Genomic DNA, 57023 nt, shown 5'->3' on the forward strand with positions numbered 1-57023 from the left:
CATGATGAGTGCCAGATTGGACATTTGAAATACCTGATACAAAGAAAAATACAAAGAAAAGCGCTGACATTAGAAAGCAAAATTCGCTGAATGAAAAGCAGGAATGCGCTGATCGGATCCATTTAAATAACGCGATTCCAGATGGCTTGAATGAAGTCTTTAGGTTGAAAGCACTCATCAAGCACTGAATGTTTTTTTTGAGCTTAAAACACAGTTTTTTTACCAGCATGCGCATCTGTTTGAAAATTGTCTGCAATTTTACAACAGACTGAGTATCGGAATAGAAAAGGTGTTGCTTTTATAAATCTCTCATTTGTTGAATATGATCGTGATGATGATATTCATAAGTTTGAAAGAGATGATAAATCGGTTTGTTTTTCTAAAGGTGATAGATCAAATCAGGATATTTCCAGATGAACATCTAATGAGCGAGCTAGAAATCTAGCGCACTCCATAACTTTTAGAAAAATAAAAAATTCAAAATCATCTTGGGCAAAAAATTATGGATTTTACTTTTAACGCATTTTATACCTTGATTGCCGCAGTCATTGTTTTGTTACTCGGCCGATTCCTGGTTAATAAAATCGATTTTTTAAAGCGCTACAATATTCCTGAGCCGGTTGCAGGCGGTTTGGTTGCTGCGATTATCTCATTACTGGTGCATTCACTGTGGGGATACAGCATCACCACCAGTTCAGAGCTACAAACCAGTTTTATGCTGATCTTCTTTGCCTCGATCGGTCTGAGTGCCAACTTTTCCAAGTTGCGTGAAGGCGGTGTCGGTCTGGTAATTTTCCTGTTTGCTGTTTCGGCTTTCATTATTTTGCAAAATGCGGTCGGCATAAGTCTGGCCACATTACTGGGTATTGACCCCTTGATTGGCCTGATTGCAGGCTCAGTTACCTTAACCGGTGGTCATGGTACCGCGGGGGCATGGGGGGAAATTTTTGAAGTTGAACATGGTATTCAAGGTGCGCTGGCACTAGGTATGGCCAGTGCGACTTTTGGATTGATTATCGGCGGTATTATTGGCGGACCTTTGGCCAAGTTGCTGATCAACCGTTATAACCTGGCGACTGCACGTACCGATCAGCAGATCGAAAAGCGTGACAATACGCCAATGGACAGCACCACCAGCGAATATGTACCGTTTGAATATCCGCATCAGGTGCGTTTAATTACCGCTGATAATGCAATCACGACCTTGGGCCTGTTTGCAGGCTGTTTGGCTTTTGCAGAGTTTATGACGGGTTTCAGTAAAGGTACAGCATTTGAACTGCCAACATTCGTGTGGGCATTGGCGGGTGGTGTCATCCTGCGTAATGTACTGGAAGGTATTTTCAAAGTTCAGATTTTCGATCGTGCGATTGATGTGTTCGGTAATGCTTCATTGTCGCTGTACTTGGCGATGGCATTGTTGTCATTGAAATTATGGCAATTGGCTGACCTTGCAGGACCACTGATGGTAATTCTGGGTGCACAGACTATCACCATGGCTTTGTATGCCGGTTTTGTAACTTTCCGCCTGATGGGCAAGAACTATGATGCTGCGGTACTTGCAGCGGGTCACTGTGGTTTTGGTATGGGTGCAACACCGACAGCGGTTGCCAATATGCAGGCGATTACCAATATGTATGGTGCATCACATAAGGCCTTCCTGATCGTTCCATTATGTGGCGCGTTCTTTGTTGACCTAATCAATGCCACTGTTATTCAAATGATCTTGAAGTTCTTTGTATAATTTAGACCTGATACGATGAGTCATAAGCTCATAAGGATGTGACATGAATGATCAGTTAAATGAAACATTGCTTGGCTGGATTAATGCCGTGAATGGTCCTTTGTGGGACTTTCTGGTGGTGTTTCTGGTCGCAGTTGGTATTTTCTATACAATCATGACGGGTGCAGTACAAATTCGTTTGTTCTGGCACAGCATGAAAGTCATGAAAGGCAGCCGTGGCAAGGTTCAGGATGCGCACGGCATTACCCCGTTTCAGGCCTTTGTGACTGGTCTTGCAAGCCGGGTCGGGGTGGGTAATGTCGCCGGTGTGGCCATTGCCATTGCGATTGGCGGACCGGGCGCGGTGTTCTGGATGTGGGTTACTGCATTTCTGGGTATGAGCTCTGCTTTGGTGGAATCCTCATTGGCGCAATTGTTTAAGGTGCGCGATCATAAAAACCAGCAATTCCGTGGTGGCCCCGCGTATTACATTACTCAGGGTCTAAAACAGAAATGGCTCGGGATTGTCTTTGCAATTGCATTGATCACGACCTATGGTTTTGTGTTTAATGCGGTTCAGGCCAATGCCATTACCGGTGCAACATCACACGCATGGGGCTGGGATCAGGCCAATATCATTTTGCCTTTAGGCGGATTGGATTTTGAAGTTTCCTGGATTGGGCTAGTCTTAGTATTGATTACAGCTACAATCATTTTTGGCGGTATTAAACGTATCGCCAAAGTGGCAGAAAAGGTAGTGCCCTTTATGGCGCTACTGTATCTGGCGGTGGCTTTATATATTGCGGTTATCAATTACGATCTGCTCCCATCCATCTTCCAGCTTATTTTCAGTAAAGCCTTTGAATTTGAAGCCGCTGCTGGTGGTTTCTTTGGTGCCATGGTGTCTATGGCCATGATGATGGGGATCAAGCGTGGTCTGTTCTCTAACGAGGCAGGGATGGGTTCGGCACCGAATGCTGCTGCAGCCTCGGATGTCAAACATCCAGTCAACCAGGGTCTGGTACAGATGCTCGGAGTATTTGTAGATACCTTTGTGGTGTGTTCATGTACCGCGATTATTATTCTGGTTTCGGGTCTGTATGAAAATGCAGGCTTTGAAGGCGTGACCTTGACCCAGATGGCACTCGAAAGCCAGATTGGTGCCTGGGGTGATGACTTCCTGGCTTTGATTCTGTTCCTGTTTGCCTATTCTTCGATTATTGGTAACTATGCCTATGCCGAAGGAAACGTCCAGTTCATCAATAACAATAGCCGGGTTATGTTGATTTTCCGTTTATTTGTATTGGTGATGGTGTATTTCGGTTCCATCGCCAGCGTGCCATTGATCTGGAATATGGCGGATCTGTTTATGGGCATCATGGCAAGTATTAACTTGATTGCGATCCTGTTGCTGATGCCATTCCTGCTGATGCTACTCAAAGACTATACCGGTCAGTTGAAGCGCGGTGTGAAAGAGCCTGAATTTAAACTGGATAACCATCCTAAATTTAAAGACAAGGTTAAATCAGATATCTGGTAAGACTTGAAATAAAAAGCCCCGATCATTCGGGGCTTTTTTGTGCCAATGTTTTATTTAGAAGAAATTTAAATAACTTTGATAAAGCACGAAGCCGAAAATCAGGCTGAACCAGACCGGTAATTTTGAACGTAGCAGGGCAATCATCACCGCGACAAAGACCAGGTCGGAGCCATAACTAAAATAGCGTTGTGAAAGATCCAGCAATAAATACAGTAACAGACCCACCACCGCAGCATTGATGCCCATCACCGCTTGATGAATATGGCGCTGCTGCATCAACCATGACCAGTAGGGCAAGGTGGCAAAGATCAGGAAAAATGAAGGTAAAAAGATTGCACAGGTCGCTAAAACTGCATTCAGCCAGACATAAGGCGTCCAAGGCAGCAAGGCCCCGATATAACTGGCAAAACTGAACAAAGGTCCTGGCATGAGCTGGACAAATGCATAGCCAAGATCAAAAGATTGTGCACTCACCAAACCGGTTGTGACAAAGTCCTGATGCAACAAAGGTAAAATCACATGACCGCCACCAAACACCAGCGAGCCAGTCTGATAGAAATTGGCAAAAAATTGCAGGTCTGATTCACCCCATAATTTCCCCGCTAAGGGGAGTAGAATAAACGGCAAGATAAATGCCAGTAACCAATAGGGTGCAGCGGCAGATCGAATATAAGGCGAGCTGATTGCCGTTTTGTTAATTTCTTTGGGTTTCGAATCTGATTGAGAAAAATGTCCAGCCAAGAGTCCACAGATTGCGCCCAGCATAATCACCAGAATTTGGTTAAAACTCGCTGAAACCACCATCAGTAATACTGCTGAGAGTATTAAGACCGCATATTGCCAGGCCGTTTTACAGAAGCTTCTCAGCATTTGCCAGAATGCCCAAGCGATTACAGAAAATACAATTAGCTGGATGGTATGAAAGCTGTTTGAGTTTAAAATATGAAAATAGCTTTGACCCAATAACGCTACCAAGCCCATCAGAATCATTGAGGGCAGGGTAAAACCCAGCCATGCGATCACGGCACCAGTATAGCCCCGTTGTAGATAACCGATCGAAAGCCCCACCTGACTGCTGCTCGGCCCGGGTAAAAGTTGCGCCAAAGCGACCAGTTGACTGTACTGGGTGTCATTCAGCCATTGCAGTTGGGTCACAAATTTTCGGTGAAAAAACACCAAATGTGCTGCCGGACCGCCAAATGAAATGCAGCCCAGTTGCAGGAAAATCAGAAAAATCCGGTACAGTGAAATGACTGACATAGCATGAAGGGGAAAATGAAGACAAACTACCCGAACTGTATGACAATTTTACGAAATTCTACAGATTATTTAAGCAGGTGTTTATACACTATGCTGCTTTAGTTAATGAGGACATTCTCTACATGCAGAAATATGTGTTGAGTATTGTGGCACTGGGTGCATTCGGCCTGAGTGGTTGTCAAACCACACCGATGACAGTCCAGTCAGCTACCAATCATCTACAACCTGCTGCGCAACGTGGAGAAGCTCAGGCACGTCCGAATCAAATTGATTTTGAAAAGATCAAGCAAACTGAACAGCGTCCGGTCATTGCTCTCGTTTTAGGCAGTGGTGGTGCGCGTGGCTATGCACATATCGGTGCGCTCGAAGTACTGGAACAGGCCGGTATTCGTCCGGATTTTATTGTTGGAACCAGTGCGGGCAGCATCGTCGGATCTATTTATGCAAGTGGTAAACCGGCGATTGAGCTGCGCAATATTGCCTTGAGCATGCGAGCAACCGATGTACGCGATATCAAACTGGATCGAAAAGGTTTTTTTGATGGCAAAAAAGTAGAAGACTATGTCAATTTACAAGTCGATCAAACTCCACTAGAAGCCATGAAAATCCCGATGTTTGTGGTGGCCACAGCACTAAAAGAAGGCAAGAAAGTCGTTTTTAATTACGGCAATACTGGACAGGCAGTACGTGCTTCAGTGTCGATTCCGAGTATGTTTATTCCAACAATAATTGAAGAAAAAGAATATGTCGATGGCGGGCTGGTCAGCCCGGTACCGGTGAATGTGGCACGTGAGCTGGGAGCAGATATTGTGATTGCGGTTGATATTCTGGCACAGCCTATTCATACGGAAACCACCAATGTCTGGGGACTGTTTAACCAGAATATTAATATTATGCAGCAACATCTGGCACAAGAAGAATTAAAGCATGCCGATGTGGTGATCCAGCCCGATTTACGGGAAAAAGGGCATATCTTTGATGTACGTGGCAGGGAATTAACCATGCAGGCCGGCATTGATGCTGCACAGTTAAAACTGATGGATATTTCTCTCGCTTATCAAAAACATAATTATGCTCGCGGCCATCATATTCCGCTCTTTGTGGCTCAGGAACAGCAGCAGCCCTAAAGCATATTTCGGTTAAATTTTCTTGTTCATCTTTTATGAGATCGAATCAGGTAGGCAAAGCTATTGCATCCCTATGCTTTCCAGATTCTGATCTTAACGCTGGCTGATCGTTATAAAAGATTAAATCATTGTTTCTGCATATGAATTGGCCAGAATTTTCAGGAGAGATAAGCTTTATTTTGACTGTAAATTATTGAATTATAATTTATATTCTTTTTAGAAATGAGTGTTGCTTTTCTAAGTCACAATTTTAATATTATTATTCCTATACTTAAGTTGATCAAATATTTAAATATTGTTCATGACAGAATGTGCTTTGAAATATTACTGAATAGATGTAACTACAATGAATCAGATTAAAATTGGACATCAGGTCAAGTTGGCACAATTTGAACACTATATTTTTACAGTGACAGCTGCACATCCGGATGGTTCTTTCACGGTCACTACCACACTGGATGGTCAGCAAATTCTCAGCTATGAAAATGTCGCCCAGGAAATGTTAAGACCACTCATGCGCTAAATCAGTAATGATTTATCCAGCGTCTTGAATTATTTTTTGCAAAATGAGAGCGGCCCGAAAAAAACTTGAGCTGGGTAAGCAGATGCTTTGGATCAATAAGTGTTTATTTGTTTGGAACTTAGCTTCTTGCTGAGCCTTGAGATCTGTTAAATATATTTTTTTCTGTATGAGTGCAGTTTCTATATCAATAATTATGATGCTTCATTTGCCGAATTGAACATTTTATTCATGTTAAAAACGCTATAATAATAAGCGATAACCTTGTCATTCAAAGAGTTCAAAGAAAACGATGGCCCCTTTAGATCAAATTGCAGCAGTGTCAGATGACCAGTCAGAGTTAACGATGTCAGTTCTCATGACGCCAGATATGGCAAATTTTTCAGGAAATGTTCATGGTGGAACCATTCTGAAATTACTGGATCAGGTGGCGTATGCATGTGCGAGTCGCTATTCGGGCAGTTATGTCGTGACCTTATCGGTAGACAAGGTGAACTTTAAGGAACCAATTCATGTGGGTGAGCTGGTAACTTTCTTGGCCAGTGTCAACCATGTTGGTCGCACCTCGATGGAAATCGGGATTCGTGTAGAAGCGCAGAATATTCAAAAAAGAACGGTACGCCATACCAATAGCTGTTATTTCACTATGGTGGCCGTAGATGAAAATGGCAAACCGAAACAGATTCCGGCTTTGAACTTGGACAATGACTGGAAACGTTGCCGTTTTGAAGCAGCCGAACAGCGTAAAGTCGCGCGTTTGCAAGAGAATCATCATCCTTCATGCAGTATTTATAAAAAGACTGCACAGAGTTAAGCGGTGATTTAAAAACATCTTCATAAGAGTAATGCCAGTCAGTTAACCAATTGACTGGCATTTTCTTTTTTAAATTGAGGATTATATGTGATAGGTGGAAAAGTCATCCGCAACTGTTTGAGGCATGAGGTGTATTGCACCGCAAGATTAAAAAAATGATGGTCTCCATGACAAATTGACGAGTCGAGGGTGGCTGACGAGTTTTGCGGTGAGGAATATGACTGCAAGATGCCTTCCTTGCGAAGTTCCGCTGCTCATTTGAATGAAACCAAAGTAACAAATGATATTGAAAATATTTGATTTAAAACCTTCAGACTCCATCATGAACGACTAAGCAGTTAAAGCGTCTATTTTTAAATTCTTTAACTGATCAGCATTACTTTATAAGAGAGTCTTTTTTGCCTTAATTTCAGTTTATGTCTGGAGCTTTATCGTTTTTTGCTCTAATATAAAACGATACGTATCGTATCGATTGTGTTTGAAGATAAGTAGACTTTATGAATCATGACGAAAAAAGCTCACGACGACAGCAATGTATCTTGCAGGCGGTTGCCGATGCATTGGCAGAGGGAGAGTATCATCGACTGACTATTGAGGCTGTTGCAGCACGAGCTGGGGTGGGAAAATCTACGATTTATCGCTGGTGGAAGCATAAATCAGAGCTGGTGCTAGATACCTTCAAACAGCATACGGTCTCAGTCTTTGAGCCTGATCCTGCAAATGACCTGAAAAGTAATCTGATTCGACAGCTAAGCTTGTTGTCTCAGGCGCTCAACCATCCGATTGGTCGGGCTTTACTGGTGGTAATCGCCAATCATCGTGAGCTGGCCGGTGAATTCTTTCAGCAATATTTATTGCCGCGTCGACAGCAGACTCATCAACTGATTCAGCAAGCGATTGAGCGTGGCGAGATTCGCGCGGATTATCCTTTTGATTTAATGCTGGACAGTTTGTACGGCCCGATCCATTACCAGATTATTTTTTTCAATCGTATGCCGGATGAAAATTACATCCGGGCGCTGGTTGGGTTAGTGCTGCATCCTGTTGTAATTCAAGCCTGAGCCTGGTCTATTTTTCTTAAAGTTGGTTTTTATGTCTCTCAGCCCCGAGCGTTTATGGAATCGCTCATTTATCTTGTGCTTATGCAATAACTTTTTTCTGTTTGTTTATTATTTTGCCTTACTGACCATCTTGCCGATTTACATCATGAAAGATTTGGGGGGCTCAGTCAAAGAAGCGGGTCTGGCACTGACCTTGTTTCTGGCATCATCAATTGCAGTTCGGCCTTTTTCCGGCATGATCATCGAAAAACTGGGCAAGAAAATCTCGATGCGCGGTGCAGGCGTGATTTTTGCGCTGTTTGCCTTTGGCTATTTGCTCATTGATAGCTTGTGGTCACTGTTGCTGGTGCGATTTCTACATGGCATTTGGTTCAGTATTTTGACCACGGTGGCGGTTCCGGTGGCCAATGAATTTATTCCAGAACAGCGTAAAGGCGAGGGCATGGGCTATTTTGTCATGTCGACCAATCTGGGGGTGGTATTTGGCCCATTGCTGGCCTTGACCGTCATTCAATTCACTAGCTTTAAAAGCTTATTTGGGATTCTGGCTATTATTATTTCTCTAGGACTGATTTTCTGCTGGATGCTGAAAATTACCGAACTGCCAAAATCAAGGCGGATTGGCACAGAAAAAACCAAATTAAGTCTACAAGATATATTGGAAGTGAAAGTCCTGGCGGTAAGCTGTGTGGCATTGCTGACGGCATTTGCTTATTCGGGCATCATGAGTTTTATCACGGCATTTAGTGAAAGCAAGCAGCTTTTGGCTTATACCAGCGTATTTTTTATTGTATTTGCGGCTTCGATGCTGTTGGTACGGCCGTGGGTCGGGAAAATCTATGATCGTAAGGGGCCAAGTGCTGTCATTTATCCTTCCTTTATTTTCTTTGCGATTGGCCTAGTCATGGTGAGTCTGATATCCAATCAATGGACGCTCTGGTTATCAGCGGTCTTTGTGGGGATCGGTTATGGTTCATTATTTCCATGTCTGCAGACACTCGCAATTCAATCTGTCGATAAGCAGCGTATGGGACATGCGATTTCAACCTTCTTTACCCTGTTTGATCTGGGTTTGGCGGTAGGTTCCGTGGTGATGGGCCTATTGATTGCCTATTGGGGCTTTGAAGCGATGTATGTGTCGAGTGCTGCACTCGTCATTGTGACGATCTTGGTTTATCGTCAGTATGTGGCCAAAAGACCAATACACGTACCGGAAAATCAGGAAGCATAAAATGGAATTAAGACATTTACGTTATTTTGTCACTGTGGCCGAGGAACTGAATTTTACCCGGGCTGCGGAAAAATTGAATACTGTACAGCCTTCCTTAAGTCAGCAAATCAAGGATCTGGAGCGTGAGGTAGGCGTACAGTTACTGGAGCGAAATAACCGTAAGGTCAACCTGACCGAGGCCGGACAGGTTTTTTTAAAAGAAGCTTTGCTCAGTCTGGAACATGCAGAACGTGCGATCCACGCTGCCAGACAGATTGCCAATGCACATCAGGATCAGCTGAATATCGGATTTGTACCGGTTGCGGAAATGAAAGTCTTTCCCTATATCATGCCCAATATCCGCGCACATTTTCCTGAACTGAAAGCACTATTTCATAGTTTGACCGACGCTGAGCAGTTTAGTGCTTTAAGAAAAGGCCAGATCGATATTGCTTTTACCCGCTATCCGGGACAGTCGAGCGAGTTTGATTCGATCCGGATTTTTGATGAACCTTTAACCCTGATTGTGCCGAAAGATTCTCCGGTTGCGACCCTGACACATGTCAGTATTAAGAGCTTTGAAAATCAGGATTTTGTCATTAGTGATGAGCAGGCTTCACCACAACTGCATCGAATTATTCAAGACTTTTTTAAACAGTCTAAATTGAAGGTCAATGTGGTGCAGCATTCCACCAATATCCTGCTCAATGTCAATCTGGTCGGAATGGGCGTGGGCTGGAGTCTGGTACCAGCCTATGTGATTCCATTACTCGGCGATAATATCGTGGTCAAAAAGACCCTTGAACCTTTGCCCATGATTGGGCTATATGCCAATTATCGTAAAGACCAAAAACATGTGGTGATTGATCTGATTTTAAAAGTCTTAAAAGAAAAGTTTTGTGTCGATCTTTTTTAAGATTTGCATCTTTGGTCTGCCTATATTTTAAAAGCTGTGCGACAGAAATGATCTGTAGCACATCTGTGTAAATTGACACAGAAAACCGTTTTATACTGAAACTCTAAAAATAAAAAATGGTTAAACCAATATGATGAAGCTCTATAACAATCCGCAATCACGGGGCCTGACCCTGTTGCCCTTATTGAAAGAATTGCAGATTGAAGACCAGATTGAGCAGGTGGAAGTGTCCTATGAATATATGCATCAAGCTGAATATTTACAGATTAATCCGATAGGAAAAGTTCCCTGTCTGGTCGATCAGGAGATTGTCATTTCAGAAATGGCCGCCATTTTTATCTATCTGGCAGATAAGTATTCCGACCAAGGCTTGGCACCTGCTTTGGATGAACCCAAGCGTGGGGCATATTTAAAATGGATATTGTTCTGTCATGGGCCCTTCACCGAATATATCGATATAAAAAATTTGCAGGTCTCGCCAGAAAATATTGAACAGAACCGCAGAAGTCTAAGTTTCGGGAATGAAGCTGCAGTATTTGATTTTCTGAAACAGGGCATAAGCCAGGCCAATCCCTATTTGCTGGGTGAAGAATTTTCCGCAGCAGACTTATATGCGGCTTATTGTTTAGTCTTTGCGATCTCTGCGAAAATTTTACCGCCATTTGACGAGTTCAGACCCTATTTGCAGCAGATGGCCTCTCGTGATTCCCTGAAAGATATTCCCTGGTTTCAAGACTACCGAGCCTAATTCCTCGGTCTATATATTGTCCGAGATATCTAAAAACAATAAAAAACCACGCCGAAGCGTGGTAAAAAATGACCTTAAAATTATTTTAGGTACAGCTTTTTAAACAGTTGCTGACTGGTGTTTTCCAGTGATTGTGGAATGGCCAGTGCGGCCACAAAACGGTCAGGACGCAAGATCACCACTGAATCGGAAGTATTGCCAAACCAGGAGCGAATTTCTGTGCCGCTATCACCAATGGTGATGACATCTTCAAACGGTTGGCGCTGGGTATTTTGTAACTGCACTGCCGGAATGACCTGAATAAATTTCACACCGAGTGTTTTCCACTGTTGCAGTGTCTCTGGACTCAGGCCCCATTTTGGATCGACACCCCAGGCAATAATGGCAAAATCATTGCCAATCACTTCATCCAGTAACACTGTTTCACCTGATGCAAGCTGAACTTGAGGCTGAATGAACATCTTGCCAATTGGAGAATTTTTGGCGCCGGTGCTCAAAAGCACACCATCATGATATTTCGGCATCGGTTTAAAGCGCATTTCCAGCAGGTACTGTTTGATCGGCTTGATATAGTTCAGGGCATAGGCGATACCGTCACGGACAAAACCTTGCCACTTTTTTGGTGGTGCCAATACATGACCGGCCATCACGGACAGATCAATCATGGCTTTGGCATGGTCTTTACGTTCAATCTGATAAGAGTCTAAAAGTGCGGGGCCGGTTTTGCCTTGAACCACCAGTGCGACTTTCCAGGCCAGGTTAAAGGCATCCCGCATCCCGCTGTTATAACCCTGACCTTGCCAGACGGGCATAATGTGCGCAGCATCACCTGCCAGTAAAATGCGGTCTACCCGGAATTTGTCCGCAATACGGGCATTATGCGTATAAACACGCTGACGGATCACTTCGATGCCATCGGTACTTGGAAGCACTTTGGCCAGTAATTTGGCAATATTTTCCGGTTTGCTCAGTTCTTCCTGAGTTTCACCCGGCATGACCATAAATTCAAAACGGCGAATTCCATGGGGCAATGCGGCGGATACATAAGGACGTACCGGATCACAACACAGGTAAATATGCGGTGTCGCAAGCGGATCATTTTCAAGATCGATCACGATCCATTGATTCGGCGCAGTTTCACCCTCAAAAGCAATGCCCAGATTGCGGCGTACATAAGAGTTACCGCCATCACAGGCAATCAGGTACTGGGCACGGACTGTTTCTGTATTCCCTTGTTCATTTTGCAGGTTAAGCGTTACACCCTCGGCATCCTGACTAAACTGGGTCAATTGACGTGAGAACAGCACCTGCGTATTTTCATATTGTTTTAAGCCCTGAAGCAGAACCTGATCGACTTGTGGCTGAATAAAGGCATTACGGCGTGAAAATCCAAATTCACGGGTTAAAGGTTGAATATCTGCAAAACAGCGACCCTTAGGTGTTAAAAAGCGCATAGCATGATTGGGCGTGGTATGGGGCAAGACTTGATCGACCAAACCTAAGGATTGAATGGTACGCAAAGATTCATCATCGATCCCAATGGCACGTGGATAATCAATCAAACTATCCAGTTGCTCGACCATCGTGACGCTCACGCCTTGCTTGCTCAGATAGTTGGCAATGGTTAAGCCTACAGGCCCAGCGCCGAGGATTGCTACATCAGTGCTGTAATTGGTATTGCTCATAGTGAATGTCCATTCAATCGACTTGCATTTCAATCTATTAAGGGACAGTTCTGAGCTGTAAACAAGTTAGGCGATAGTAGTTGAGCTATATCAATAATATTAATTTTAAATAGATTTTTATTAATTAAATTATTGAATTTAAATGATAAATTTAAAATAATTCAATAGTCATTCTCAATCCTGTGATCAGTTTTAACTATGATGAGCATTTAAATCTAGTCAATAAAAATGCTGAACCCGCAGCAAGCATGATTCAGCATCGATCAATATGAGGCAGTACAGGCTAAGCCTACTGGAGAAATACTGCCCTGATATTTTCTTTGATCATTTAACCCGTCGTTAAATCACTTAACGTGCTGCAGGTTGTGCAGGTGTTGCGCTTTCTGCAGCAGCTTCAGATGCAGCTGGTTGTTCTGCATTTGCGCCAGCAACCGGAGCATTTGACTCAGGCAATTCCTGGGTACTGACAATCACTTTTTCTTCAGTGTTTGTATTTGCGTTTGTTGTTTCAGTCGCAGCAAAGCTGGTGGCTGCAGCAGCAGTAAGCGTTGTTGCAAGTAAGATTTGTGCATATTTCATTTTTGGCATCCTATATTTATGTCATGTAATTTGCCGAGCTGACCATCACATCAGTTCGACAGGAGTTCATCCTAAGCACTGAAATTTTGATGAGCAAATCAATTAACAAAAGCGACACGGAGTGAATAACTCAGCATATACACAATGCAGAAAGTTGTTTAATTACTGTTAATTATGCAGTGTTCTATTTAATGAAAATGTATATGAATGTTTCAAAAAGCTGAATTTTAAATATGAATAAACATCAGGATTCTCTATTTGGGATAATTCGCTTAACTTATAAACTGATGGTTTCAAGTCGCCATTGAGCAAGAAAATGTCTCTACAACCATGCTGTGTCCTATAATACAGGGCATGATCTTGTCTATTTAATTTCTTGAGAACCAATTTTGAAAATTCTGTCCGCAGCACAGCCGATTCCTGTCCATATCATTTCTGGATTTTTGGGGGCGGGTAAAACCACACTGCTTAAACATTTATTACAGCAGAAACCTGAACAGAAAATCTGGGCCGTACTGATGAATGAGTTCGGTCAGATCGGGGTGGATCAGCAGTTATTACCACAAGATTCAGGCTATGCGGTAAAGGAATTACTGGGTGGCTGCCTATGTTGTAGTAGTCAGTTGCCGATGCAGATTGCCTTGTCACGTTTACTGTCCGAAGTGAAACCGGATCGGCTGTTTATCGAGCCGACCGGATTGGGGCATCCCGGGCAACTCCTGGAACAGTTGACCGAACCGCATTGGCATAGCCATTTAAACATGCAGGCCTTGGTCACGGTGGTCGATGGTTCACGTTTGCATGACCGGGACTGGACTCAGCAAAACCTGTATGCAGACCAGCTTAAGGCTGCGCATATTGTGGTGATTTCCCATACAGATTTAATGACAGCCGAAGATCATGCTGCGCTTATGCAGCTTCAGGCGGAATATCAAGTCTATGCCCAGCAGTGGTTGTGCACAGAGCAGGGACAGCTGAGCATTGAGCAGATTAAACAGGATTATCAAGGTTCTGTACGTCAGCTCCAGCCTTTATTAAAACAGCAACAGATCAATCCTTCCCCAGAGGTACCCGTGCTGATTCAGCAGCTGCCTTATCATTATGTGGAAAGCGCGCAGGGCTATCAGGTTGCGGGCTGGAAGTTGCCGAAACGCTGGCAATTTCATTTTTATGATTTGCTCGACTTGCTGTGTGAACAAAAAGACTGGCTCAGAATCAAAGGAATTTTTAATACCGATCAGGGCTGGAAAAGCTTTAATTTCAATCCGGAGCAGTTTAATTATCAGTCGGTCGAGGCAGGTATTGATAACCGGATCGAAGTGATTTATCAACAGTCACGGGATTGGCTGGAGTTTGAAAGCGCGTTGATGCAATGCCGTATTGATCCGGAAAAATAATAGTACTGTTGCTAAGGCGCTGAATGAGCTATTGACCTAAATCTGTTCAGCAAAATACTGCTAAATCTTATATGCTAGGCGCCAAATTTGAGGATTGTGTTATGGCGTTAAAAGCGACGATTTATAAGGTTGATTTGAATATTGCAGATATGGATACGCACCGTTATGCAGATTATCAGTTGACGATGGCGCTGCATCCTTCAGAAACCATTGAACGCCTGATGGTGCGTATTCTGGCGTATGCGCGTTATGCCGATGAAACGCTGGAATTTACCAAGGATCTGTTTGAAACCGATGAGCCGGCCTTGTGGGAAAAAGACCTCACTGGTCAATTGGTGAAATGGATTGAAGTCGGTAGCCCGGATGAAGATAAAGTCAAAAAAGCCAGTGCGCGTTGCAAGCAGGTCGCAGTTGTCACCTATGGTTCTGCGGTGGATGAATGGTATAAGCGCAGCAGCAAATTAAAAACCTTAAAAAATGTGGAAGTGTGGAAGTTATCTACCGCAACCACCGATGCATTGCCACAATTATGTGCACGCACCATGCAGTTACAGCTCAATGTGATGGATGGTGAATGGACTCTGATTGGCGATCAGGGGCAGGTGCTGGTCGAGTGGGAACAGTTACAATAAGGACGCATAAGGATGCACGTCTGGACTTGTATCCTGTCGCTTAAATTGCGTATACCTGAGGAATAAAAATACTCAGGGTTGTGTCATGTACCATGAACTTTATGATTTACTGCTGGCCGTTGCGATCGGGGCCATTATTGGTGCAGAACGTGAATATCACAGTAAATCTGCCGGACTGCGTACCATGATCATGGTTAGTCTCAGCTCCTGTCTGTTTACTATCATTTCCCTGAAAATAGGCGTGGAAAATCCTGACCGGCTGGCGGCCAATGTCCTGACGGGGCTAGGCTTTTTAGGGGCAGGGGTCATTCTCAAAGATGAGAACCGTATTTCAGGAATTACCACGGCCACCACCATCTGGATGACCGCAGCACTGGGCATGGCAGCCGGTGCGGGTTATGAAATCCTGAGTATCTGGGCCACTTTAATGGTCATGGTGGTACTGGTTCTACTGATGTATGTACAGCGCGGGATCGAGTCGCTGAATCAGGAACGTAATTACGAAATTGTCTGTCCTTTTGAGAAACATGAGCTCAACCATTATGAATCGCTTTTCAAACAATATAAGCTAAAAGTCATGCATTCTTCACAGCGCAAGGTTGAGCAGCAGATTAGCGGAAGATGGGTGCTGATGGGATCGGCCAAAAACCATCAAAAACTCACCCTGCATTTACTCAATGATCAGAATATTCAGGAACTCAGCTTTTAATCCATCAAGGACTAAAGCCTAAAAAAATCAATCAATCCGGTTTATACTGGTTTTTGAATTTATGCCAATCTCAGGTAAATAAGTATGATTAACGAACTTGAAATTATTGATTTAAAAGTAGGCGAAGGGAAAGAGGCGGTAAAAGGCGCGCTGATTACCACACACTATACCGGCTGGCTAGAAGATGGAACCAAGTTTGATTCATCGATTGATCGCGGTAATTATTTTGAAACCGTGATCGGAACAGGCCGTGTGATCAAAGGTTGGGATCAGGGCATTTTGGGCATGAAAGTGGGCGGTAAACGTAAACTGCTGGTGCCGGCACATTTGGCCTATGGCGAACGTAAAATGGGCAAAGTGATTCCAGCCAATTCAGACCTGATTTTTGAAATTGAACTGTTTGATGTAAAAACACGTGATTAATTCATTGAAATAAGATTCATTCAGTATCATGAGTGAATGCTGATCGGGAGAAGTCTCAGTATTGGGGGCTTCTTCCGATAAACTACAAAAAAATATTTGAACTCCCTGATATTCCAAGTAGATTATAAGAAGAATAAAGCTCTTTTTCAGGAAACTACTGTCTTTGCAAAACGTGATAAGGAATGTCTATTTTGTAATGTGGGTTTGGGCCATAAGCTGGGGCATCTTGATGAGCACTTCAGTATCTGCCCAGATCGCTGCCACATCCCCCGGGGTGCAGCAGCAGTTCCGTGATCATATCTCTGAAATTCATTTTAGCGAACACAGCAGCAGCCCTTTGCAGGGGAAATGGTTATTTTATCCGAGCCAGTTTATTGTCCAGCCAAGTTCCGTACTGTTATCAAAAACAGTGGAATTGCCGGCTTCTTTTAAAATACTGACCAACTCAAATATTGGTTATGGCACATTTATTAGCCATTATAAAATTCCTAAAGAATTTATCGGACGCCGGATTGCCATTCGGATTCCTGCTCAATATGGCGCTTATCGGGTCTATGTAAATGGCGAGTTTATTGTCCGGCTTGGGCAAATCAGTAAAACACCTGAACAGCAGATCACTGAAAAAGCCCCCCGGATTGGCTATTTCGTTGCAGACAGTGAATACATTACCTTAAGCATTCAGGCCTCGAATTACACTCATTTGCATGGAGGGCTGGAACGCCCAATGCAGATTGGGGTCGCAGGTACAGTCAATCGTCAATTCCAGCAGTTGATGATGAGTATTGCCATGGCCTGTGGCGCAGTACTCGGGGTGGGTGTTTTCAATATCCTGTTTTCAATATTTCGAGGATCGAAAGAGCGTAATAGCAAAAGCATTTTTGTGTTTGGCTGTTTTATTATCTTTCTGGCCCTGCATAATATGTTTTCAGCGCCCTATGCCTATTCGGTATTTACCAATATCGACTGGTTATGGGGAACACGTTTAGAGTATCTGTTTACGTTTCTGGCGGTATTATTTTTCCTCAGTTATATGCATCTGTTTAATCAGCGCTATTTAAAACCGCTGATTTATTATATTGCGATCGTCTTATTGATTTTGAATATCAGTGTGACGCTATTTTCTACCCCCGAGTTATTTGAACGTCTTGCGCTCTATAGTGCGATTTATGGTCTGGTGATTATTGGGAATTTTATGTACGGGTTTTATCAGACCCTACGTGATAAGCAACCATATTCACGCCTGAATCTGTTTGCCATTATTTTCTTGTGTCTGACATTTTTAAATGACTATCTCTTGCTGATTAATGTTATTCAAACCACACATTTGTCTTTCATTTCCACCAGTTTATATGCCTTGTTGATTATGTTTCAGCAGTCTAGACACTATGCGCATCAAACTTATCAGACAGAACAGCTAAATTTTAACCTCATCGAGCTCAACAGTTCGCTTGATCAAAAAGTCAAAGAACGTACCCAGCAACTGCATCAACTGAATGCCAAACTGGAACATCAGATGAAGATTGATGCGCTGACCGGTGCTTTTAACCGGCGTGCTTTAAATAGTGAAATCCAGCAGAAGTTTTTGCAAAGCCAGCAACATTCACATGCCACACTGCTTTTTGCCATGCTGGATGTTGATTATTTTAAAAATTATAATGATCATTATGGCCATTTAAAGGGTGATGAGATTCTACAAAACCTGGTTAAGGTGATTCAGGCCAGCTTGCCTCAATCGGGTTATTTGGCGCGTTATGGCGGGGAGGAATTTGCCATTCTGCTTGGTGATATACCGATTCCGGTTGCCCTGCAATATCTGGAACGTGTCATTCAGCAGGTTCGGGAACAACAATTTGAACATCTAAACCGGCCGGATGGCAAAGCCTGGATCACGGTCAGTGTGGGCGCGGCTTGGATAAGCCCACAACATCAATATGCCGATATTCATGCCTTGATGAAAGCTGCAGATGTGCAGCTGTATCTGGCCAAACACACCGGGCGTGATCAATTAAACTTTGAGCAGGGCGCGGATTAAAAAACGTATTTATACAGATATGATCCATCATCTTGTGAATGTGCAGGGCTGGAATCAAATCCACATCGCTGATAATAGCTGAGGGCTGTTTGAGTCGACTTGACTGCAATCTGATAGATTTTTTTCTCTACTAATGCTGCATGCATTTGATTAAATAATTTGGTGCCAAATCCAAGCCTCTGGCAATGTGGGGCGACATAATGCATCCGGATTTCTCCAGTATCACTGACCAATAAAAACCCGACTACTTTGTCGTGCACAAGGCAAACCCAACAATCGTTATAAAGCATATCGACAATCAGGCTGGCGTGATCAAATTTTTCCAGCCAGCTTTGGATGCGACTGTCCTCACGTTGATGATCTAAAACACAAGATTGAATACTGTCATGAATCACCTGAATAATTTGAGGTATATCCTGAATCTTCCCTTCACGAATCACCATGTTATTCATTTTCTCGAACATTTACAGGAAGGCTTCATTGGAAGAGAAATGCAGGTTGAAACAAAATAACAATCTTGTAGTTTTTTGAGAGGATTTTCTTAAAAACCAGTAGGTGAAGATAACTTATGTTGCTGATCTGTCGGTTTTGTTTATCTGATTTTCTAGAATCAACGCTTCTCAGGAGCGGGTGCTCAAATTTACAGCAAGCTTTACTAGAATCGCCTGCTTACTTTAAATCCCTATAAAATCGAGCCAAGGATGCCATCATAGAAATAGTGCAGGAGTTTGCACTGTCTAAAAAATAGACGTATGCTAGGTGTTAGGCCATTATTTAAATGAATATGAAGTGCTCGGTAATAAAAATAAAATCAGCCACACGAGATGATCTACTATGTTTAAATTGTTGCTCTTGCTGTGTATTTTTTTGCTGTTCAATGCCGCCTGGATCGTGGGGCGGAAAATTTATAAAACCCAGTCTTATCTCTCTGCGCAGCGTGCAGAAAAACCTGAACAAATTGCCAGTATTTCAGAACATGTCATGACCACGCATGAGGAACAGGTGCATCTGGTTGATGCTTATGAACTGGAACTGTTTGATGATGTGGCTCAGCTGTTTTTTCAGCGTCATGTAGCTATTCAGGACAGGGCACAGGCAGAGCAGTTACAGCAGGAAATCTTGCAAAAAATGCCCATGCAAAGCAGTACACAAATTCGTCAGATGGATTTAGGTGAGTGGTCGATTTTCTGGAATTTTTACCATCAGTCACTGGAATATTATGTCGGCCGCTATGGCGTGTTTTATACGCATGTCGACCGTTTTGGCCAAGAGCATCGTCAGGAAATTCGTACCGATCTTTTACGGTCAGATTGTGCTTGATCTCTCTGCTCAGGAAGCTTGTAAGTTTTGCAGGAAACGATAGGCATTAAACATCAGGCTGCATATTTAAGCCGATGTAATTCGGAAAAGGTATTTAAGGCATCTTGCCAGATTTTTTCTGCCCCCTGACGGAAATAGCCCATATGACCAATGTCCTTTAAACCATAATCTTCAGCTTTAAGATCAATATAATGCACGTTTGCTTGACGGTAATATTGCATAAAAGCATGTCTGGAATTAGGCAGGGCCCAAGTATCATCGAGAGCAGCAACCGCATAAATCGGAGTACTTACCGCAGCATAACGTGTGTGTAAGTCTTTCAAATCCGGATCGGCAAAGAAATAGGTCGGATATTTGCACCACTTACGCCACTGACGATAGACATCACGTGGCAAGTCTGCACCCATGTTAAATTTGCTCCATGGCAAATAGCCGGTGATTGCTACGAGTGGAGGGAAAACAATATTCCAGATCATCTGAACCTTGATTTTTTCCTTGAGCGGCATATAACCATGCCAGCCGGCGCCTGTGCCATAACAGTACATCGCTTCGATGCGGTTATGATGTTTACACAGACCTAATGCCTGACCTCCATAGGAATGGCCAATCATATAAATATCCAGTTCTGTCCGGCCCAAATATTCAATTGCCGCACTCAGGTCATATTCTCCCCAGTCGAGATAAGACATTTTAAAGCCTTTGAGCTGTTTCGGTGCGGAAGCGGCCACCCCTCGATAATCGAAGGTCAGCACCTGAAAACCGGCATGAGTTGCATATTCTGCAAAACGGCGATAAAACGCTTGCGGTACTCCCGTTGCACAGGCAACGACAATATTGGCCTTCGCCACAGACGGTGTCCGGTAGAGTTTGCCACTTAAGCTATAACCATCTTCTGCCAGAAACTGGACACTTTCTACCTGCATTTTTCCCTGCACCATGAGTATATCCTTCGTTATATTGGATGAGATCTTGTTTTTTGTGCGCTAGCTTATGTTTAATCCAATAATGGGCCAGATGTCAAAACTCGGCAGTCGTATAGCGAGAAGAACCCTTTAAACATATATGAAGATCGCTGCGCTATCATCATGTCTAAACAGGGAAAAATAGTATGATTATTGATTTTCAGCAGACGCAATTACAGAAGTTTATGGCTCTGGCAATGAAGATCGAAGCGCAACCTGAACTGTATGTGCAGTTTGATTCGGTTTCAGACTTTTATAAAGCAGACTGGCTGCGGGATTTTCCAAACGGCACCACATGGTATGTGTCCGGTCTAGACGATGGCGCCGATGAATTTCATGTCGTGATTGACTATGCCACAGCGCAGCTACAGATCAGTTGTGGCCAGACACAGTTGTCTGCAAAACTATCTTGCAAAGATTGACCGAATTGCCGCTATTTCCCGATAAAAGAATAATGACAGATGCTATAAAGTTGATATAAATTGCAGAATCATCTCTGTGTTTGGTTTTATTTGCGATAGTCCGGAGTGACCTAAGCGAATAATGCAATAAAAATAAGGAAAAATAGCATGGCACATCAGTTCACTGTGAAAGCAATTATCAATGGCGTGTCTATTGATGAATTTAAACGTCTGGCCAATGATATTCGTTTGCATGAGGCAGTCTGTCATCGAATTCCTGCGCAAAATTTAGAAATACTGGTCTCGGAAAAGCAGGGGCATATGTATACCTTGAAACGTGCCTATAATCTGGATGTCAACATCCCGGATATGGCAAAAAAATTACTCAAGGATGCATTCCGTTTGCAGCGTACCGATATCAGCGATCTGAATCAAATGACATCGACGGTACAACTCGGGGCAAATTTACCGATCGAGGCGACCTGTCAGCGTGCAGTCACTGGAGATGAAGACCAGATCCAGTTTCAGCTCAACTGGACAGTAAAGGTCAAAGTGCCGTTGCTCGGCGGTATGCTGGAAAAGCATGCAGAAGGCGAGACTCGTAAATTTAGTGAAATTGAACTCAGTATCGTTGAAGATGAATTACGCAAGAGCCTAACAGCCTAAATTAGTGCACCCATCTCGTTCACCAATATTTAAAAAGGGCACTTTTAAGCTGGGTGGTGGCGGTCAATTCGGCAATGTATAGCCATTTAGCTTGCTGCCGTTCTCTAAGCAATGCGGCTTAAGACGTAGAAAAATAATAAGGCAATACAGATGGGATTGAGTGCCGTTTGATCGACTGAAGAAACGGCATCATATTATTTATATTTATGCCGCTAACTTTGAGCTTAATCACTTCTTCTATGATATTGCATCGCCAGTCGATAAGCGAGTTGATCCACATTCAGTAATTATCTGCGCGTACTGCGCAACATGAGCTAACCATCTACATGCTATTGTTTATATAGCTATTTTTAGATTAGTGAAGTAGGCTGCTGAATTGCAGTGCCATAAGCAAAGACTTCGACCATACCGCCTTGCATGCCCAGTTCCGTAGTGCTCAGCCGAATCCCCATAATCTGGGTGGCTCCGATTTTTTCAGCTTCAAGTTTTAAACGTACAATCGCCTCACGCCGTGCCCGCTCTACCACGCTTTCATAGCTGGTCAAACGACCTCCCAACATGTTCTGCACATTGGCAATTGCGTATTTAAAATAATCATGGGAAATGACCACATTACTGCTGATCATCTGTCCGGAATGTTCAGATACGATAAAGCGGCTGTTGTTGACCTGGATATAAGCCAGTCGTTGTTCCTGTTCGTCTAGATAACGAAAATGTTTGCGTTCATTATAACGACCAAAGCCAAAACCGACGCTAAACAGAATGACAAAAATGACGATCTGAAAAATTAAACCGTCCATGACTTATTCTGCCTGTGGAAAAGGATCGGGTAATTTTGGCATGACTGGATCAACAATGACCGCCGTACCATAGACAAACAGTTCAGAGGCGCCTTGGGCAATATTGGAGGTCGAGAAACGAATACCGACAATCGCATTGGCACCCATGCTACGGGCTTTTTCAACCATCCGGTTCATCGCTTCCTGACGGGATTCTTCCAGCAGCTCGGTATAAGCAGTAAGCTCACCCCCGACAATATTTTTCAGGCCAGCGAGTAAATCACGCCCGACATGTTTGCTGCGTACCGTACTGCCATAAACCACATCAATTTGTTGGCGAATAGTATGTCCCGGTACAGATTCCAGATTGCTAAGTAACATGCGTATGTTTTCTAAATAAATTGCTGGTCTATGACAATAGGAAAACTGCCTTGAAAATGCAATAAAAAAGCCCACCGAAGTGAGCTTTTCTTTTTCTATTTTAAATCTATTTCGCCTGCTGTTCTGCTGCGCGGCGTTGTTCAGTCACGGACGGCTGATTCGGCAGGGTATCCGTAGTATTGACTTTTAAGCCTCCGCCGAGGGTCTTGTAGACTTCAACCTGATTGTTCAAGTTGGCCTGTTCAAGCAAGAGCAAGCCTTGTTCTGCGGCATAAGAGGCGCGCTGTGCATCCAGTACTGTCAGATAGCTGTCAATCCCGGCGCGAAAACGTGCCTGCGACAAGCGATAGGTGGTATTGGTCGCGTCTACCAGACGGCGCTGTGCAGCAATACGATCACCGATGTTTTGGCGAACTGCTAGCGCATCATTTACTTCACGAAAAGCGGCTTGAATCGACTTTTCGTAATCTGATAATGCAATTTGCTGATCGGTTTCAGAAATCTGGATATTGGCCTGACGGGTACCCCAATCGAAAATTGGAATATCCAGACTTGGGCCAAAGGACCAGCCAAAACTGCCTGATTTAAACAGATCGCCTAAATCGGTCGATGCATAACCTGCTGAACCGGTCAAACTGATGGTCGGGAACAGGCGTGCGCGTGCTGCTGCAATATTGGCACCCGCTGCAGACAGACGATACTCGGCAGCGCGTACATCTGGACGGTTAATCAGCAGATCACTTGGCAAGCCTGCACCCAGTGCCGTATTGGACGTGATGCGGGTTACGCGTTGTGCCGGCAATAAAGTCGCAGGCACTTGCTGACCGACCAGCAGGTTTAACAGGTTTTGTGCCTGTGCCACCTGAGTGCGGTAATTCGCGACATCATTGCGTGCCGTTTCGACGGAAATCTGGGCCTGACGCACAGGAAGTTCGCTGTCGATCCCGACATCAAAACGTTTCTTGTTCAGGTTAAACGATTCAAGCTGTGCTTTTAGCGTTTGTTCAGCCAAAGCCAGATTGGCATTGGCAAATGAATAGCTGAGCCAGGCTTGAGACACCTGACCAATCAGCGCAATTTGCGTCGCATCTCGCGCACTTTGAGTCGCCAGGAAGTTATCCAGTGCATTGTCACTTAAGCTACGTACACGCCCCCAAAAGTCCAGTTCAAATGCGGTTACACCCAGACCTACATTATAGGTGGTTACAGCACCGCGGCTTTGAGGATTGCTGCTGCCCATGTCTTGACGTAACACGCTGCCACTGGCACCAATGGTCGGTAACTGATTGTTTTCAGTAATCTGATACTGTTGCTGGGCGCGTTGAATATTCAGGGCAGCAGTGCGCAGATCACGGTTATTGTTTAATGCCAGATCGAGCACCTGTAACAGGCGCTGATCGGCAAAAAAGTTTTTATAACCTTGTTCTGCTACAGAAGTACCAGACGCATTGGTATAGCTGCTCGGGATATTTGCCTGTGCAACCGGCTCTGGACCACGCATGCTTTGACAGGCTGTCAAAGCAAGCGCAAGGGCAGATACCGCAATGCTACGACCTGTAATAGACCATACATTTTGCATTACGACTTATACTCCTGATTTTGTTGTTTTGGTTTGTATTTAAAGATACTTCGAATCCACACGTAGAATACCGGGATAAAGAAGATACCTAACAAGGTCGAGCTGATCACGCCACCAAGTACACCATAACCGACTGAGTGCTGACTACCTGCACCTGCACCTGAAGCCAGGGCAAGCGGCAATACACCAAAACCAAAGGCCAAAGTGGTCATGATAATTGGACGTAAACGCATTTTCGCCGCATGCAAGGTTGCTTCGAATAAATCTTCACCTTGCTCTTGTAGCTCTTTCGCAAATTCCACGATCAAGATCGCATTTTTCGCAGAAAGACCAATCACGGCAATGATCGCCACCTGGAAGTAAATGTTATTCGACAGGTTCGGGTTTTGCAGCAGCACCATCCCGCCATAAGTCATGAGCAATGCACCGACGATACCCAATGGCACCACCAGCAGAACCGAGAACGGAATCGACCAGCTTTCATACAGGGCTGCCAGACACAGGAATACGATCAGGAGTGACAGGGCATACAGGAACGGCGCCTGTGCACCAGATTCACGTTCTTCCAAAGACAGACCGGTCCATTCGAAGTCAAAGCCGGTTAAGCCCATTTCTGGTAACTTCGCCGCAATTTCTTCCATGGCCACCATGGCATCACCCGAACTGATTCCCGGAGCCGGTGTACCTTGAATGTTCATCGACGATACGCCGTTATAACGTTCAAGACGTGGTGAACCATAGGTCCATTCGCCTGTGGCAAAGGCCGAGAAAGGCACCATTTCACCGCGATTATTACGCACATACCACTGGTCCAGATCTTCCGGCATCATACGTGAGCCAGCTTCACCCTGAACATATACCTTCTTGACCCGACCGCGATCAATGAAGTCATTGATGTACGAACCGCCCCAAGCAATACCCATAGTACTGTTAATTTCGGCAACGCTGACACCCAGTGCACCGGCTTGTGCATGATCAACAATGACACGGTACTGTGGATTATCTTCCTGACCATTCGGACGCACACCCGCCAGCCGCGAGTCTTGTGCTGCCAGACCCAGAACCGCATTACGTGCTGCCAGAAGCTGGTCATGACTTTGACCACCTGCCGCCTTAAGCTGTAAGTTAAAGCCAGCCGACACACCCAGTTCAGGCATTGCAGGTAATTGCAGTGGCATGATGTAAGACGCATCTTTAACAATCATGTTTAGCGCCATACCACGCTGGATAATGGCACCGACTTGAGATTCCGGACTAGTACGTTCTGACCAGTCTCTCAGTTTAATAAAGGCCAGACCTGCGTTTTGACCCACACCGGTAAAGGAGAAACCTGCCACACTAAAGACTGACTCGACATGATCTTTCTCGTTTTCCAGGAAATAGTTGGTCATGGTATTGACCACCTTGTCGGTACGTTCCAGAGTGGCATTTGGTGGTAACTGAACCAGTGCCATGACCACACCCTGGTCTTCATCCGGCAAGAATGAAGACGGCAGTTTCTGGAACAACAGCACAATAATACCCAGTACCACCGCATACACGATACCTGAGAAAATCTTACTGTGGGTCATGCGATTCACGCCGCCCTGATATTTCACAGACACCTTGTCAAAGCTGCTGTTAAACCAGCGGAAGAAACGCGCAAAGATACCATTGCTTTCCGGCTTGTTTGGATCATGCTGTTTGAGCAGGGTCGCACACAGGGCAGGGGTAAAGGTCAAGGCGACAATCAGTGACAGGATCATTGCTGTGACCAGCGTAATCGAGAACTGACGATAAATGACCCCGGTGGTTCCACCGAAGAAGGCCATTGGAACGAATACTGCAGACAGCACCGAGGTAATACCAATCAGTGCGCCGGAAATCTGTCTCATCGATTTTTCAGTTGCAGACACCGGATCCAGATGCTCTTCCACCATGACCCGTTCTACGTTCTCGACTACAACAATCGCATCATCGACCAGAAGACCGATCGCCAGTACCATGGCAAACATGGTCAGGGTGTTGATCGAGAAGCCAAAAACGTTAATGACCGCAAAGGTGCCCAATACCACCACTGGAACAGCCATGGTTGGAATAATCGTGGCACGCCAGTTCTGCAAGAACAAGAACATGACCAGGAACACCAGAATAATCGCTTCGATCAGGGTCTTAACCACACTCTTAATCGACAGTTCAATAAATGGTGTTGTATCAAAGGCCAGTTGATCGACCATGCCTTGCGGATAGTTCGGACGTAACTGTTCTAAGCGTTCTTCAACCGCTTTTGCTGTATCAAGCGCGTTAGCACCTGTGGCAAGTTTAATTGCCACACCACCAGCCGGTTTGCCATTAAATTTCGAATCAAACTGATAGTTATCTGCACCGAGTTCCACCCGTGCAACATCACCCAGACGAACTTGCGCGCCCGAAGTGGTGTTTTTCAGGAAGATATTGCTGAACTGTTCCGGAGTTTGTAACAGGCTTTGAGCCGTTACGGTCGCATTCAGCACTTGACCTTCAACTGCAGGAGCACCACCAAGCTGACCCACCGCAACCTGTGCGTTCTGGGTGCGAATTGCAGTCGCAATATCGCTCGGTGTTACTTGCAGGCTAGCCATTTTGGCCGGATCTAGCCAGATGCGCATCGCATAAGAGCCACCAAAGACCTGAACTTCACCAACCCCGGCCACACGGCTTAAAGGTTCAGAAATATTCGAGTTGACATAGTCTTTGATGTCATCGGCGGTCAGGCTGCCATCAGGTGAATAGAAAGCCAATACCTGAAGGAAGCTGGCACCGGATTTGGTGACACGCACACCCTGACGCTGTACATCTTCGGGAAGAAGTGCAGTGGCAGACTGTAATTTGTTCTGAACCTGAACCTGTGCGATATCAGGATCAACACCCTGGTCAAAGTTCAAGGAAATAGAAGAAGAACCGTTACCCGCACTGTTAGACGAGATATAACGTAAGCCATCCATACCGTTCATCTGCTGCTCGATGATCTGGGTCACTGTATTTTCAACAGTTTCAGCAGATGCACCTGGATAAGTCGCAGAAATGGTCACGGTTGGCGGAGCAATCGTTGGATATTGTGCAATTGGCATTTTGCTGATGGTTAAAATACCGGCCAGCATGATAACCAATGCAATCACCCATGCAAAAATCGGGCGATGAATAAAGAATTGAGCCATGAACCATTACTCCTTATGCATTTGCAGCAGGTTTTTGTTCAGGTTGTTCTTTCTTTGCATCATCTGCCTTTTTCTCGCTTGCTGCAGGCTGTTGCGGTGCAGCACCTTGTGGCGCAGCAGCTTGAGGTTGATAAGGTTTAGCTACAACTTGCTGTTCAGGTTTCACTTTTGCAATCCCGTCCACAATCACTTTATCACCTGGATTCAGACCTTCAGTCACAATCCAGTTGTTGCCTTGAGAGCCGGTGGTCGTGACTGGACGTGGTGCTACTTTACCATCAGCACCGACCAGCATCGCCATTGCCTGACCTGTTGGAGTACGGGTCAACGCCGCTTGTGGGATCAGGAAGGCATTGGGCACTTCACCCTGTACGATTTGCGCAGTCGCAAACATACCTGGCAGGAGTAAATGGTTTTTGTTCGGGAATACCGCACGTAAAGTCACCGTACCTGTTTCCGGATTTACGCTGGCATCCGAAAATGCAAGACGGCCTTCAATCGGGTAGATGCTGCCATCTTCAAGCTTTAACTTCACTTTAGTGTTGTTTGAGCTATTCAAATCGCCTTTGTTGAGCTGCTGACGTAAACGTAAAAGCTCAGCACTGGACTGGTTGATATCCACATAAATTGGATCTAAACGCTGAATGGTAACCAATGGCTCTGGTTGATTCGCCGTCACTAATGCACCCGCAGTGACAGACGAACGGTTGGTCTGGCCCGAGATCGGTGCACGTACAGTCGAATAGCCCAAGTTAATTTCGGCATTACGCAAGGTGGCACGGTTGGCATTCAGATCGGCTTCAGCCAGTTTGACCTGTGCCACGATGTCATCATATTCTTGTTTAGAAATGGCATTGGTTCCAACCAGCTGGCGGTAACGGCCTTCCTTCACACGTAATACACCCAGATTGGCTTCAGCACGGGCAATTGCTGCACGAGCATTATCCACGGTCGCACGGTTGGTGCTTGAATCGATTTCGTACAGAGCCTGACCTTCACGCACATAACTGCCTTCAGTGAACAAGCGTTTAAGCACCACACCACTGGCTTGCGGACGTACTTCTGAAATTTCAAATGCTGTTGTACGACCCGAGAGCTCTACAGACTGCTCTACACTTTGTGGTTGTGCAACAAGAACACCGACTTCAGTCGGTGGCATTTGTTGTTGAGCACCAGCTTGCTGGCCCTCTTTTGGATCTTTGCTACAACCAACAAGTGCAAGACTTGTTGCTAATGCGCAAGCAGTCAGGGCAGGTGCCCAAAGCTTTGCAGACATCATTGTTTCACCTCTATTAGATCTTTATCTAAATTTTCTTATTTGTGCGCCGCGCAATATCTGATCCAGACCATATACCACAACGAAATCCAAATAAAACTGATACTCCAGCCGGATATGACATCTGAAGGAAAATGTACGCCTAGATAAACTCTTGAAATCCCCATCATCAGCATCCATAAGCCTGCACCGATCATGATGATGGTAAAGCGAGAATGTTGCCGATACATGTAAATTGCCAGACAAGCCAGACATGCCGCATACAGACTATGCGCACTTGGAAAGGAACTTCCAAAACTTTCAACCAGATGCAAGGACTCTGGTGGTCGGGGTCGGGCAATTGCAAACTTTAACAGCCAAGCTAGGAGTATTCCTCCGATAATTCCGATACATATAAAAATTACGCTTGTATGCTTTTTATACCACAGCAAGGCAATACACCATAGTGTGGATAAAAATAATACAAATGGCATGCCACCTATCACTGATAAGGACAGAGTAATTCGATTCCAAAACTCGGTGCGATACAGACTCATCCTTTCCACTGCGTGCAAATCAAGCTTGCTTAAAGCAGGGATATTCAGGATGAACACACTGAAAATTAAAAATAAAATACCGACAAAAAGTAACAAGTAATGCATGCCAAAAATCCTTGTCCCTTTAACCGTTCGCAGATCGGTTAATTGTCTGGAGTAGAAGTGTACTTGTCAGTACACTTTTTTTCAAGTGTGCGTATTTTATGCGAATTCCATTTTTTTAGTAAGGAATTTGTTGCTAAATATACTGTAATTGTCGCAGTTTTAAGATTTTGTCGATGTATGATTTTCGTCAATTTCAATGCTTTGCTTGGGGGGCCAGAAGAAATCACTTGGCCGGGTCAGGAAGTGAGTCATGACCAGTTTTGCCAACGGTTTCCACTGTTCAAAACGCACCCGTCGTGCACGTAAGGCCACAATAATGGTCAAACTGAAACTGACAAATAAGTTGGTCAGGCCAATCAACAACACACCGAGGAAAGACACCACAATCAAGCCAATATCCGGGCCATTAATATTGATCAGGCCCTGAATAAAGTTGGCCGAGGCAAAGGCAATATGCCGGATATCGAGCGGCAACCCCAGAATAAAACCAATGGTGCCCATACTGCCGAGCATGATGCCAAACATGAAATTACCTGCCAGCGCTCCCAGATTACGTTCAATATAATCTGCAAACCGGTACAGCCGTTCCTGTCCCATCAATTGCGATAAACGTATATGGGCTTTCAGGCGGGGGCCTACCTTGCGGTAGACGGCCATGTTGTCAAAATAACCGGCCAATAACCCGGACAGGAACAGACATACCCCGGCAATTGCAGCATGCGGAATTGCCAAAGAGGTAAAGGGATTCAGGTCATGTAAGGTTTTGGTTGCCTTGGCATGATTCATTAAGGGTTCATGCAGAGCAACGTCCCACATTAAGGTAATCAATGCCGCCACCGGAATGGCAATCGAAATATTGCCCAGAATTGCCACAAACTGGGTACGGATAATATTCACAATCAGCGCAGCCAGCTCGGCAATTTGCGCCATTTTTGAGCCTTTGCGTTGCTGGACTGTGGCCGCCAGTGCAGCGGCTGTCATCGCTGGCTGTTTGGTCGCCACGGTAAAATGCAGCACATGAATCAGCATAAAACCCAGCGAATAATTCATGCTATAGCTAAAGGCCTGCATGAGAGGCGCCATGCTCAGGCGTGTCATCAGGATTTTCAGGGTGGCCATCGTCGCGATAATGGCACCTGCACCGGCGGCCGATTTGTACATGGCCAGAAAGCCTTTTTTGTCAGTACTGACATAGTGTTCGCCAGTTTTACTGGCATTCTCAGTCACCTGCAAGGCCAGGAGTTCACTGTTGGTCGCCAGCAGGGCACGTACACTGCGTTCGCTATAAATCGCTTCAGTGATATCTGCAATAAACAGGCCGATGGACTGGTAGCGCAGGTCATCCTCGTCCATGACCATGTTGAGCAGGATTTCAACCCGCTCCAGACACTGCTCCAGCAGTGCCAGCATATAGGTCAGACTCACGCTGACCCCAATCCGTTTGGTAGAGCGGCGAATTTTTGCCACGACATCATGACACTGTTCCAGCATCACCAGTGCTTGCGAAGCATCTGGCGGGGTGATCGAATCGACCAGCGTGACCGTGTTATAGCGTTTTTTGTATTCCTGAATAAATTCGTTAATCTCACGGTTCTGCACCAGAAAAGGAGATTCATATTCCATCAGTTCCGGCTGTGCATTAATAAATTCAGGATGCAGACCAATACCACTGATCCGATACGACAAAATGGTCAGTGCCTTGATCAGTTGATCTTTAATGCGGGTCTTTTCAGGCTGATTGGAGTGACCCTGATTGAGAACTGAAAATAAGCGTTGCCAGTCATCTTCATCAAAATAGTCGAGCCAGTATTTATCGGTCGGCTGATAAAAAACCTTGCGAAATAATTCTTGTAATTGCTGATGATCCGGAATAACTGGCAGGATATGCGCGCCAATACGCTGATTGAGCTGATTCCAGAAACCATCCAGAGACAAAATACCGGTATCGGAAAACAGACTGGTCTGTTTATAACGGTTAATGATCCGCAGGGTAAATGTCTGTAATGCTGAAACTGCATTCGGCGTCAATAATAAAGCCTGGATAAATGCATTGAACTTTGCTTCGATTTCTTCGGTATTTCTGCTGTCTTCCGGTCTGATTCTTTCAATCAGTTCAATGAGAAGATTTTCATCCAGCACCGCCTGAGGTTGCTCAAGCTGATGCTGCATGTTTTGGAAAAGATCAAGAAAATTAATATGCATAGGCGAGTTTAAAGATTACTGAATTCGGTGTAGGGCCAGTTTGGCCAGATTAATCAGAGCTTGACGATACTCAGAGTCAGGTAATGCCTGCAAGGCATGAATGGCGGTTTCCGTTTCTTCAGTCGCACGTTGACGGCAATAGTCCAGTGCCCCGGACGCATTGACAATTTGAATGACTTGATCGAGATGTTCTGTACCGCCAGTGGCAATACTGCGACGGATAATTTCATGCTGCTCACCGGAGGTATTTTTTAGCGCAGCAATCAATGGCAGGGTAGGTTTGCCTTCCATCAGGTCATCACCGATATTTTTGCCGAGGGTTTCTGCATCGGAGGTGTAATCTAAAATGTCATCAATAATCTGGAAGGCATTGCCGAAATGACCGGCGAAAGTTTTTAAAGGGTCACGGAATTCATCTTTCCCCGACAGAATCGCTGCGCCTTCTGTCGCCAGTTCAAACAGGCGCGACGTTTTACCATGAATAATATTTAAATAAGTCGCTTCACTGGTTTCTGGCTGGTGCTGGGATTGCAATTGCAGCACTTCACCTTCAGCAATTTCACAGGTGCCGGTCGAGAAATCTTTCAGCAAGACCATATTGTTTAAATCGACCAGCAGATCAAATGCACGTGAAATCAGGAAGTCACCGACCAGAACAGCAGTCTGGTTATTCCATGTCGCATTGGCAGTCGGACGGCCACGACGCAGGCCAGATTCATCGACCACATCATCATGCACCAGCGTCGCCGTATGCAGCATTTCAATAATCGCGGCCAGCTTGCGATGCGGTTCTAAATCTTCAGCACCACAAGCCTTGGCAGCCAGAAGACACATAATCGGGCGCATGCGTTTGCCACCCGCTTCGACCACATGTTTGCTGACGGCCATCACCAGTGCAACTTTTGAAGTAATTCCTTCATTAATGAATGTGTCCATCGCAGCAAAGTCGTTAGCAACAGGAGCGAGAATGTCTTGCTTAAAGTCGATGGTCATGTGAAAGAAAACCTCTAGTCTGGTAAATCGCAGGTCGTAGTTTAACAATTTATAACATGAGTGAAACCTAAGAAATGCATAAACTCCACTAAAAATCAGCTTTTTATAGATCTTATTCAGATTCGATCTATATTCTGCGCTACAAAAAATCAGGAAAGGTCAGCGATATCGCTCTCTTCATCAGGCTGAGTATATTAATCAAACTGGCCGAATTTCTGCTGTATTATTTTGTTGCTGAATATATCTTGAGTGTCTGATTTGATAGAAATTATTTAAGTGTTAAATAATTAGCACATACTCGCCATTATTATTTCAGTAAAATGGCTTGTTGTTTTTTTGAATATCCCTTAAAATCCTCGCCCTTAGATATCCCCCAGTGGCGTACGTCTTAAGATCGATATCTTCCTTTATCGGCACGACGACACGGGCTTGTTTGGAGTACATTATGTACGCAGTAATCCAAAGCGGTGGTAAACAACACCGTGTAATCGAGGGTGAAACCCTTAAAGTAGAATTATTGAAAGCTGAAACTGGCTCAACTATTACGTTTGATGACGTATTGATGCTTGTAAACGGTGAAAGCATTCAAATCGGTGCTCCAGTTGTTGCTGGCGCTACTGTAACTGCTGAAGTAGTTAGCCATGGTCGTCACGACAAAATCCGCATTATCAAAATGCGTCGTCGTAAACACTACCGTAAACAACAAGGTCACCGTCAATGGTTCACTGAGTTGAAAATTACAGCTATTTCAGGCTAATTACGAGGAGTAAATAGACATGGCAACTAAAAAAGCCGGTGGTTCGACTAAAAACGGTCGTGATTCGAATCCTAAAATGTTAGGTGTTAAAATGTACGGCGGTCAATCTGTGACTGCTGGTAACATTATCGTTCGTCAACGTGGTACTGAATTCCACGCTGGTCAAAACGTAGGTATGGGTCGTGACCATACTTTGTTTGCGACTGCTGACGGCGTAATCAAATTCGAAGTGAAAGGCCAATTCGGTCGTCGCTACGTATCTGTTGAAGCGTAATTCGCTGAGATAGAAAAAAAGCCCACAGAAACTGTGGGCTTTTTTATGCCTGAAAATCGGCTGTAATGAACGCCTGATCCAGCTTATGTAAAAAAACGGCTGAAATCTTCATCATGATGAACAAAAAAATGGATTTCGAATTAATAACCATACAAAAGTTCTTATTTTCTATCATTTTAGCTTTTAATTTTCGTTTAAGATGAGACATCAAATAAATTGCGATGACGCAAAATATAAAGGTGAAATTATGAATATGCTTCGTAAAACCGTCTGTGCTATGGCTCTGGGTGCAGTGATTTTAGCACCGGTGATGAGTACAACCGTGTTTGCTGCACCTGTGGCAGCGTCGGAGCAACAGGCAACTGCCAGTCTGGTAAAACAGCTGAATTATGTGCGTAGCATGACGGCAAATTTTGAGCAAAGCACCAAGGTGACCAATCCGAGAGCAACCCAGAAAAAAGGCTTGAGCGCACAACATATGAATCAAACCTTTAAAGGGGTGATGAAAGTCGAGCGTCCGGGTAAATTCTATTGGGAAACGACCGCACCATCGAAGCAAACCATTACAACGACTGGTAAAACAGTATGGATTTATGATCCGGATTTGCAGCAAGCGGTTCGTCAAAACCTGGATGAGCAAGTTGCCAATACACCGGCTTTGCTTCTGTCAGGAAATACCAGTCAGATTATGCAGTCTTACCGGGTCACTCAGCCAAATAAGGGTAAAACCTATTACACGCTGTATCCTAAAAATACCGATGGTGTTTTTGAGAGCCTGACCATTAGCTTTGGCGCCAATAAAGCACCGAGCCTGATGATCTTGCAGGATTCACTTGGCCAAACTACAAATATTAAGTTTAGTAATGTGAAAGTGAATAACAGTATTCCGGCTTCTACCTTTAACTTTACCCCGCCAAAAGGTACGGACATTATTGATCAATAATCAGAAGTATCAAGTAAATCAAAGAGCAACCGATTCTGGTTGCTTTTTTATTGCCGATTATCAGGATTGCTTTGAGCAGGCTACAAGGTTCAGCTATATCTAGACACAAGAGCATCTTAAAATAAATAAAAGTCGAGTCAATGAAATTGCAAAATTTTGGGAGCTCAGGATGAAGATCAATCTGTTTAAAACTGCTGAAATTTATGCTGTCTTATTAATCACTGTATATATGTTGGGCTGTCAGCCGCCATCCAATTCAGTTGTTACCCAAACAGATCCGTGGGTGCAGATTGAAACCAAGAGTATTCCCGTCAAAGGAGTGGCCAAAGTGGTGTGTGAAATAGAAGGCTGTGTACGCTTTGAGCTTCATACGGTGGATACCAATCTCGACTGGATTGATCAATATTTTATAGCGCGTATTCGGGATACCGAGCCGGTTGCATTCACCAAAGTGACTCAGAAAAATCCTAAAAAAGCCGATGAGCCCTATTATCTGGATCAGCGTTTTATCAAGGTAGTATTTATCGCTCAGCGTGATCATCTGGCGACTTTTGCCTTAATAAGTTCCAATCTGGTGAAGAATCAAACTGCATCAAGTGAACATGTGGAATATATCAATTTTGATCTGAAACAGAAAAAGCGTCTGGCTTTGCATCAATTGATGTTAAAGGGCGGCGAGCAGAAACTACTCAATGGGATATATCGAACCAATACTCGATGGCTACGCACACAGGGGATACAAGCACAGCAGTTAAAACTGAGTGATAACTATTATTTTGACAGGTCGGGTCTGGTGTTGGTGTACCCGGCAGGTGAATTAACGTCTAAAGTAGCAGGAACGCCTGAATTAAAAGTGTCCTATGTAGATTTGGGGGAAGTGATTTGGCCTGAATATTTAGCCATTTTACAGCCCAAGACTTCCTAAATATTGTGCTAATAAGGCACAGCTGTGGTCGTAGTCACTGTATTTTTTGACGTTAAGAGCTTACACTATAGCCAGTTTTTTTCTTCTGCAAAGATTGATTATGATCGACCCGAAATTACTCAGAAACAATATTGAGGCTGTAAATTTGGCCTTGGCAAAACGTGGTGTTCAACTCAATGTTGAAGAGTGGTCCTCCCTAGAAGCGCGCCGTAAAGAAATTCAGTCCAAGACAGAAACACTGCAAGCTGAACGTAATGCCGGTGCAAAACAAGTCGGTCAAATTAAAAAGGCAGGCGGTGATGCTTCTGAAATCATGACACGCATGTCTGCGATTGGTGATGAAATCAAAGCGGCTGAAGCAGCACTGGCTGAACTGCAAGCGGAGCTTGAAGAAAAATTACTGTCTATTCCAAACTTGCCAGATGAAGCTGTGCCTGAAGGCAAAGACGAAAGCGATAACGTGGAAATCCTGAAATGGGGTACACCACGTGAATTCGATTTTGAGATCAAAGACCATACTGACCTCGGTGAAATGATGGGCGGTCTGGAATTTGAAACCGCAACCAAATTAACCGGTTCTCGTTTCAGTGTTTTGAAAGGCCCATTGGCGCGTTTACAACGTGCATTGACACAGTTCATGCTGAATACGCATACAGACCAGAATGGTTATACTGAAGCTTATGTACCGTATTTGGTGAATGCGGATTCATTACGTGGCACAGGTCAGTTGCCTAAATTTGAAGAAGATCTGTTTAAACTTCAAGGCGAAAAAGAATTCTATTTAATTCCAACTGCTGAAGTGCCAGTGACTAACTTCGTGCGTGATGAAATCATTGATGCAGATCGTCTGCCATTAAAATATGCAGCACATACCCCATGTTTCCGTAGTGAAGCAGGGTCTTATGGCCGTGATACCCGTGGCCTGATTCGTCAGCACCAGTTCGACAAAGTGGAAATGGTTCAGATTGTTAAACCTGAAACGTCTATGCAGGCACTGGAAGATTTAACCGGCCATGCTGAAGGCATCTTGCAAGCATTAGGTCTGCCATACCGTAAGATCATCCTTTGTGGCGGTGATATGGGCTTTGGCGCGACCAAGACTTATGATCTTGAAGTTTGGGTGCCAAGCCAGAATACTTATCGTGAAATCTCTTCATGTTCAAACATGGGTGACTTCCAGGCGCGTCGTATGAAAGCGCGTTACCGTGCCGACCAGAAAAAAACTGAATTTGTACATACCTTGAATGGTTCAGGTCTGGCTGTTGGTCGTACCTTGCTTGCAGTGATGGAAAACTATCAGCGTGCAGACGGTTCGATTGAGATTCCTGAAGTATTGCGTCCATATATGGGTGGTGCGACTTATATCGACTAATGCTTGATATCAGCATCGCTAAATGTGCATGAAAATTGCATAGACAATCAGATTTAAAATTTTGAGGTAGTTCGTGGATATCTTTCCAATCTCGTTAAAGTTGCAACAGCAACCTTGTCTGATTGTCGGTGGTGGACATATTGCCTACCGTAAAGCGGTATTATTAGCAAAAGCAGGAGCAGTGATTCATGTCATTGCACCTGAAATTGATGCCAATTTACTTGAGATTGTTCAGCAGTCTCAAGGGCAATATGAGCAGGCACCATTCAGTACACAGATTCCTTTACGCCATTATCGTTTAGTGATTGCAGCAACAGATGATGCTGATGTGAATCGTCAGGTTTTCGAGCTGTGCGAAGCTGAAAATGTACTGGTCAACAGTGTTGATGATCCACCACATTGCCGTTTTATGGTGCCTGCGATTATTGACCGCTCACCGCTGGTGATTTCGGTGGCATCGAATGGCACATCGCCGGTGTTGTCACGCCAGATTCGGACTCAACTGGAAGCGACGATTCCACATGGCATGGGCAAGCTGGCTGAGTTTTCAGGCAAATGGCGCAGTCGCGTTAAAGCAAAAATTGTCAATCCGGATCAGCGCCGTATTTTCTGGGAAGATCTGTACGCCAGTCCGCTGAAAGAGCAGGTGTTTAATGACAATATGGCTGAAGCAGATCGTCTGATCGAGCAAGCATTACAAGAGTGGCAACAGCCGAAAGGTGAAGTCTATCTGGTGGGTGCAGGTCCAGGTGATCCAGAACTGTTGACCCTGAAAGCTTTACGTTTGATGCAGCAAGCCGATGTGGTGATTTATGATCGCCTGGTGTCTGAACCGATTATGGATCTGTGTCGCCGTGATGCGGAAAAAATCTATGTTGGTAAGGCGCGTTCCAATCATGCAGTTCCACAAGATGGGATTAATGCTTTATTGGTCAAATATGCCAGTGAAGGCAAGCGGGTTTGTCGTCTGAAAGGCGGTGATCCTTTCATCTTTGGGCGTGGCGGCGAAGAAATTGAAGAACTGTTTGCGGCAGGTATTACTTTTCAGGTGGTGCCGGGTATTACCGCAGCTTCAGGTTGTTCCGCCTACGCCGGTATTCCATTAACGCATCGGGATTATGCACAAAGTGTGCGTTTCCTGACAGGTCATTTAAAAGAAGGTTCGCCTGAATTGCCTTGGCGTGAGCTGGTCTATGAAAACCAGACCTTGGTGCTGTATATGGGACTGGTGGGATTGGAAAGAATCTGTGCGCAGTTAATCGCTCATGGTCAACGCGCAGATATGCCGGTGGCACTGGTCTCTAAAGGCACGACTCCTGAGCAAAAAGTTGTGGTGGGAACCCTTGCTGACATCGCCTCTAAAGTGTCTGAGCATCAAATTCAGGCACCGACTTTAACCATTATTGGTGAAGTGGTTCGCTTGCGTGAACAACTGCAATGGCATGAGCGAGGATAAGCAAAGCACTGCTTTGCCCGAGCGCAAGACGAAGGCTATGCCTGAGTAAGAGGATAAGCAAAAGTTGTCTCTTGGTTTGACCGTAAGACGAAGGCTATGCCTGAGTAAGAGGATCAGCAAAAGTTGTCTCTTGGTTTGACTGCAAGACGAAGGCCATGCCTGAGTAAGAGGATAGCAATAGTTGATACTTTTTGCCCGAGCGCAAGACGAAGGCCATGCCTGAGTAAGAGGATAAGCAAAAGTTGTCTCTTGGTTTGACTGCAAGACGAAAATTACACCTGAATAAAAGGATATGACGATTAATCTCATGGTCCGAATACAGGAAAAAGCTGTATCTAGATAACAGCACTGATGTTGCTGTTTGATCTATAAGTTGAAAGCTATATCTGAATGAAATGTATAAAGTGAGAAATAAGTGATCCACGTTGTTTTATATGAGCCCGAAATTCCTGCAAATACAGGCAATATTATTCGTCTGTGTGCCAATACGGGAGCACAGTTGCATCTGGTCAAGCCACTGGGTTTTGAACTGGATGATAAAAAACTGAGACGTGCCGGTCTGGATTATCACGAATATGCACGTATGCAGATTTGGGACACTATCGAAGATTGTCTGGCCGATCTGGCAAGTAAAGGCATTGCTCTGGATGCAGTCTATCCACTGACCACCAAAGGTTCTGAAACTCCGCACACTTCGGATTTAAACCGTCCTGTGGCCTTGCTGATGGGGCCGGAAACGCGTGGTCTGCCTGAACATGTTCGGATGATGTTCCCGCAGCAACACTGGATTCGTTTACCGATGGCAGAGAACTCTCGTAGTTTAAACCTTTCGAATGCCACGGCAGTGATTGTATATGAAGCCTGGCGTCAGCAGGGTTTTAAAGCGCTCTAAGCTTAAATTTACAATAATTTGAAAAGCTGCCTTTGGGTGGCTTTTTTATTTGCTAGGATAGAGAGATACAACTGATTGGAATAAGAAGGATATACGCGTGAAGCCGATATTAAAATTTGCCTTGGCCTGTTGTATTGGAATGACTGCTTTACACCTCGGTGCGCAAGAAGCAAGTGATGTAATGGGGGAAACGCAACAAGTTCAGCCAATTACGCAAGCGGAAATACAGCAAGGATTGGCTGACATGCAAAAACGCTTGGATGCGCGGATCGATAACTGGGGACAGAGTCTGAATTCCGATGATTTTGAATGGACTTGGCGTGGACGTAAATTGAAGCAGACCAAACGTCAGGAAGTCTGTGCTATTTTTCAGGATGTGGTCAATGAAATGTATCAGCTGGCGGTCAAGAATAAAGCCAGACTAAATCCGGAAGAGCAAAAATTATTGTCGAATAGAAGTCTGTTCATTGAAAAACTGGGCTATGAAAATAATCGGGTCAATACCCAAATGGGTTTTGATTGTCATTTATCCTAAGTAAAATCAAAAACATAAAAAAGGCGCTTAAAGCGCCTTTTTTATTTGAACCGGAACGATATTATTTATCGTCAAATTCGTTGTGCTGAGGTGCAGGATGCTTGAAACCTTTGGTTTTATAACCCAGGTACAAGATACCGCCAAATGCCCAAATCAGACCATATTTCAATGAGGTTTGATCAACTTCGAGCCATAAGGCAAATACTGCAATGAAACCTGCAAGTGGTACCACCACAAAGTTCAGAATTTCTTTCGCAGTTTTGGTACGACCATCACGTAAAGCATAGCGTGAAATGACAGACAAGTTTACGAAACTGAACGCCGTCAATGCACCGAAACTGATCAGTGAAATCACAAAATCAAGATCCATGAAGCCAGCTGTTAAGGCTACAGCACCGACAATCATAATGTTGTATGACGGTGTGTAGTTTTTCGGACTGATATGACCAAAGATTTTCTTGTTGATCACGCCATCACGGCCCATGACGTACATTAAGCGAGATACACCTGCGTGTGCAGAAATCCCTGATGCCATGACGGTAATGATTGCAAAACCAAGTACATAAGCCTGGAACAAGGACCCACCCACCAGCATCAAAATTTCCGGCTGAGTTTCAGCAATATTCTGGAAATATGAACCTGGATTGTTCGGGAAGTAAATCTGCATGAAGTAAGTGCTGATAATGAAAATAATACCGGCAATTAAAGCGGTCAAGAAAATCGCTTTAGGCAAAGTTTTTTCAGTATCTTTGGTTTCTTCAGCCAGCGAGCTTAAAGAGTCAAAACCAGTGAAAGAGAAGCACAGTAAAGTCGCACCAGTAATCAGGGCGCCTACTGACGTTAATTCATTCCAGAACGGTTCCAGACTCCAGAGCTGATAGCGTTGCTCAGCTGTGATTGGACCATCCGCATTAAAGCCAGCCTGTAACTTGCTGTAGACCATCCAGGTAAATACGGCAATGACAATCAACTGCACGAACACGATCATACTGTTGAAGTTCGCTACAAAGCGCGCACCACGTAAATTGATGCCAGTCATGAATGCAGTCAATACCACGACCCAAACCCAATGATTGATATCAGGGAACAGGGCTTCTAGGTAAATGACGGCAAGAATGATGTTGACCATTGGCGACAATAAATAATCGAGCCAAGATGACCACCCCACCATGAAACCCACATTCGGGTGAATGGATTTTTGCGCATAGGTATAGGCCGAACCCGAAGAAGGGTAGCGACGAATCATATGACCATAGCTCAAAGAGGTTAACAAAATTGCAATCAGTGCAAAAATGTAAGAGGTGGGAACGTGGAAGTTACTTTCTTCAGATACCAGACCGAATGTATCAAACAAGGTCATGGGTTGAATATAAGCCAAACCAATAATAATGATGTGCCAGAGTCCCAGCGTTTTTTGCAGTTTAGCTGCCGATTGAGTCCCAGAGATATTAGTCAACGGCGTTATCCTCTTAATCGTTGATCAAGGATCAGTCATATTTATAAGGATCGTTTGAGACGAACGATCCCCCCTACAGTTTTCTATAAAAGCCCGCCAATCTACTTGAAAAGAAGGGCTTTTGCTAGCTATTTTTTTGACTTTTGAGGTGCATAAAGTATGCCATTCAAATTAACGCAATGATTTCTTTATGCAAGATAAAAGCCTGATGTCTAAAAAAACATCAGGCTTTAATTTTCGCTATATTGGCTTATTTTTCAGTAATTACCAAGCCTTTTTTAAGATAGATTTTAAATCTTCCAGGGTGGCTTCTTTCGGGTTATAAATGATGGAACCATCGTTCAGGGCTTTCTCTGCCACTTCATCCAGCTGCGCTTCAGAAATCTTGCCGGTTTCACGTAATGTACGTGGCAGTTTGGTCAGACTATAAATCCGATCTCGCATGGTCAGAATAGTGGCAATGGTTTTGTCTGCGCGTAAATGTGCTGGTGTTTGCGCATAAATATCGGCACCTGCCAAAGGTAGCAACAGATCAGCAATCTTGTCACCATTGACCTCTTTGTTGTATTCCAGCACATACGGCAGGAACAGGTTCATACATAAACCATGCGGCAAGTGCACCACTGCACCCAGTGAATGACCGAGTGAATGCACAATCCCGACCATCGAGTTAGAAAATGCAATACCGGCCATGGTCGATGCTTGAGCCAGTTCCAGACGGCCTTGCGCATCATTGGGATTATCCAGCACATTGAATAGATGGCTACTGATCTTCTTGACTGCTGCGGTGGCATAAGCATCTGAGATTGGATTGGCTGCCATGCAAGTATAAGCTTCGACCGCATGGGTCAGTGCATCCATTGCGGTCATGGCGGTTAAATGCGGCGGCAAAGTCTGGGTCATGCGCGGATCTAAAATCGCAGCATGCGGCATCAAATAATACGATGCGAAAGGCATTTTAACATTCTTCTCAGTATCTGAGACGACGGCCACCATGGTGACTTCTGAGCCTGTCCCCGAAGTTGTTGGAATCACAAAAAATGGCTTCAGCGGCTTAGGCAGGTTATGGGCACCAGAATATTTAAGCAGGTCATCACCGCCTTCAGAGACCAGAATATTAGTTGCTTTGGAGGTATCAATGACTGAACCGCCGCCCACAGCAATGATCGCATCACAGTGATTTTCACGATACAGTTTCGCCGCACTACGTACTGTACCCAAGCTAGAATCGGGTGGTACGTCATCAAAAATGGCTACAATTGCAGCATCCGCCATTTCAAATGCAGCTTCAATCGGTGCCAGCAGATTATTGGCGCGTACACCTTTGTCGGTAATGATGAGTGGACGTTTGGCCCCCAAAGTTGCAAGCTCAAACGGAATATGTTCTAACGCGGCATGTCCGGCAATGACTTTAACTGGACAGAAAAATTCATAATAAGGTTTAGCCATGTTATACACTCCGTTTTAAATAAGATTGAGCGATTTTTAGATAAATACTGCTCGCTTCGCTTAGTTTTTCCTTGAGGCTGAGATTGCTTGGATATTCTTTGACAGCCAGTTGCGCCACCAGTTTAGGCAAAATCAGTGCTTCCATTTTATTTAGACAACGCACCAGACGAATGGCATTGGAAATATCGCCATCGGCAATCATGCGGTCATTGGCAAAGGCTTGAGAGGTGCTTTCCTGAAAGGAAAAAACTAAAAAAGCATGGTGCAGATGTTTAAAGGTAATAGTCAGATCAGGTGCTTTTTCCAGATTTTTCACCAGTTCCAATTGCTTGTCCTCAGTGACCCGCGCCACAAAGGCTGGGCCATGCGGAAAGACTTTCATGGAAAGAGTGAAATGGACTGGAAATTGAGCAACTTCCTGTTTGATTTCTTCATCCACCTGGCTTGCCATGACCAGACCGCGGCCAATCACATCCATCATGAGTTTGACATAGGCAAGCTGCAAAGCGGGTTTTACGGATTTAGTTGCAATCACGTGATGATCCCTATCTCAATATTATTGGTTTAGAGTAAATACTCTAATTTATTTGGGGGTGAAATGCAAAGGCTTTATCTTTGCTCGACAGTGACTTGATTAAAGTAACCGCTGTGGCGCAAAGTTTCAATAATTTCACGACATAACTGGTTGAATTGTGGCGGTTGTTCCAGTAGGTCGCTCATGCGAACCATTTCCAGTCCCGCATAACCACAAGGGTTGATGGTATTAAATCCGCTCAGGTCACAATCCAGATTTAAGGAAAGACCATGATAGCTACGGCCTTTACGAATTTTAAAACCCAGTGAACCAATTTTTCGTTCAGCCACATAGACCCCCGGTGCATCGGGTTTGGCATAAGCATCAATGCCGTATTTTTTCAGCAGATCGATCATCAGGTTTTCAGCATAGGACACCAGTGTACGCACATTCCAGCCTAGGCGATTCAGGTCAAACATGAAGTAAGCCACCAGCTGGCCCGGGCCGTGCCAGGTCACTTGACCACCACGATCGGTTTGAATTACCGGGATATTGCTCGATATCAGAATATGTTCTGGCTTACCGGCCTGACCTTGAGTCAATACATCCTGATGTTGCAGAATCCACAGCTGATCCGGACTATATTCATCACGGTTTTCCGTAAATGTTTTCATTTCCAGAAAGCGATCTTCATAAGGAGTAAGGTCGTGATATTGACGAATGATCAGCTCGGGCTTTTGCAGCACATCAGTCACAGGGAGTGTCCTTGGTAATTATAAAAAACTGGTCATAATTATAATGATTTCGGCATGAAATAGGGGCGAGACCTACAATATTTAAGCGCTAGCTCAGTCATTGTACAGGCATAAAAAACACGCCCGAAAGCGTGTCTTTTGTATTTTTGATTACAGTGCGGTTTTAATCAGCGGACAGGCGGCCAAATCTGCATATACGGCATGTACCTGCTCCAGTTCCAAAAAGCGCAGTTGTGCGGTAATGGAATGATATTTGCCAGTACGCGACGGTGTGATGGTCATCTCACTGCCATCAAATTCAGGAAAATGTTTTACAAAGATATCATTCACGGCCTGACGCAGTTCAATGCCAGCAAGGCCAATCAGTTTAATCGGATAATCCATAGGGAAAACCCAAAGATGTTCTTGAAGTTCACGAGATGGTGTACGGTCTAACATGGTAGTCCCCCTGATTTGAAACGCCTGCAATCATGCAGGCGTTTGGGTCTGTCTTGGCTACTTAAAATGGAGACACTGAAGTAAATTTCAAGTCCCCATAGCAAGCATCAAATCTTAATCATTCTCGAGGAATGAACGTAAATGTTCTGAACGTGATGGATGGCGAAGCTTGCGTAACGCTTTAGCTTCAATCTGACGAATACGTTCACGTGTCACATCAAACTGTTTGCCCACTTCTTCCAAGGTGTGGTCGGTCGGCATGTCGATACCAAAACGCATTTTCAGGACTTTGGCTTCACGTTCAGTCAGGTTTTCCAGAACTTCGCGTGTCGCTTCTTTTAGGCCTTCTGAAGTCGCAGCATCAATTGGTGACGTGATGTTGCTGTCTTCAATGAAGTCACCCAGATGCGAATCTTCATCATCACCGATCGGTGTTTCCATCGAAATCGGTTCTTTGGCGATTTTTAGCACTTTACGTACTTTGACTTCGTCCATTTCCAGACGTTCGCCCAACTCTTCAGGTGTCGGTTCACGCCCCATTTCTTGAAGAAGCTGACGCGATACACGATTGATCTTGTTGATGGTCTCGATCATGTGCACCGGAATGCGAATGGTACGTGCCTGATCGGCGATTGAACGGGTGATCGCCTGACGAATCCACCAGGTTGCATAAGTCGAGAATTTATAACCACGACGATATTCAAACTTGTCCACCGCTTTCATCAAGCCAATGTTACCTTCCTGAATCAGATCCAGGAACTGCAAGCCGCGGTTGGTGTATTTTTTCGCAATTGAAATCACCAGACGCAAGTTGGCTTCGACCATTTCTTTCTTGGCGCGACGTGCCTTAGCTTCACCAACGGCCATGCGTTTGGCAATGTCTTTAATGCCTTTTACATCAAGGCCAAGCTCTTTCTCGATATCGGCAATCTTTTGCTGGAAGGCCAATACATCGGGACGTACTTTTTCCAGATAGGCTTTCTGGTCTGCAGGTGTTTTCGCGATCTGTTCATCTAACCAGGCTGGATTCGATTCCTGTCCCGGGAAAGAAGTACGGAACTGGGTACGATCCATACGACCACGGCGCACGGCATAACGCATCACTTCACGTTCTGCACCACGGATCTGGTCATGCGTACCACGAATCATTTCTGAAATGATATCGAATAGACGCGGCGTGAATTTGAACATCATGAATACGGTCGCCAGTGCTTCCAGCGCAGCTTCAGATTCTTCGCTGTCACGACCATGTTTTTCGATGGCTGTTTTGGTATTCAACCATGCATTTTCAAGTTCAGTGAAGCGTGCTTTGGCAATTTCAGGATCTGGACCAGAATCAGCTTCTGAATCATCTTCAGTTTCAGCTTCTTCCTCTTCATCATCGTCCAGTTTTACATCTTTGGTCGATTTTTTCGAATCAGTCTTGTCTTCAGCGATCTCGACTTCTTCTTCGAGTACTTCAGGAATTTCTTCGTCTGATTCAGGATCTAAATAACCCGATAACAGGTCAGCAAGACGGCGTTCGCCCGCTTCATAATCTTTATATTCTTGGAGTACAACTTCTACCGCATTGGGCCAGTAAGCAATCGAGTGCAAAACATCACGAATACCTTCTTCGATGCGCTTTGCAATGCTAATTTCGCCTTCACGGGTTAAAAGCTCAACGGTACCCATTTCACGCATATACATACGCACAGGGTCAGTTGTACGACCTGGCTCATTTTCTACAGAGGCCAGTACGGCTGCAGCTTCTTCTTCTGCAACTTCATCGGCAGCTTCTGTAGTATCTTCGAACATCGTATCATCAGATTCAGGCGCGCGATCATGTACAGGAATACCCACGTCATTCAGCATCTGAATGATATCTTCAATCTGCTCGCTTTCTGTGATGGAGTCCGGCAGATGATCGTTAACCTCAGCGAAGGTTAAGTAACCTTGTTCTTTGCCTCGGCTAATCAGAGCCGCTACTTGTGAAGTAGGGGAAGTCATATCGCTCATCTTTTGCTTACTCTTCGTTGAATCTGTGACAGGAAAAACCGTACAACTTATGCACGATTTAAGCTCATTAAATTTAGTGAATAGCCTACGTATTTCATCAGAGTATTCAGCATTCAAGCTGTCTGATAAAATATTTAAAATGAAATTCAGTAATTTAAGATGGGGATGAATTTGTTATTTTCAAGTCCAACCCCGGCATCTGTGTATTTGACCAAAAAATGTGTAGTCAAAAAACATAAGGACGCAGGGTGGATTATATCATGTCACACAATGTCCTTAAAAAAAAGCCCTATTTACAACTTTAAAATACGAAAATTTAAATAAAACTTGACTTGTGGTTTTAGGCAAGATAAATAGCGCTAAAACCATTTACATTTTTCACTATGAGGAAGTTTTAGTGTCTTCTACAGATTTTGAACTAGATGATAGCTTCGGTGAGGATGATGTTAATTTCGATGAAGCTTCCAGCAAGCTGAGCGCTAAAGAGTCGTTGGAAAAACGTCGTCTGATTGATGACTTACTTTCACAACGTCGCTTGGAACGCGAACTCAAAGATTTTGACTATGACTTCGACGATGATGACGATTTTGATGACGAAGATTAACGAATTCGGATTTAGCATGGCCTGAATAAATGCTATGCTAAACCTTTCGGTTTTCTAAGTTTGGATGTTAGATGAGTGCTTTAGATTTAGACCTGTTGAGTGAATATCTAGATGGTGACCAAAATGAACATGGTCTAGATTTCGCAGCAACCCATGGTTTCTTATGTGCTATTGCAGTAGGCCCAAAATTCGACAAATGGTTAGACGAGCTTTTTGATAGCAATCAAAAGAAAGTGCCTGCAGAAATCATCACTCAGGTACAAGCATGGTTAGAGTCTATCCGTCAAAGCTTAGCCAATGAAGAAGGGATTACATTCCCATTTGAAATTGAAGAAGCAGACACCGAATCAAGCTTGGGTGACTGGAGTGTGGGCTTTGTCGATGCCATGTTCCTGAACGAAGAAGCTTGGTTTACTGAAGAATTTGAAGAGCAACTGGTAGATTTAACTCTGCCAATCATGGTCTTCAGCGGCATTGATGATGAAGATCCGCAAATGGAAACTTTCCGTCGCAATGGCCAGTTAATGGACGAACTTGCAGAAGAAATTCCAGACAACTTAAATGAATTGTATCTGATGTATCACACTCCAGAATAATTCATAAAAAAAGCACCGCACGGTGCTTTTTTTAGCTTTGGACTTTTATCAAAGCATCGAAGGGATTTTATTTTCTTTCAATACCGACCCGTTTGCTCAGACTGTAGCGGGCATAGCCATTATAGGCAATATGAAAGATCAAACCATGTACCGCAATCACAGCGGCCATCAGAAATGAATTCGGGCCCCTTCCGGTATAAGCCATGTTGTTGAAGATGGCTTCAGTCTGTGGATGCATCCAGATCACAACAAATATAAAAATAAACCCAAATGTAATCGCAATGATGGTAGAACCCCATACCAGTTTGCTTTTCTCTTCCTTGCTGGGTAAACGTTGTTCTCTCTTCACAAAGTATCGGGCACTGAGAAAGGCCGACGCGATCAGGGCCGGGATCAGGAGAATCGCGCCCAGATTGAATACATAAATGAGTACGCCCACGAATAGAACCAAGCTAAGATAAACGGTGGCAAAATATTTAAGATAGTGCGACATCGTTTTAGCCTCCTTCATGCTGAGGTCTATTCAGGATGGACGATTTTTACGCTGCTGTCTACGGTAGATAACCCAGGCAATAATGACTATAACAATCGCAATAATCACATAACTGACTTTACTGAAAATTTGCTGCATCAACTCTTGGTTTTCACCAAAGTAAAATCCGACACAGGCCAAAAACGTGGTCCAGATGATGGTTCCGAGTGTGCTATAGAACATGAATTTCCAGAAGGGCATACGGCTCATGCCGGCAGGAATGCTGATCAGTGAGCGGACGGCAGGAACCATGCGGCCAAAAAACACAATCCGATGTCCATAATGTTCAAACCAGCTCAGTGATTTTTTCACATCATTGGATTTGATAAACAGATATTTGCCATAACGGTCGACAAACTTGAAAATGGAATCGTGATTGAATTTATAACCCACCCAGTACAGCAAGGCTGCTGCTAGTAATGAGCCAATGCAACCGGCCATGATCACCCCGACCAGTATTAACTCACCCTGAGAGGCCGAATAGCCCGCAGAAGGCATAATGATTTCGGAAGGGATGGGTGGGAAGACATTATCCAGAAACATGAGCAGGGCAATACCCCAGTAGCCCAGTTGTTCCATGACGGAAATAATCCATTCAGTTAAATTCATAAGATGGTCAAAATAAAAAATACTGCCTGTATCCTAAGCAGTATTTTTTATGCGGTAAAGTCTTGGAATATAAATGAGCAGGCAGAATCAGCTATGTGTCAGCGTATAAATATAGACTTTGCGTAAGCCATAGGCCAAACAGACAGGTAAAACACTCAGCAGCATAAAATGAATGACACTGGTATTAAGATGATAACCAATAAACAGCGCTAAAATCGCGCCAATCACAGTTCCCAAGATGACCACAAACACATGTGACTGGCTCTCAAGCTCGTCATTAACCTGATGAAGTCGTTGTTGTTTTATATTCTCTTTGGGTTGAAACTGAACCAGATTATCTGGATCTCGAGCAAGTGAACTGGTCATGTTATATTCCTTTTCATTTTAAAATTTAAGTTAATAATGAAAGACTTGGCTTAAGATAGACTTTTCAATAGACTAGCAATCTTGCTTGGAAAAAAATAAGGTTCTTGGTAATGAATTGGTGAGAGTTTTATTACTGTTGTAATTTTTATGTAAATAAAAAACCCTCCGAAGAGGGTTTTTATATATTTTCTTACAAAGCGGCTGGCTTAGAGACGTTTACGTTTTGCTGCCAGAATTTGGGACTGACGCATACGGAAACCGTCTTTTTGTTTCTCTGTGGTCTTGTCAATGCAGTACACGCAAGAGACACCATGTTCATAACTTGGCAGCGCCACTTCTTCAGGAAGCAAAGGCCAGCCACAGGCATGGCATTTGGTGTTTTGACCTTCTTCGACACCGTGTGTTACTGCTGTACGGCCATCAAATACGAAGCATTCGCCTTCCCACATACTTTCTTCAGCCGGAGTTTCTTCCAGGTATTTTAAAATACCGCCTTTCAGGTGATACACCTCTGTAAAACCTTCTTGCAGAAGCAGAGAGGTTGATTTTTCACAGCGAATACCACCGGTACAGAACATGGCAATTTTCTTGTCTTTGTGCTGTTCCAGATTATTTTTCACATATTCAGGGAATTCACGGAAGCTTTCAGTTTTCGGGTCAATCGCGCCTTTGAACGTTCCTGCTTTGTATTCGTAATCGTTACGGGTATCAACCAGAATCACGTCATCACGTGCAATCAGTTCATTCCATTCCTGAGGATCAAGATAGTGACCGACCAGATCACGTGGTTTCACTTCTACCCCTAAAGTCACGATTTCTTTTTTTAATTTAATTTTCATTTTACGAAATGGCTTGTCAGAGCTGTCTGACTCTTTATATTCCATCTCAACAAAGCCTTCATTGAGAAGGAACTGGTGAATTTGATCAATCGATGCACGGTCACCTGCAACCGTACCGTTAATCCCTTCACCCGCTACAATGAGTGTTCCACAAAGGTTGATTGTTTTTACCAAGTCTAAAAGACGTTGTTGAAGATCGGCAGGATCTTGAACTTCTTTGAATTGATAAAGTGCGGCAACAACCCAACCTGAGGTCGCTTGCTGTTCTACAGGTGCAAGCTGTTCTACAGTAGCGTTCATGGAATACTCCAACGTAGCATGATAATTTAAAGGCGCATATTTTAGCGTGATTCGAGTGAATAAGCGAGTAAAACACTTGCCTTTTAACAGGCTTCAATTCATGGGGGAGAGCGTGTATAGTCATGCCCGACCCGGAATTTTGTAAAGTTTTATGCAGTGATGCAGGTACTGGAAGTTGCAGTATCTTTGGAGTGTGTTTTGAGTTCAGATCGTCGTATTGCGTCTTTAACCCCGTGTGCTGGGCGTTGCTCGACCGTATTTGGTGATGCGGTATGTCGTGGTTGCCGCCGTTTCAATCATGAGGTGATTCACTGGAACACTTATGGCGCTGATCAGCATCATGCCGTATGGCGGCGTCTGGATGCACAGCTGGATCAGATTTTAGTGCCGTTGTTGCCACATGCAGATATCGTCAAGGTTCAAGCCTTTGTGCTGTCAAAACGGGTACGTTTACGTGACGATGCCTCCAAAGGGCGTAAGCTGTATCATGCTTTAAAGCTCTGTGAAAAAAATCGGCATTTTACCGATGATAGTGGTTTGGGGATTCATTATAAGCAGGTACGTCCACTCTGGGATGAATTTGAGCGCCGGATTCTGGCTTTGGCCACTGCCAGTTATGATCTGGCTTTTCTGCGGGCGGATGGCATTAGTCAGCATCTGATTCATCTGCAGGAAGAGGAATAAGTCCTCTTTTTTTATGCAAAAAATAACAACAGCTGAAGGAAGAGCATGAATATCAGTGAGTATCTCTTGTATTGTCTGGCTGTTGTGGTAATGATCGCCACGCCTGGTCCGGTGATGTTGCTGGTGGCCAGTGCCGGTCTAAAAGGCGGTTATGCTGCGGCTTTAAGAACTATTTTTGGCACCAATTTCGCTTCATTGATACTGATTGCTTTATCGATATTAAGCCTGAAAGGTTTGCTGGTCATTAATGAACAGTGGCTGGATGCCATCAAGTTGCTGGGTTGTCTGTATATTGGTTATCTGGGGCTGCAAACATTTCGGGAGGTGATTTTTCAGCAAGCAGAGTCAGCTCAAAAGAAGTTATCTCCGGTACGTGGCGGCTTTCAGCAGGGTTTTCTGGTCGGTATTTCCAATCCCAAAGATATTATTTTCTTTGCGGCTTTTTTCCCGCAGTTTATTGGTATTACATCTGATCTCGATTTAAGTCTCATAATCTTAACCCTGAGCTGGATCGTGCTGGATTTCCTGACCCTGTCAGTGGTGTATTTGGGTTTTAATCGTTTATCCCGTTCTCGGTTGTATCCGCATTTGCTGGCCTTGTGTGGTCTCATTCTGCTGATCATTGCTCTTTACGGCATTTATCAGATCCTGATTTAAAAAAGTACTGCACAGTTGTAAGATTCCTGCCTGGCATATGCGCTAAAAATCATGCTAAGGTAAAATCAAATAAAAATTGAACAGATCAGCATGTCTAAAACAGTACCCAAGCCCGATCATCCATTCTCACCGCTGTTATTTATTCAACCTGCTGTTATTCAGATTCTTCAAATCATTGGACTCGCGCTGATCGCTGTCAGTATCGTATATCTGCTGGCAGCAAACTGGTGGATGCTGCCGAAATTTGTCCAGTTGTTTATGCCGCAAGTTTTATTGCTGGGTTCGGCATTGCTGAGTGTGCATTTCGCTGCGCGAGAAAAGTTAAGACAAAGTCTGGATACTGTATCGGGTTTAATGCTGGGCTTAAGTCTGGCGGTGATTGGGCAGATTTATCAGACCGGTGCTGACAGTTATCAATTGTTTTTGCTTTGGGCCTTGTTACTTTTGCCTTGGCTGTATCGACCGAATATTGGTGTGTTTGCATTATTTTGCGTGGTCAGCCAGCTGGCGCTTTATTTTTATTTTAAACAAAGCTTTTGGTTGGTACGTGCTGAAACTGCCTATCTGCTCAGTCTTAATCTGTTGACCGGACTGAGTCTGATCTATGCATTACGCTATTATCCGGTTTTACGCTATCTGTTGATTGCCGTGGTGGTACTCATTTCGGTATTTAGCATGTTTCGATTTATCGACTCGAATTCGATCTGGTATTTGGCTTCGGTACTGGTCTTAGCACTGTTATTTAGTGCTTATTTCTATACTCGGCAGCAACAGCTGGAAACCAGTTTGCTGGTTGCAGGGCTGGCACTGAGTTTTAGCATTCTGATTTTTGATCTCACAGACCAATATTTGCAAAATTCAGCTGCAGGCTTATTGGTGCTGGCTTTGCTCATCTTTGGCTGGTTTGCGGCGATTAGTGCGCTGCTGATAAAGCTGTTACCCCAGAGCCGGTTTTCGGTCATTCCACTGGCGCTGGGCGCATGGATTGCTGGTGTGATACTGGCCATACTGTTGCTGACCTATTGGGAAAGTTTATCCATCCTGATGGGGCTAATCTTTATCGGGATTGCCTGGTGGTTGATTCATAGCAAGCCTTCAGTTTTTCTGCGGCAATTGGCTTATTGTTTGTGGGTCTGCGGTCAGGCTGCTGTCCTGATTCATACCGAATTGTTGACAGATAGTTTGTTGTTGATCTGGCTGATACAAATCGGTATTACGTTGCTAAGTATCATGAATCGCATGCATTGGCTGGTGCTGCTATTACAGTTATTACTGGCTCATGCGTTGGGAATTGCAGTTTTAATCGAGCAGCACCCATTTTCTCATGACCATCGCCTGATCACATGGATCATGCTGTTGAATTACAGTGTGCTGACCGTGGCTTTACTCACTGCAAGACACTGGCTTGCTTCAGCTTATGCCAAAAGTGTGAATCTGTGGATGATCAGTATTTTGGCAGCAACGGCTATTTTTCAATGTCTGTTGCAATTTGGCGTAGCGCAGCAACTGCATCCGCGCGGTATAGATGAAGCAATTGTTTTCTATATTTTACCCGCAGTATGGCTGCTGAGTTTTATCGGAATACATCTGAAGCAATTTTCGCTGACACCACTCTGGCTGATTCCTGCCGCAGGCATTTTACTGATTGCACTGGGCTATTTTGAAATTTTCATCATTCTGGTACTTATGGCCTGGGCGATGGTCAATCAACAGCGATTGATGCAGGCCTTATTGGTTCTGTTACTGATCTTCTGGTTATGGTTGCTGTATTACAATCTGGGACTCAGCTTTTTATTTAAGAGTGTCAGTATCTTTGCTTCAGGTCTGCTGGTTTTGCTTCTGGCTTATGTGTTGAGCTCACCGAAATTTCAGTCGAAAACAGGAGTGACCTCATGAAAAAGTTTTGGGTGCTACACCTGAGTATTTTTAGTATTGCCTTATTTGTGGGCTTAATTATCCAGCATGAATGGCATTTAAGAAATAGTCAGAGTATTTTTGTTAAGTTGGCGCCCGTCGATCCGCGTTCGATTTTGCAGGGCGATTATATGGCGCTGAATTATCAGTTGCATTTTGCTGGTCTAGATGCTGATGAAACTGCCCTGAATCAAACAGGTTCAGATATCACTATTCAGGATTTTAAAGATCGGTCTCAGATCATGAGCTATGTACGCTTGGATGCACAACGACGGGTGATACGAAGCAGTTTTGATCCGCGTCTGTTACAAGTTCATCCGGCATCTTCCGCAAAACTGCTGTTAAAGAATCCACGCAATAGTTTTGAAGCTTTATATCCGGCGGCCAATAGTTTTTTATTCGCCGAAGGCCTGGAGCCGTGTTATCGCAGTGCCAAATTTGCCGAACTTAAGCTTAAGGAAAATGGAAAGGCTTTACTGGTTAATCTTGTTGACTCCCATTTAAAGCCCCTAAATTGTGAAAGTTCTAAAAGCTGGCGGCAGGGCAGTTAATTATATTTAGTCATTCTGGCCATAAAAAAGCCCGCGAGGTGCGAGCTTTGGGAATCTGGTCGAATCGACTTAAGCGACTTGTACCGGAATACAGTTGGCAGTATGGCTGACGGTATTGTTTGGATTTGCATAGACCAAGCGTGGCTGATGTGCATTTGCTTCAGCTTCAGTGAAATCACCAAAAGTTGCAATAATGATGATATCGCCTACATCGGCTTGATGTGCAGCGCCACCATTGACTGAAATGATGCCTGAATTATCTTCGCCACGAATGGCATAAGTTGCAAAACGTTTACCATTGGTCACGTTCCACACATGAATTTCTTCGTATTCGCGAATGCCAGCTAAATCCATCAAAACGCCATCAATTGCACATGAACCTTCATAGTGTAATTCTGCATGTGTAACGTGAGCGCGGTGAATTTTGCATTTTAATAAACGAGATAGCATGGCTAGCGTCCCCTGAGTTGAACTAAGACTTTGATCATCATATGGTTGAATCAATTTCTACGACACTGGATAAGTGGGTAGGCTTGCGCATTTTGCGCTTAAATGATCTTTCTGACAAGCGGAATTGTCCAGCGATTTTTGAATGATCAGTTCGGCTTATAGGCATTAATTTGATTCATGGCTTGCTGTACTTCTGCATTCACCAGCATTTTGGTACGTGCGAGCGCATGTGAAATTGCATCATCCATTAACTTTTGTTCGCTGCTGGGCGCTTTGCTGAGCACATGACCAGAAACACGGTCTTTGGCACCAGGATGGCCGATTCCAATACGCAGGCGATGGAAGTTTGAACCAATATGCGGCACGATATCGCGTAGACCATTATGACCACCGTGACCACCACCCGTTTTCAGACGAATGATACCAGGATTCATATCCAGTTCATCATGGGCAATCAGGATCGATTCAGGTGCGATATTGTAGAATTTGGCGAAAGGAACAACACTTTTACCGGAAAGGTTCATAAAGGTTGTAGGTAGAAGAAGACGAACGTCTTGACCTTCGATATTGCCACGACCACTAAATCCATTGAATTTCGGGTCTTTCTTGAGGGTAATGCCATATTGCTCTGCAAGGCGTTCTACGAACCAGGCCCCTGCATTATGGCGGGTTTGGGCATACTCAGAACCTGGGTTGCCCAAACCAACAATCAGTGAAATATTTGACACTAATTACACCATTAACACTTATGCGCGTTTAAAGTCAGCGTGCATAGGCGTGTTTTTAGCTGGGTGACGTTGTAAGGCTTGGATTTTCACGCTTTCAACTTTACCGTCTACATCAATTTCGATAACTTCTTCAAAGAAAGAGTTGTTTTCTAAGAATTTAACAAGCTGACGAAGCTCAAGAGTAACAGCTACAGGAGCAGCTTCGCCACCGTAGATGATTGCAGGAACTTTAGCTTGAAGACGAAGGCGGCGGCTCGAACCTTTCCCTTGAACTGCTTCTTCACGTGCTGCTGCGTTTAATACGAAGTTTGCCATGATAGACATCCTATTTAAGTTAAATGAACCAGACTTGCGACCAGTCTAGTGAGTAAAAGCCCTACCAAATGGCAGGGCTTTGAAAATTCAGCGCTCTATTATAGATAAGAATCGAACATTGCGCTAATAGATTCTTCGTTGTTAATGCGACGAATCGTTTCGGCAACCATGCTGGCTACGGAAACCTGGCGAATCTTGCCCAGTGCTAAAGCTTCATCTGAAAGTGGGATGGTGTCACAAACCACCAATTCATCAATCACAGAATGTCTTAAGTTTTCTAATGCTTTACCAGAAAGTACTGGATGCGTTGCATAAGCAACAACCTTGCGAGCACCGAAAGTTTTCAATGCATCAGCTGCTTTGCATAAAGTGCCTGCAGTATCTACCATGTCATCGACGATGACACAATCACGATCTTTCACATCGCCAATCAAATGCATCACTTGTGATTCATTCGCTTTTTGACGACGCTTATCGATGATTGCAAGATCGATATCACCCATTTGTTTCGCAACAGCACGTGCACGAACCACACCACCGACGTCAGGTGAAACCACCATCAGGTTGTGATGTGACTGCTGACGTAAGTCAGCAAGTAGCGCTGGTGTACCGTAGATGTTGTCTACAGGGATATCGAAGAAACCTTGGATCTGGTCAGCATGAAGATCAATCATCACAACGCGGTCAATACCTACAGTCGTCAGCATGTCTGCAACGACTTTAGCAGTAATTGGCACACGGCTTGAACGTGGACGACGGTCTTGACGAGCATAACCAAAGTAAGGAATCACGGCAGTAATACGACCTGCACTTGCACGACGCAAAGCGTCAGCCATGACTAAGATTTCCATCAGGTTATCGTTAGTAGGAGCACAAGTAGGTTGCACGACGAATACGTCTTTACCACGAACGTTTTCAGTAATCTCGACAGCGATTTCACCATCAGAGAACTGACCTACAGAGGCAGCGCCTAGAGGAATATGTAAGTGACTTACGACTTTTTGAGCGAATTGTGGATGCGCAGATCCACTAAAAACGACAAGATTGGGCATGAAGCACCCTTGGCGGTTGGGATATATGGGAATAGATGGCAGGGGTAGCTGGATTCGAACCAACGGATGCCGAGATCAAAACCCGGTGCCTTACCACTTGGCGATACCCCTAATGCGGCAGAACTTTAATATTTTTACGGTAAAGTGTCAAGGTAAATTAACAGTCTTACAGCAAATGAGTGTTCTGTCTTTTTTCGAGAAAATGGCAGGGGTAGCTGGATTCGAACCAACGGATGCCGAGATCAAAACCCGGTGCCTTACCACTTGGCGATACCCCTAAATTTGATGAACTGTAAGATGGCAGGGGTAGCTG

At 44.4% G+C, this 57023-nt stretch carries 58 protein-coding genes and 2 tRNA genes; 31 read left to right on the forward strand and 29 right to left on the reverse strand.

The window, feature by feature from the left end; genetic code table 11:
- The first annotated feature begins 502 nt into the window (after positions 1-502).
- Positions 503-1741, forward strand: coding sequence for a sodium/glutamate symporter (gene gltS, locus FTV48_RS07330; protein WP_179999857.1), 1239 nt, complete (start codon positions 503-505; stop codon positions 1739-1741).
- 43 nt (positions 1742-1784) lie between these two features.
- Positions 1785-3260, forward strand: a complete 1476-nt coding sequence (locus tag FTV48_RS07335) for a sodium:alanine symporter family protein (protein WP_179999859.1) — start codon at positions 1785-1787, stop codon at positions 3258-3260.
- Positions 3261-3314: 54 nt separating this feature from the next.
- On the opposite strand, the gene chrA is transcribed toward FTV48_RS07335, so the two are convergent.
- On the reverse strand, positions 3315-4520 hold the full coding sequence (chrA, locus tag FTV48_RS07340; protein WP_179999861.1) for a chromate efflux transporter: 1206 nt from the start codon (positions 4518-4520) through the stop codon (positions 3315-3317).
- Positions 4521-4642: 122 nt separating this feature from the next.
- Here chrA and FTV48_RS07345 point away from each other — a divergent pair, with 122 nt between their 5' ends.
- The 7 genes from FTV48_RS07345 (at position 4643) to FTV48_RS07375 (ending at position 10916) form a co-directional block, all read left to right on the forward strand.
- Positions 4643-5647: a patatin-like phospholipase family protein gene (locus tag FTV48_RS07345; RefSeq protein ID WP_179999863.1), complete on the forward strand. Its 1005-nt coding sequence runs from the start codon at positions 4643-4645 to the stop codon at positions 5645-5647.
- A gap of 346 nt (positions 5648-5993) precedes the next feature.
- Positions 5994-6170, forward strand: coding sequence for a hypothetical protein (locus FTV48_RS07350; protein ID WP_167381266.1), 177 nt, complete (start codon positions 5994-5996; stop codon positions 6168-6170).
- 289 nt (positions 6171-6459) lie between these two features.
- Positions 6460-6981: an acyl-CoA thioesterase gene (locus FTV48_RS07355; protein WP_004280680.1), complete on the forward strand. Its 522-nt coding sequence runs from the start codon at positions 6460-6462 to the stop codon at positions 6979-6981.
- A gap of 497 nt (positions 6982-7478) precedes the next feature.
- Entirely contained in the window at positions 7479-8042 is a 564-nt protein-coding gene (locus tag FTV48_RS07360; protein WP_179999865.1) for a TetR/AcrR family transcriptional regulator, read from the forward strand.
- 31 nt (positions 8043-8073) lie between these two features.
- Entirely contained in the window at positions 8074-9273 is a 1200-nt protein-coding gene (locus tag FTV48_RS07365) for an MFS transporter (protein ID WP_179999867.1), read from the forward strand.
- 1 nt (position 9274) lies between these two features.
- Positions 9275-10168, forward strand: coding sequence for a LysR substrate-binding domain-containing protein (locus FTV48_RS07370; protein ID WP_179999871.1), 894 nt, complete (start codon positions 9275-9277; stop codon positions 10166-10168).
- 133 nt (positions 10169-10301) lie between these two features.
- Positions 10302-10916, forward strand: a complete 615-nt coding sequence (locus tag FTV48_RS07375) for a glutathione S-transferase family protein (RefSeq protein ID WP_179999903.1) — start codon at positions 10302-10304, stop codon at positions 10914-10916.
- A gap of 80 nt (positions 10917-10996) precedes the next feature.
- Here the strand turns inward: FTV48_RS07375 and FTV48_RS07380 are convergent, their stop codons facing one another.
- Positions 10997-12601, reverse strand: a complete 1605-nt coding sequence (locus FTV48_RS07380; RefSeq protein WP_179999873.1) for a bifunctional 3-(3-hydroxy-phenyl)propionate/3-hydroxycinnamic acid hydroxylase — start codon at positions 12599-12601, stop codon at positions 10997-10999.
- Positions 12602-12949: 348 nt separating this feature from the next.
- The gene (locus tag FTV48_RS07385; RefSeq protein ID WP_005097806.1) at positions 12950-13180 is read right to left on the reverse strand and encodes a hypothetical protein; all 231 of its coding nucleotides are present in this window, start codon (positions 13178-13180) and stop codon (positions 12950-12952) included.
- A gap of 389 nt (positions 13181-13569) precedes the next feature.
- On the opposite strand from FTV48_RS07385, the gene FTV48_RS07390 reads away from it, so the two are divergent.
- The 5 genes from FTV48_RS07390 to FTV48_RS07410 all read left to right on the forward strand — a co-directional run bounded on the left by FTV48_RS07390 (position 13570) and on the right by FTV48_RS07410 (position 18373).
- Positions 13570-14577: a GTP-binding protein gene (locus tag FTV48_RS07390; RefSeq protein ID WP_179999875.1), complete on the forward strand. Its 1008-nt coding sequence runs from the start codon at positions 13570-13572 to the stop codon at positions 14575-14577.
- A 101-nt stretch (positions 14578-14678) separates the two neighbouring features.
- The gene (locus FTV48_RS07395) at positions 14679-15209 is read left to right on the forward strand and encodes a YaeQ family protein (protein WP_179999877.1); all 531 of its coding nucleotides are present in this window, start codon (positions 14679-14681) and stop codon (positions 15207-15209) included.
- 85 nt (positions 15210-15294) lie between these two features.
- Positions 15295-15918, forward strand: a complete 624-nt coding sequence (locus FTV48_RS07400; protein ID WP_005097799.1) for an MgtC/SapB family protein — start codon at positions 15295-15297, stop codon at positions 15916-15918.
- Positions 15919-16002: 84 nt separating this feature from the next.
- Complete coding sequence (locus FTV48_RS07405; protein WP_005097798.1) at positions 16003-16341, forward strand: FKBP-type peptidyl-prolyl cis-trans isomerase; 339 nt, start codon at positions 16003-16005, stop codon at positions 16339-16341.
- Positions 16342-16570: 229 nt separating this feature from the next.
- The gene (locus tag FTV48_RS07410; protein ID WP_179999879.1) at positions 16571-18373 is read left to right on the forward strand and encodes a diguanylate cyclase; all 1803 of its coding nucleotides are present in this window, start codon (positions 16571-16573) and stop codon (positions 18371-18373) included.
- Here FTV48_RS07410 and FTV48_RS07415 read toward each other — a convergent pair.
- Positions 18370-18837 (reverse strand): GNAT family N-acetyltransferase, encoded by a 468-nt coding sequence (locus FTV48_RS07415; RefSeq protein ID WP_005097793.1) that lies wholly within the window; start codon positions 18835-18837, stop codon positions 18370-18372. The two genes, FTV48_RS07410 and FTV48_RS07415, sit on opposite strands and share 4 nt — an antisense overlap.
- 370 nt (positions 18838-19207) lie before the next feature.
- On the opposite strand from FTV48_RS07415, the gene FTV48_RS07420 reads away from it, so the two are divergent.
- Complete coding sequence (locus FTV48_RS07420; protein ID WP_074383421.1) at positions 19208-19693, forward strand: hypothetical protein; 486 nt, start codon at positions 19208-19210, stop codon at positions 19691-19693.
- 53 nt (positions 19694-19746) lie between these two features.
- On the opposite strand, the gene FTV48_RS07425 is transcribed toward FTV48_RS07420, so the two are convergent.
- Positions 19747-20631 (reverse strand): alpha/beta fold hydrolase, encoded by an 885-nt coding sequence (locus FTV48_RS07425; RefSeq protein WP_179999881.1) that lies wholly within the window; start codon positions 20629-20631, stop codon positions 19747-19749.
- Positions 20632-20801: 170 nt separating this feature from the next.
- On the opposite strand from FTV48_RS07425, the gene FTV48_RS07430 reads away from it, so the two are divergent.
- Both FTV48_RS07430 and FTV48_RS07435 read left to right on the forward strand, forming a co-directional pair.
- On the forward strand, positions 20802-21077 hold the full coding sequence (locus tag FTV48_RS07430) for a hypothetical protein (protein ID WP_100357877.1): 276 nt from the start codon (positions 20802-20804) through the stop codon (positions 21075-21077).
- A 147-nt stretch (positions 21078-21224) separates the two neighbouring features.
- Positions 21225-21722, forward strand: coding sequence for a DUF2505 family protein (locus FTV48_RS07435; RefSeq protein WP_179999883.1), 498 nt, complete (start codon positions 21225-21227; stop codon positions 21720-21722).
- Positions 21723-22072: 350 nt separating this feature from the next.
- On the opposite strand, the gene FTV48_RS07440 is transcribed toward FTV48_RS07435, so the two are convergent.
- From FTV48_RS07440 to sdsA, 8 genes are all read right to left on the reverse strand, one after another.
- Complete coding sequence (locus FTV48_RS07440; RefSeq protein ID WP_074383420.1) at positions 22073-22522, reverse strand: YbjQ family protein; 450 nt, start codon at positions 22520-22522, stop codon at positions 22073-22075.
- A gap of 3 nt (positions 22523-22525) precedes the next feature.
- Positions 22526-22882 carry a YbjQ family protein gene (locus FTV48_RS07445; protein WP_005097785.1) on the reverse strand — a complete coding sequence of 119 codons (357 nt, stop codon included), beginning with the start codon at positions 22880-22882 and terminating at the stop codon, positions 22526-22528.
- 106 nt (positions 22883-22988) lie between these two features.
- The gene (gene adeK / locus FTV48_RS07450; RefSeq protein WP_179999885.1) at positions 22989-24461 is read right to left on the reverse strand and encodes a multidrug efflux RND transporter AdeIJK outer membrane channel subunit AdeK; all 1473 of its coding nucleotides are present in this window, start codon (positions 24459-24461) and stop codon (positions 22989-22991) included.
- On the reverse strand, positions 24461-27637 hold the full coding sequence (locus FTV48_RS07455) for an efflux RND transporter permease subunit (RefSeq protein ID WP_005169787.1): 3177 nt from the start codon (positions 27635-27637) through the stop codon (positions 24461-24463). Before FTV48_RS07455 ends, adeK begins: the two co-directional genes overlap by 1 nt.
- Before the next feature lie 13 nt (positions 27638-27650).
- Positions 27651-28916 (reverse strand): efflux RND transporter periplasmic adaptor subunit, encoded by a 1266-nt coding sequence (locus FTV48_RS07460; protein WP_034608437.1) that lies wholly within the window; start codon positions 28914-28916, stop codon positions 27651-27653.
- Positions 28917-28951: 35 nt separating this feature from the next.
- Positions 28952-29554, reverse strand: a complete 603-nt coding sequence (locus FTV48_RS07465) for a phosphatase PAP2 family protein (protein WP_074383416.1) — start codon at positions 29552-29554, stop codon at positions 28952-28954.
- A 159-nt stretch (positions 29555-29713) separates the two neighbouring features.
- On the reverse strand, positions 29714-31756 hold the full coding sequence (locus FTV48_RS07470) for a site-specific recombinase (RefSeq protein WP_034608441.1): 2043 nt from the start codon (positions 31754-31756) through the stop codon (positions 29714-29716).
- Positions 31757-31771: 15 nt separating this feature from the next.
- Positions 31772-32749 (reverse strand): All-trans-nonaprenyl-diphosphate synthase, encoded by a 978-nt coding sequence (sdsA, locus tag FTV48_RS07475; protein WP_100329110.1) that lies wholly within the window; start codon positions 32747-32749, stop codon positions 31772-31774.
- A gap of 445 nt (positions 32750-33194) precedes the next feature.
- Between sdsA and rplU the strand changes: the two genes are divergently transcribed.
- The 8 genes from rplU to FTV48_RS07515 all read left to right on the forward strand — a co-directional run bounded on the left by rplU (position 33195) and on the right by FTV48_RS07515 (position 39903).
- Positions 33195-33506 carry a 50S ribosomal protein L21 gene (gene rplU / locus FTV48_RS07480; protein WP_005097776.1) on the forward strand — a complete coding sequence of 104 codons (312 nt, stop codon included), beginning with the start codon at positions 33195-33197 and terminating at the stop codon, positions 33504-33506.
- 19 nt (positions 33507-33525) lie between these two features.
- Positions 33526-33780: a 50S ribosomal protein L27 gene (rpmA, locus tag FTV48_RS07485; protein ID WP_005097774.1), complete on the forward strand. Its 255-nt coding sequence runs from the start codon at positions 33526-33528 to the stop codon at positions 33778-33780.
- 247 nt (positions 33781-34027) lie between these two features.
- Entirely contained in the window at positions 34028-34723 is a 696-nt protein-coding gene (gene lolA / locus FTV48_RS07490) for an outer membrane lipoprotein chaperone LolA (protein WP_179999887.1), read from the forward strand.
- A 169-nt stretch (positions 34724-34892) separates the two neighbouring features.
- The gene (locus FTV48_RS07495) at positions 34893-35648 is read left to right on the forward strand and encodes a DUF3298 domain-containing protein (RefSeq protein WP_179999889.1); all 756 of its coding nucleotides are present in this window, start codon (positions 34893-34895) and stop codon (positions 35646-35648) included.
- Positions 35649-35748: 100 nt separating this feature from the next.
- Entirely contained in the window at positions 35749-37020 is a 1272-nt protein-coding gene (serS, locus tag FTV48_RS07500; protein WP_179999891.1) for a serine--tRNA ligase, read from the forward strand.
- A gap of 73 nt (positions 37021-37093) precedes the next feature.
- Positions 37094-38476, forward strand: coding sequence for a siroheme synthase CysG (cysG, locus tag FTV48_RS07505; RefSeq protein ID WP_179999893.1), 1383 nt, complete (start codon positions 37094-37096; stop codon positions 38474-38476).
- A 415-nt stretch (positions 38477-38891) separates the two neighbouring features.
- On the forward strand, positions 38892-39368 hold the full coding sequence (locus FTV48_RS07510) for a tRNA (cytidine(34)-2'-O)-methyltransferase (RefSeq protein ID WP_179999895.1): 477 nt from the start codon (positions 38892-38894) through the stop codon (positions 39366-39368).
- A 139-nt stretch (positions 39369-39507) separates the two neighbouring features.
- Positions 39508-39903, forward strand: a complete 396-nt coding sequence (locus tag FTV48_RS07515) for a hypothetical protein (protein WP_218945896.1) — start codon at positions 39508-39510, stop codon at positions 39901-39903.
- 61 nt (positions 39904-39964) lie between these two features.
- Here the strand turns inward: FTV48_RS07515 and FTV48_RS07520 are convergent, their stop codons facing one another.
- The 6 genes from FTV48_RS07520 to rpoD form a co-directional block, all read right to left on the reverse strand.
- Positions 39965-41359 carry an APC family permease gene (locus tag FTV48_RS07520; protein WP_005097762.1) on the reverse strand — a complete coding sequence of 465 codons (1395 nt, stop codon included), beginning with the start codon at positions 41357-41359 and terminating at the stop codon, positions 39965-39967.
- Between the two features lie 264 nt (positions 41360-41623).
- Positions 41624-42808, reverse strand: coding sequence for an iron-containing alcohol dehydrogenase (locus tag FTV48_RS07525; protein ID WP_005097761.1), 1185 nt, complete (start codon positions 42806-42808; stop codon positions 41624-41626).
- Position 42809: 1 nt separating this feature from the next.
- Positions 42810-43343, reverse strand: coding sequence for a hypothetical protein (locus tag FTV48_RS07530; protein WP_005097759.1), 534 nt, complete (start codon positions 43341-43343; stop codon positions 42810-42812).
- Between the two features lie 74 nt (positions 43344-43417).
- Positions 43418-44077 (reverse strand): lipoyl(octanoyl) transferase LipB, encoded by a 660-nt coding sequence (gene lipB, locus FTV48_RS07535; protein WP_074383411.1) that lies wholly within the window; start codon positions 44075-44077, stop codon positions 43418-43420.
- A gap of 150 nt (positions 44078-44227) precedes the next feature.
- The gene (locus FTV48_RS07540) at positions 44228-44515 is read right to left on the reverse strand and encodes a YbeD family protein (protein WP_005169807.1); all 288 of its coding nucleotides are present in this window, start codon (positions 44513-44515) and stop codon (positions 44228-44230) included.
- 114 nt (positions 44516-44629) lie between these two features.
- Positions 44630-46564, reverse strand: a complete 1935-nt coding sequence (rpoD, locus tag FTV48_RS07545) for an RNA polymerase sigma factor RpoD (RefSeq protein ID WP_225554192.1) — start codon at positions 46562-46564, stop codon at positions 44630-44632.
- A gap of 346 nt (positions 46565-46910) precedes the next feature.
- On the opposite strand from rpoD, the gene FTV48_RS07550 reads away from it, so the two are divergent.
- Positions 46911-47117, forward strand: a complete 207-nt coding sequence (locus FTV48_RS07550) for a PA3496 family putative envelope integrity protein (protein ID WP_005169810.1) — start codon at positions 46911-46913, stop codon at positions 47115-47117.
- Positions 47118-47188: 71 nt separating this feature from the next.
- Positions 47189-47713 carry a YecA family protein gene (locus tag FTV48_RS07555; RefSeq protein WP_005169813.1) on the forward strand — a complete coding sequence of 175 codons (525 nt, stop codon included), beginning with the start codon at positions 47189-47191 and terminating at the stop codon, positions 47711-47713.
- Positions 47714-47780: 67 nt separating this feature from the next.
- Here the strand turns inward: FTV48_RS07555 and FTV48_RS07560 are convergent, their stop codons facing one another.
- The 4 genes from FTV48_RS07560 to FTV48_RS07575 form a co-directional block, all read right to left on the reverse strand.
- Positions 47781-48206, reverse strand: a complete 426-nt coding sequence (locus FTV48_RS07560; protein ID WP_074383409.1) for an ABZJ_00895 family protein — start codon at positions 48204-48206, stop codon at positions 47781-47783.
- 30 nt (positions 48207-48236) lie between these two features.
- Positions 48237-48854 carry a DedA family protein gene (locus FTV48_RS07565; RefSeq protein ID WP_074383408.1) on the reverse strand — a complete coding sequence of 206 codons (618 nt, stop codon included), beginning with the start codon at positions 48852-48854 and terminating at the stop codon, positions 48237-48239.
- An 87-nt stretch (positions 48855-48941) separates the two neighbouring features.
- Entirely contained in the window at positions 48942-49220 is a 279-nt protein-coding gene (locus FTV48_RS07570) for a hypothetical protein (RefSeq protein ID WP_005097750.1), read from the reverse strand.
- 206 nt (positions 49221-49426) lie between these two features.
- A complete protein-coding gene (locus FTV48_RS07575) occupies positions 49427-50359 on the reverse strand; it encodes a rhodanese-related sulfurtransferase (protein ID WP_005097749.1) in 933 nt (310 codons plus the stop codon).
- A gap of 198 nt (positions 50360-50557) precedes the next feature.
- Here FTV48_RS07575 and FTV48_RS07580 point away from each other — a divergent pair, with 198 nt between their 5' ends.
- From FTV48_RS07580 to FTV48_RS07595, 4 genes are all read left to right on the forward strand, one after another.
- Positions 50558-51043, forward strand: a complete 486-nt coding sequence (locus FTV48_RS07580) for a DUF1289 domain-containing protein (protein ID WP_035337988.1) — start codon at positions 50558-50560, stop codon at positions 51041-51043.
- 45 nt (positions 51044-51088) lie between these two features.
- Positions 51089-51700: a LysE family translocator gene (locus tag FTV48_RS07585; protein WP_179999899.1), complete on the forward strand. Its 612-nt coding sequence runs from the start codon at positions 51089-51091 to the stop codon at positions 51698-51700.
- Between the two features lie 90 nt (positions 51701-51790).
- Positions 51791-53596: a DUF2157 domain-containing protein gene (locus FTV48_RS07590; RefSeq protein WP_179999901.1), complete on the forward strand. Its 1806-nt coding sequence runs from the start codon at positions 51791-51793 to the stop codon at positions 53594-53596.
- Positions 53593-54165 carry a GDYXXLXY domain-containing protein gene (locus FTV48_RS07595; RefSeq protein WP_159138247.1) on the forward strand — a complete coding sequence of 191 codons (573 nt, stop codon included), beginning with the start codon at positions 53593-53595 and terminating at the stop codon, positions 54163-54165. Before FTV48_RS07590 ends, FTV48_RS07595 begins: the two co-directional genes overlap by 4 nt.
- A gap of 69 nt (positions 54166-54234) precedes the next feature.
- On the opposite strand, the gene panD is transcribed toward FTV48_RS07595, so the two are convergent.
- From panD to FTV48_RS07625, 6 genes are all read right to left on the reverse strand, one after another.
- Entirely contained in the window at positions 54235-54615 is a 381-nt protein-coding gene (gene panD, locus FTV48_RS07600; protein ID WP_005097743.1) for an aspartate 1-decarboxylase, read from the reverse strand.
- Between the two features lie 146 nt (positions 54616-54761).
- Positions 54762-55343, reverse strand: coding sequence for an aminoacyl-tRNA hydrolase (gene pth / locus FTV48_RS07605; RefSeq protein WP_005097742.1), 582 nt, complete (start codon positions 55341-55343; stop codon positions 54762-54764).
- A gap of 18 nt (positions 55344-55361) precedes the next feature.
- Positions 55362-55658, reverse strand: coding sequence for a 50S ribosomal protein L25 (gene rplY / locus FTV48_RS07610; protein WP_005097741.1), 297 nt, complete (start codon positions 55656-55658; stop codon positions 55362-55364).
- A gap of 98 nt (positions 55659-55756) precedes the next feature.
- The gene (locus FTV48_RS07615) at positions 55757-56710 is read right to left on the reverse strand and encodes a ribose-phosphate pyrophosphokinase (RefSeq protein WP_005097740.1); all 954 of its coding nucleotides are present in this window, start codon (positions 56708-56710) and stop codon (positions 55757-55759) included.
- A 36-nt stretch (positions 56711-56746) separates the two neighbouring features.
- Positions 56747-56821, reverse strand: a tRNA-Gln gene (locus tag FTV48_RS07620).
- A 92-nt stretch (positions 56822-56913) separates the two neighbouring features.
- Positions 56914-56988: transfer RNA gene (locus FTV48_RS07625), tRNA-Gln, on the reverse strand.
- Positions 56989-57023 lie beyond the last annotated feature (35 nt).

Origin of the sequence: Acinetobacter sp. YH18001, assembly GCF_013416975.1 — a bacterium.
Lineage (GTDB): Bacteria > Pseudomonadota > Gammaproteobacteria > Pseudomonadales > Moraxellaceae > Acinetobacter > Acinetobacter pseudolwoffii.

Coding starts and splice junctions, on each gene's coding strand:
- FTV48_RS07585 (WP_179999899.1), top strand. CDS start 51,089: ATGAATATCAGTGAGTATCTCTTGTATTGTCTGGCTGTTGTGGTAATG.
- FTV48_RS07575 (WP_005097749.1), bottom strand. CDS start 50,359: ATGAACGCTACTGTAGAACAGCTTGCACCTGTAGAACAGCAAGCGACC.
- FTV48_RS07420 (WP_074383421.1), top strand. CDS start 19,208: ATGTTTAAATTGTTGCTCTTGCTGTGTATTTTTTTGCTGTTCAATGCC.
- FTV48_RS07385 (WP_005097806.1), bottom strand. CDS start 13,180: ATGAAATATGCACAAATCTTACTTGCAACAACGCTTACTGCTGCTGCA.
- FTV48_RS07335 (WP_179999859.1), top strand. CDS start 1,785: ATGAATGATCAGTTAAATGAAACATTGCTTGGCTGGATTAATGCCGTG.
- FTV48_RS07430 (WP_100357877.1), top strand. CDS start 20,802: ATGATTATTGATTTTCAGCAGACGCAATTACAGAAGTTTATGGCTCTG.
- FTV48_RS07425 (WP_179999881.1), bottom strand. CDS start 20,631: ATGGTGCAGGGAAAAATGCAGGTAGAAAGTGTCCAGTTTCTGGCAGAA.
- FTV48_RS07360 (WP_179999865.1), top strand. CDS start 7,479: ATGAATCATGACGAAAAAAGCTCACGACGACAGCAATGTATCTTGCAG.
- FTV48_RS07445 (WP_005097785.1), bottom strand. CDS start 22,882: ATGTTACTTAGCAATCTGGAATCTGTACCGGGACATACTATTCGCCAA.
- FTV48_RS07435 (WP_179999883.1), top strand. CDS start 21,225: ATGGCACATCAGTTCACTGTGAAAGCAATTATCAATGGCGTGTCTATT.
- FTV48_RS07595 (WP_159138247.1), top strand. CDS start 53,593: ATGAAAAAGTTTTGGGTGCTACACCTGAGTATTTTTAGTATTGCCTTA.
- FTV48_RS07615 (WP_005097740.1), bottom strand. CDS start 56,710: ATGCCCAATCTTGTCGTTTTTAGTGGATCTGCGCATCCACAATTCGCT.
- FTV48_RS07345 (WP_179999863.1), top strand. CDS start 4,643: ATGCAGAAATATGTGTTGAGTATTGTGGCACTGGGTGCATTCGGCCTG.
- FTV48_RS07470 (WP_034608441.1), bottom strand. CDS start 31,756: ATGCATATTAATTTTCTTGATCTTTTCCAAAACATGCAGCATCAGCTT.
- FTV48_RS07495 (WP_179999889.1), top strand. CDS start 34,893: ATGAAGATCAATCTGTTTAAAACTGCTGAAATTTATGCTGTCTTATTA.
- FTV48_RS07570 (WP_005097750.1), bottom strand. CDS start 49,220: ATGACCAGTTCACTTGCTCGAGATCCAGATAATCTGGTTCAGTTTCAA.
- FTV48_RS07395 (WP_179999877.1), top strand. CDS start 14,679: ATGGCGTTAAAAGCGACGATTTATAAGGTTGATTTGAATATTGCAGAT.
- FTV48_RS07410 (WP_179999879.1), top strand. CDS start 16,571: ATGAGCACTTCAGTATCTGCCCAGATCGCTGCCACATCCCCCGGGGTG.
- FTV48_RS07460 (WP_034608437.1), bottom strand. CDS start 28,916: ATGATGTCTGCAAAGCTTTGGGCACCTGCCCTGACTGCTTGCGCATTA.
- FTV48_RS07370 (WP_179999871.1), top strand. CDS start 9,275: ATGGAATTAAGACATTTACGTTATTTTGTCACTGTGGCCGAGGAACTG.
- FTV48_RS07365 (WP_179999867.1), top strand. CDS start 8,074: ATGTCTCTCAGCCCCGAGCGTTTATGGAATCGCTCATTTATCTTGTGC.
- FTV48_RS07375 (WP_179999903.1), top strand. CDS start 10,302: ATGAAGCTCTATAACAATCCGCAATCACGGGGCCTGACCCTGTTGCCC.
- rplU (WP_005097776.1), top strand. CDS start 33,195: ATGTACGCAGTAATCCAAAGCGGTGGTAAACAACACCGTGTAATCGAG.
- sdsA (WP_100329110.1), bottom strand. CDS start 32,749: ATGACCATCGACTTTAAGCAAGACATTCTCGCTCCTGTTGCTAACGAC.
- FTV48_RS07440 (WP_074383420.1), bottom strand. CDS start 22,522: ATGGACGGTTTAATTTTTCAGATCGTCATTTTTGTCATTCTGTTTAGC.
- FTV48_RS07405 (WP_005097798.1), top strand. CDS start 16,003: ATGATTAACGAACTTGAAATTATTGATTTAAAAGTAGGCGAAGGGAAA.
- FTV48_RS07515 (WP_218945896.1), top strand. CDS start 39,508: ATGACTGCTTTACACCTCGGTGCGCAAGAAGCAAGTGATGTAATGGGG.
- chrA (WP_179999861.1), bottom strand. CDS start 4,520: ATGTCAGTCATTTCACTGTACCGGATTTTTCTGATTTTCCTGCAACTG.
- panD (WP_005097743.1), bottom strand. CDS start 54,615: ATGCTATCTCGTTTATTAAAATGCAAAATTCACCGCGCTCACGTTACA.
- FTV48_RS07555 (WP_005169813.1), top strand. CDS start 47,189: ATGAGTGCTTTAGATTTAGACCTGTTGAGTGAATATCTAGATGGTGAC.
- FTV48_RS07565 (WP_074383408.1), bottom strand. CDS start 48,854: ATGAATTTAACTGAATGGATTATTTCCGTCATGGAACAACTGGGCTAC.
- FTV48_RS07415 (WP_005097793.1), bottom strand. CDS start 18,837: ATGTTCGAGAAAATGAATAACATGGTGATTCGTGAAGGGAAGATTCAG.
- lolA (WP_179999887.1), top strand. CDS start 34,028: ATGAATATGCTTCGTAAAACCGTCTGTGCTATGGCTCTGGGTGCAGTG.
- rpmA (WP_005097774.1), top strand. CDS start 33,526: ATGGCAACTAAAAAAGCCGGTGGTTCGACTAAAAACGGTCGTGATTCG.
- gltS (WP_179999857.1), top strand. CDS start 503: ATGGATTTTACTTTTAACGCATTTTATACCTTGATTGCCGCAGTCATT.
- FTV48_RS07350 (WP_167381266.1), top strand. CDS start 5,994: ATGAATCAGATTAAAATTGGACATCAGGTCAAGTTGGCACAATTTGAA.
- FTV48_RS07560 (WP_074383409.1), bottom strand. CDS start 48,206: ATGTCGCACTATCTTAAATATTTTGCCACCGTTTATCTTAGCTTGGTT.
- FTV48_RS07525 (WP_005097761.1), bottom strand. CDS start 42,808: ATGGCTAAACCTTATTATGAATTTTTCTGTCCAGTTAAAGTCATTGCC.
- adeK (WP_179999885.1), bottom strand. CDS start 24,461: ATGCAAAATGTATGGTCTATTACAGGTCGTAGCATTGCGGTATCTGCC.
- FTV48_RS07590 (WP_179999901.1), top strand. CDS start 51,791: ATGTCTAAAACAGTACCCAAGCCCGATCATCCATTCTCACCGCTGTTA.
- FTV48_RS07540 (WP_005169807.1), bottom strand. CDS start 44,515: ATGTTAGACCGTACACCATCTCGTGAACTTCAAGAACATCTTTGGGTT.
- serS (WP_179999891.1), top strand. CDS start 35,749: ATGATCGACCCGAAATTACTCAGAAACAATATTGAGGCTGTAAATTTG.
- FTV48_RS07380 (WP_179999873.1), bottom strand. CDS start 12,601: ATGAGCAATACCAATTACAGCACTGATGTAGCAATCCTCGGCGCTGGG.
- rplY (WP_005097741.1), bottom strand. CDS start 55,658: ATGGCAAACTTCGTATTAAACGCAGCAGCACGTGAAGAAGCAGTTCAA.
- FTV48_RS07465 (WP_074383416.1), bottom strand. CDS start 29,554: ATGCATTACTTGTTACTTTTTGTCGGTATTTTATTTTTAATTTTCAGT.
- FTV48_RS07355 (WP_004280680.1), top strand. CDS start 6,460: ATGGCCCCTTTAGATCAAATTGCAGCAGTGTCAGATGACCAGTCAGAG.
- FTV48_RS07455 (WP_005169787.1), bottom strand. CDS start 27,637: ATGGCTCAATTCTTTATTCATCGCCCGATTTTTGCATGGGTGATTGCA.
- FTV48_RS07400 (WP_005097799.1), top strand. CDS start 15,295: ATGTACCATGAACTTTATGATTTACTGCTGGCCGTTGCGATCGGGGCC.